Source organism: Olivibacter sp. XZL3, assembly GCF_004368405.1.
In the GTDB taxonomy this organism is placed as follows: domain Bacteria; phylum Bacteroidota; class Bacteroidia; order Sphingobacteriales; family Sphingobacteriaceae; genus Olivibacter.
In genome coordinates this window covers 1-57,671 of record NZ_SBJH01000095.1, presented here as the reverse complement: position 1 = coordinate 57,671, position 57,671 = coordinate 1, and the positions used below count along the sequence as shown (strand labels likewise).

General features: G+C 44.0%; 47 protein-coding genes and 1 tRNA gene (1 of these 48 running past the window's edge). 29 read left to right on the top strand and 19 right to left on the bottom strand.

Annotated features, from left to right (window positions below):
• Positions 1–384, bottom strand: partial view of a sodium-translocating pyrophosphatase gene (locus EPX21_RS18730; protein WP_134091198.1) — the beginning only. Its footprint begins 1,833 nt before the window's first position; 384 of the gene's 2,217 nt are visible here — the first part of the coding sequence; the start codon lies at positions 382–384; its stop codon lies beyond the left edge, outside the window.
• Positions 385–584: 200 nt separating this feature from the next.
• On the opposite strand from EPX21_RS18730, the gene EPX21_RS18725 reads away from it, so the two are divergent.
• From EPX21_RS18725 to EPX21_RS18715, 3 genes are read left to right on the top strand one after another with little or no spacing between them, the layout of a single operon-like run.
• Positions 585–1,970, top strand: coding sequence for an APC family permease (locus EPX21_RS18725; protein WP_240768731.1), 1,386 nt, complete (start codon positions 585–587; stop codon positions 1,968–1,970).
• Between the two features lie 3 nt (positions 1,971–1,973).
• Positions 1,974–2,882, top strand: a complete 909-nt coding sequence (locus EPX21_RS18720; RefSeq protein ID WP_134091196.1) for a helix-hairpin-helix domain-containing protein — start codon at positions 1,974–1,976, stop codon at positions 2,880–2,882.
• Positions 2,879–3,406 (top strand): adenine phosphoribosyltransferase, encoded by a 528-nt coding sequence (locus EPX21_RS18715; RefSeq protein ID WP_134091195.1) that lies wholly within the window; start codon positions 2,879–2,881, stop codon positions 3,404–3,406. The genes EPX21_RS18720 and EPX21_RS18715 overlap by 4 nt, the downstream gene beginning before the upstream one ends.
• Before the next feature lie 129 nt (positions 3,407–3,535).
• Here the strand turns inward: EPX21_RS18715 and EPX21_RS18710 are convergent, their stop codons facing one another.
• Entirely contained in the window at positions 3,536–4,444 is a 909-nt protein-coding gene (locus tag EPX21_RS18710; protein ID WP_134091194.1) for a DUF6263 family protein, read from the bottom strand.
• A 240-nt stretch (positions 4,445–4,684) separates the two neighbouring features.
• Here EPX21_RS18710 and EPX21_RS18705 point away from each other — a divergent pair, with 240 nt between their 5' ends.
• The 3 genes from EPX21_RS18705 to EPX21_RS18695 all read left to right on the top strand — a co-directional run bounded on the left by EPX21_RS18705 (position 4,685) and on the right by EPX21_RS18695 (position 8,304).
• Positions 4,685–6,199 carry a malate:quinone oxidoreductase gene (locus tag EPX21_RS18705; RefSeq protein WP_134091193.1) on the top strand — a complete coding sequence of 505 codons (1,515 nt, stop codon included), beginning with the start codon at positions 4,685–4,687 and terminating at the stop codon, positions 6,197–6,199.
• Positions 6,200–6,426: 227 nt separating this feature from the next.
• Positions 6,427–7,611 (top strand): ROK family transcriptional regulator, encoded by a 1,185-nt coding sequence (locus EPX21_RS18700; RefSeq protein WP_134091192.1) that lies wholly within the window; start codon positions 6,427–6,429, stop codon positions 7,609–7,611.
• A 219-nt stretch (positions 7,612–7,830) separates the two neighbouring features.
• A complete protein-coding gene (locus EPX21_RS18695; RefSeq protein ID WP_134091191.1) occupies positions 7,831–8,304 on the top strand; it encodes a hypothetical protein in 474 nt (157 codons plus the stop codon).
• Positions 8,305–8,454: 150 nt separating this feature from the next.
• Here the strand turns inward: EPX21_RS18695 and EPX21_RS18690 are convergent.
• From EPX21_RS18690 to EPX21_RS18680, 3 genes are all read right to left on the bottom strand, one after another.
• Positions 8,455–8,528 (bottom strand) — tRNA-Ala (locus tag EPX21_RS18690).
• Positions 8,529–8,702: 174 nt separating this feature from the next.
• On the bottom strand, positions 8,703–9,023 hold the full coding sequence (locus tag EPX21_RS18685; RefSeq protein ID WP_134091190.1) for a DoxX family protein: 321 nt from the start codon (positions 9,021–9,023) through the stop codon (positions 8,703–8,705).
• Between the two features lie 56 nt (positions 9,024–9,079).
• The gene (locus EPX21_RS18680) at positions 9,080–10,369 is read right to left on the bottom strand and encodes a hypothetical protein (RefSeq protein ID WP_134091189.1); all 1,290 of its coding nucleotides are present in this window, start codon (positions 10,367–10,369) and stop codon (positions 9,080–9,082) included.
• Between the two features lie 137 nt (positions 10,370–10,506).
• Between EPX21_RS18680 and EPX21_RS18675 the strand changes: the two genes are divergently transcribed.
• The 3 genes from EPX21_RS18675 (at position 10,507) to EPX21_RS18665 (ending at position 14,159) form a co-directional block, all read left to right on the top strand.
• On the top strand, positions 10,507–11,145 hold the full coding sequence (locus tag EPX21_RS18675; protein WP_134091188.1) for a family 16 glycoside hydrolase: 639 nt from the start codon (positions 10,507–10,509) through the stop codon (positions 11,143–11,145).
• 4 nt (positions 11,146–11,149) lie between these two features.
• Positions 11,150–13,576 carry an ABC transporter permease gene (locus EPX21_RS18670; protein WP_134091187.1) on the top strand — a complete coding sequence of 809 codons (2,427 nt, stop codon included), beginning with the start codon at positions 11,150–11,152 and terminating at the stop codon, positions 13,574–13,576.
• Positions 13,577–13,670: 94 nt separating this feature from the next.
• Complete coding sequence (locus EPX21_RS18665) at positions 13,671–14,159, top strand: hypothetical protein (protein ID WP_134091186.1); 489 nt, start codon at positions 13,671–13,673, stop codon at positions 14,157–14,159.
• A gap of 4 nt (positions 14,160–14,163) precedes the next feature.
• On the opposite strand, the gene EPX21_RS18660 is transcribed toward EPX21_RS18665, so the two are convergent.
• Positions 14,164–14,373, bottom strand: a complete 210-nt coding sequence (locus EPX21_RS18660) for a hypothetical protein (protein ID WP_134091185.1) — start codon at positions 14,371–14,373, stop codon at positions 14,164–14,166.
• 209 nt (positions 14,374–14,582) lie between these two features.
• Between EPX21_RS18660 and EPX21_RS18655 the strand changes: the two genes are divergently transcribed.
• From EPX21_RS18655 to EPX21_RS18645, 3 genes are read left to right on the top strand one after another with little or no spacing between them, the layout of a single operon-like run.
• Positions 14,583–15,956: a sensor histidine kinase gene (locus EPX21_RS18655; RefSeq protein WP_134091184.1), complete on the top strand. Its 1,374-nt coding sequence runs from the start codon at positions 14,583–14,585 to the stop codon at positions 15,954–15,956.
• Positions 15,953–16,336, top strand: a complete 384-nt coding sequence (locus EPX21_RS18650) for a response regulator (protein WP_134091183.1) — start codon at positions 15,953–15,955, stop codon at positions 16,334–16,336. The genes EPX21_RS18655 and EPX21_RS18650 overlap by 4 nt, the downstream gene beginning before the upstream one ends.
• Positions 16,329–17,372: an adenylate/guanylate cyclase domain-containing response regulator gene (locus EPX21_RS18645; RefSeq protein WP_134091182.1), complete on the top strand. Its 1,044-nt coding sequence runs from the start codon at positions 16,329–16,331 to the stop codon at positions 17,370–17,372. Before EPX21_RS18650 ends, EPX21_RS18645 begins: the two co-directional genes overlap by 8 nt.
• Before the next feature lie 10 nt (positions 17,373–17,382).
• On the opposite strand, the gene EPX21_RS18640 is transcribed toward EPX21_RS18645, so the two are convergent.
• Both EPX21_RS18640 and EPX21_RS18635 read right to left on the bottom strand, forming a co-directional pair.
• A complete protein-coding gene (locus EPX21_RS18640) occupies positions 17,383–18,252 on the bottom strand; it encodes a YitT family protein (RefSeq protein WP_134091181.1) in 870 nt (289 codons plus the stop codon).
• 2 nt (positions 18,253–18,254) lie between these two features.
• Positions 18,255–18,836 (bottom strand): HD domain-containing protein, encoded by a 582-nt coding sequence (locus tag EPX21_RS18635; RefSeq protein WP_134091180.1) that lies wholly within the window; start codon positions 18,834–18,836, stop codon positions 18,255–18,257.
• A gap of 373 nt (positions 18,837–19,209) precedes the next feature.
• Between EPX21_RS18635 and EPX21_RS18630 the strand changes: the two genes are divergently transcribed.
• From EPX21_RS18630 to EPX21_RS18595, 8 genes are all read left to right on the top strand, one after another.
• A complete protein-coding gene (locus EPX21_RS18630; RefSeq protein WP_134091179.1) occupies positions 19,210–19,857 on the top strand; it encodes a DUF6266 family protein in 648 nt (215 codons plus the stop codon).
• 10 nt (positions 19,858–19,867) lie between these two features.
• Positions 19,868–20,422 (top strand): DUF6266 family protein, encoded by a 555-nt coding sequence (locus EPX21_RS18625; RefSeq protein ID WP_134091178.1) that lies wholly within the window; start codon positions 19,868–19,870, stop codon positions 20,420–20,422.
• 131 nt (positions 20,423–20,553) lie between these two features.
• The gene (locus tag EPX21_RS18620) at positions 20,554–21,156 is read left to right on the top strand and encodes an RNA polymerase sigma factor (RefSeq protein ID WP_134091177.1); all 603 of its coding nucleotides are present in this window, start codon (positions 20,554–20,556) and stop codon (positions 21,154–21,156) included.
• A 204-nt stretch (positions 21,157–21,360) separates the two neighbouring features.
• Positions 21,361–22,428 (top strand): FecR family protein, encoded by a 1,068-nt coding sequence (locus tag EPX21_RS18615; protein ID WP_134091176.1) that lies wholly within the window; start codon positions 21,361–21,363, stop codon positions 22,426–22,428.
• Between the two features lie 24 nt (positions 22,429–22,452).
• Entirely contained in the window at positions 22,453–25,620 is a 3,168-nt protein-coding gene (locus EPX21_RS18610) for a TonB-dependent receptor (RefSeq protein ID WP_134091175.1), read from the top strand.
• Between the two features lie 50 nt (positions 25,621–25,670).
• Positions 25,671–28,184, top strand: coding sequence for a phosphocholine-specific phospholipase C (locus tag EPX21_RS18605; protein WP_134091174.1), 2,514 nt, complete (start codon positions 25,671–25,673; stop codon positions 28,182–28,184).
• Positions 28,185–28,985: 801 nt separating this feature from the next.
• On the top strand, positions 28,986–29,981 hold the full coding sequence (locus EPX21_RS18600) for a glycoside hydrolase family 43 protein (RefSeq protein ID WP_134091173.1): 996 nt from the start codon (positions 28,986–28,988) through the stop codon (positions 29,979–29,981).
• Positions 29,982–30,000: 19 nt separating this feature from the next.
• Positions 30,001–33,189, top strand: coding sequence for a glycoside hydrolase family 2 TIM barrel-domain containing protein (locus EPX21_RS18595; protein ID WP_240768730.1), 3,189 nt, complete (start codon positions 30,001–30,003; stop codon positions 33,187–33,189).
• A gap of 28 nt (positions 33,190–33,217) precedes the next feature.
• Here EPX21_RS18595 and EPX21_RS18590 read toward each other — a convergent pair whose 3' ends face one another.
• The 5 genes from EPX21_RS18590 to EPX21_RS18570 all read right to left on the bottom strand — a co-directional run bounded on the left by EPX21_RS18590 (position 33,218) and on the right by EPX21_RS18570 (position 40,165).
• Positions 33,218–34,528 carry a TolC family protein gene (locus tag EPX21_RS18590; protein ID WP_134091172.1) on the bottom strand — a complete coding sequence of 437 codons (1,311 nt, stop codon included), beginning with the start codon at positions 34,526–34,528 and terminating at the stop codon, positions 33,218–33,220.
• A gap of 27 nt (positions 34,529–34,555) precedes the next feature.
• On the bottom strand, positions 34,556–37,660 hold the full coding sequence (locus EPX21_RS18585) for an efflux RND transporter permease subunit (protein ID WP_134091171.1): 3,105 nt from the start codon (positions 37,658–37,660) through the stop codon (positions 34,556–34,558).
• 12 nt (positions 37,661–37,672) lie between these two features.
• On the bottom strand, positions 37,673–38,749 hold the full coding sequence (locus EPX21_RS18580) for an efflux RND transporter periplasmic adaptor subunit (RefSeq protein WP_166670813.1): 1,077 nt from the start codon (positions 38,747–38,749) through the stop codon (positions 37,673–37,675).
• Between the two features lie 225 nt (positions 38,750–38,974).
• Positions 38,975–39,391: a TetR/AcrR family transcriptional regulator gene (locus EPX21_RS18575; protein WP_134091169.1), complete on the bottom strand. Its 417-nt coding sequence runs from the start codon at positions 39,389–39,391 to the stop codon at positions 38,975–38,977.
• Positions 39,392–39,463: 72 nt separating this feature from the next.
• Positions 39,464–40,165, bottom strand: coding sequence for a hypothetical protein (locus tag EPX21_RS18570; protein ID WP_134091168.1), 702 nt, complete (start codon positions 40,163–40,165; stop codon positions 39,464–39,466).
• Between the two features lie 610 nt (positions 40,166–40,775).
• Here EPX21_RS18570 and EPX21_RS18565 point away from each other — a divergent pair.
• From EPX21_RS18565 to EPX21_RS18525, 9 genes are all read left to right on the top strand, one after another.
• Positions 40,776–41,315, top strand: a complete 540-nt coding sequence (locus EPX21_RS18565) for a sigma-70 family RNA polymerase sigma factor (RefSeq protein WP_134091167.1) — start codon at positions 40,776–40,778, stop codon at positions 41,313–41,315.
• Positions 41,316–41,514: 199 nt separating this feature from the next.
• Positions 41,515–42,702 (top strand): FecR family protein, encoded by a 1,188-nt coding sequence (locus EPX21_RS18560; RefSeq protein WP_134091166.1) that lies wholly within the window; start codon positions 41,515–41,517, stop codon positions 42,700–42,702.
• A gap of 136 nt (positions 42,703–42,838) precedes the next feature.
• Entirely contained in the window at positions 42,839–46,300 is a 3,462-nt protein-coding gene (locus tag EPX21_RS18555) for a SusC/RagA family TonB-linked outer membrane protein (RefSeq protein ID WP_134091165.1), read from the top strand.
• A gap of 11 nt (positions 46,301–46,311) precedes the next feature.
• Positions 46,312–47,766, top strand: a complete 1,455-nt coding sequence (locus EPX21_RS18550; RefSeq protein ID WP_134091164.1) for a RagB/SusD family nutrient uptake outer membrane protein — start codon at positions 46,312–46,314, stop codon at positions 47,764–47,766.
• 94 nt (positions 47,767–47,860) lie between these two features.
• On the top strand, positions 47,861–48,436 hold the full coding sequence (locus EPX21_RS18545) for a fasciclin domain-containing protein (protein WP_166670812.1): 576 nt from the start codon (positions 47,861–47,863) through the stop codon (positions 48,434–48,436).
• 123 nt (positions 48,437–48,559) lie between these two features.
• Positions 48,560–49,561: a DUF5007 domain-containing protein gene (locus tag EPX21_RS18540; RefSeq protein WP_134091162.1), complete on the top strand. Its 1,002-nt coding sequence runs from the start codon at positions 48,560–48,562 to the stop codon at positions 49,559–49,561.
• Positions 49,562–49,926: 365 nt separating this feature from the next.
• Entirely contained in the window at positions 49,927–50,727 is an 801-nt protein-coding gene (locus EPX21_RS18535; RefSeq protein WP_370451016.1) for a 2Fe-2S iron-sulfur cluster-binding protein, read from the top strand.
• 37 nt (positions 50,728–50,764) lie between these two features.
• On the top strand, positions 50,765–51,757 hold the full coding sequence (locus tag EPX21_RS18530) for a xanthine dehydrogenase family protein subunit M (protein WP_134091161.1): 993 nt from the start codon (positions 50,765–50,767) through the stop codon (positions 51,755–51,757).
• Between the two features lie 23 nt (positions 51,758–51,780).
• Positions 51,781–53,946: a xanthine dehydrogenase family protein molybdopterin-binding subunit gene (locus tag EPX21_RS18525; protein WP_134091160.1), complete on the top strand. Its 2,166-nt coding sequence runs from the start codon at positions 51,781–51,783 to the stop codon at positions 53,944–53,946.
• Here EPX21_RS18525 and EPX21_RS18520 read toward each other — a convergent pair.
• The 6 genes from EPX21_RS18520 to EPX21_RS18495 form a co-directional block, all read right to left on the bottom strand.
• Positions 53,939–54,853 (bottom strand): AraC family transcriptional regulator, encoded by a 915-nt coding sequence (locus EPX21_RS18520; protein ID WP_134091159.1) that lies wholly within the window; start codon positions 54,851–54,853, stop codon positions 53,939–53,941. The genes EPX21_RS18525 and EPX21_RS18520 overlap by 8 nt on opposite strands.
• A gap of 14 nt (positions 54,854–54,867) precedes the next feature.
• Positions 54,868–55,125, bottom strand: a complete 258-nt coding sequence (locus EPX21_RS18515; RefSeq protein ID WP_134091158.1) for an Atu4866 domain-containing protein — start codon at positions 55,123–55,125, stop codon at positions 54,868–54,870.
• A 38-nt stretch (positions 55,126–55,163) separates the two neighbouring features.
• A complete protein-coding gene (locus tag EPX21_RS18510; RefSeq protein ID WP_134091157.1) occupies positions 55,164–55,907 on the bottom strand; it encodes an SDR family oxidoreductase in 744 nt (247 codons plus the stop codon).
• Positions 55,908–56,038: 131 nt separating this feature from the next.
• Positions 56,039–56,503: a hypothetical protein gene (locus EPX21_RS18505; protein WP_134091156.1), complete on the bottom strand. Its 465-nt coding sequence runs from the start codon at positions 56,501–56,503 to the stop codon at positions 56,039–56,041.
• Positions 56,504–56,941 (bottom strand): DUF6010 family protein, encoded by a 438-nt coding sequence (locus EPX21_RS18500; RefSeq protein ID WP_134091155.1) that lies wholly within the window; start codon positions 56,939–56,941, stop codon positions 56,504–56,506.
• A 66-nt stretch (positions 56,942–57,007) separates the two neighbouring features.
• Positions 57,008–57,598, bottom strand: coding sequence for a TetR/AcrR family transcriptional regulator (locus EPX21_RS18495; RefSeq protein WP_134091154.1), 591 nt, complete (start codon positions 57,596–57,598; stop codon positions 57,008–57,010).
• Positions 57,599–57,671: the final 73 nt, after the last annotated feature.

The following is a 57,671-nucleotide window of genomic DNA, read 5'->3' as shown; positions in this document are numbered from 1 at the left end:
TAAGGCTTTCGCTAAACTGCTGCGCGCAGCTTGTGTCGTGCGCACATTGGCTTTCGTTGCGATGTGCATGCCGATGTAGCCGGCGAATGCAGAGGTAATGGCCCCAATAACAAAGGATATTGCAATCACCCAGCTGGAATAGGGACTCAGGGTGCCCGACCACGCCAGCAAAATGCCTGCAATGATGACGAAATAGGACAGTATTTTCCATTCGGCTTTCAAGAACGCCATAGCGCCATTGGCTATATGACCAGCCAGCTCCTGCATATTGGCATCACCCGCATCTTGTTTGATGACCCACCTTGATTTACCAATCATTACTAAAATCCCAATTAGCCCGAACACCGGTATGATGTACGCTAAATTACTGTGTAGAAAGTCCATAATTTAAATGAATTTATAACGTTTATAAAAGGTTCTATATAAAAGGTGCTCTTACCTAAAAGGGTAAATAATTCGTTGAAAATAAACAGGGTTATCGAAATAATCAAATTTATTTTTTTAAAAAATCACGAAAATATTTTTCTACATTCGTTTTTTGTTATCCCACAACCGTCATGAATCAAATACCCTCCGAAAACCATATGAAGAAAGAACTGGGTCTGCTGGACGCCACGATGTTAGTGGTAGGCTCCATGATCGGCTCGGGGATATTTATTGTCAGCGCCGATATCGTTCGTCAAGTAGGCAGTGCAGGGTGGTTAATACTAATATGGCTGCTGACCGGTGCCATCACGCTAACGGCGGCATTGAGTTATGGCGAACTCTCCGCGATGTTTCCGAAGGCGGGCGGGCAGTATGTCTATTTACGGGAAGCCTATAATCGCTTGGTGGCTTTCTTATATGGATGGGCGCTGTTTGCCGTTGTTCAAACCGGAACGATTGCGGCCGTTGGTGTCGCATTTGCCAAGTTTACAGCCTATTTGTTTCCGGTCGTAAGTGACGAGCATATACTCTATCAGCAGGGCGTGTTTCAGCTGAACGCTGCACAAATTACTGCCATCGGCGTTATCGTAGTGCTTACCTGGCTTAATACAAGAGGCGTTAAAAATGGAAAGATCTTGCAGACTGTGCTGACGATCGTTAAGATCTTGTCGCTGGGCGGATTGACAATCTTAGGCCTTATGACCGCTTTCAAGGCCGATATATGGAACTTGAACTGGACAGATGCCTGGGTGCCGAAAACCTGGGATGTTAATCGGGAAACCTTTGTCGATATCGGCGGAGCCGCCCTTTTCGCAGCCGTTGTATCGGCTATGGTAGGCTCCCTGTTTTCAAGCGACGCCTGGAATAATGTCACATTCATCGCCGGGGAAATAAGAAACCCGGAGCGCAATATCGGCCTAAGTCTTTTTTTAGGAACATTGATTGTTACGGTGATCTATGTTTCTACCAACATTATGTATCTGGCTACTGTCTCTTTACCGGATATTGCCTTTGCACCGGCCGATCGCGTGGCCGTCGTCGCCTCCCACACGATTTTTGGGAATGTAGGCACTATCGTGATCGCTGTTATGATTATGATTTCCACCTTCGGATGTAATAACGGACTCATATTATCGGGAGCGCGGGTTTATTACACGATGGCAAATGATGGAGTCTTTCTTAAGTCCGCAGGGAAGTTAAACAAATTTGAAGTGCCGGGCTGGGGGCTGTGGGCCCAATGTATTTGGGCTTCTGTCCTTTGTTTGACGGGCAAATATGGGGATCTCCTGAACTATGTTATTTTTGTCGTGCTGATATTTTATGCGCTGACCATTATTGGGGTGTTTATACTTCGGAAGAAGCGTCCTGATATACCGCGAAGTTATAAGGCTTTTGGCTATCCGGTGTTGCCCGCTATTTACGTCATTGCCGCTTTCTCCATCTGTATTGGCTTGCTGATCTATCAACCGACTTTCACCTGGCCAGGCTTGATTATCGTATTAATCGGGATTCCGATATATTATTTGATTGCTAAAAAGGACTAGAAAATGCTGAGGAAACTGCAAAAACATTTCGGCTTTCACAAAAAGGAGTTAAATGGTATTGCTGTTTTGTTGTTGCTGATTACGGTGGTATGGATTGCGCCGCTTTTTTACAGCTTGCATGACCAACCGGAACCTGAAATTCATGAGTTGTTGGAGGACGATTTGGAAGGGCTAACGAATTTCGAACCGACAGAAGTGACGGAGGAATCCTCGTTGTCGGCCACAGCTGTCCATTACTTCAAGTTCGATCCGAATAAGCTAGCAACCGCCCAATGGCAGCAATTGGGCCTGACGGATAAACAAATTAAAAACATAAAAAATTTCGAAGCAAAGGGAGGCAGCTTCAGAAAGAAAGAGGATTTGCGCAAAATATACACATTGTCGCAGAACGACTATAAACGTCTTGAACCTTATATTGAAATTAGCGCAGCTCCCATAGTGATACCTGCGCGGAACGATTCAGTCAGTCGGCCGAAAGAATACGCCCTCGGCAAGGTGACGGCGGATCTTCCAGTGCTCGATTTAAACAAGGTCGACAGCCTCGCTTTATTGGCCCTACCAGGCATCGGTCCGGTCTTCGCCTCTCGAATTGTCCGTTATAGAGATTTACTCGGTGGCTTTCATGCTATCTCACAACTGAAAGAGGTGTATGGCTTGGATACGGCAAAGTACCAGCAGATTGAGCGCTACCTACAAGTAGATAGCGCCGACGTGAAGCGTATTCGGATTAACGAGGTAGATTTTGACGAATTACGGAAACATCCTTACATCAGTACAAAGTATGCGCGGCTAATGCTAGCCTATAGAAAGCAACATGGAGCTTATGCGGCTTTGGAAGATTTGTCTAAGATTCCGGTATTCGATGAAAAATATTTACGTAAAATTGCACCTTATTTAAATTTTAACAGATGATAGAGAATCTGCTGAAAGCAACAATCCGGGATGTGGCTGATTTCCCGAAAACCGGTATCGTATTCAAGGATATCACCCCGATTCTTAAAGACGCAAACCTATGTAATCTGGTGACAGAGGAGTTTGTACAGCGCTTAAGTGGAATCTCCTTTGATGTGATTGCGGGCATTGAAAGTAGAGGCTTTTTATTCGGCTTAATGGTGGCAAATCGATTGGGAATACCTTTTATTCCGATAAGAAAGGAGGGGAAGCTGCCCGCCCACACCACAAAACAAGCTTATGACTTAGAATACGGTTCAGCAACGATTGAGATCCATACAGACGCTTTTGAACCGGGTACGCGCGTGCTGATCCACGATGACCTGCTGGCCACCGGCGGAACGGTAGTGGCTGCCAGCAAGCTTGTTCAGCAACTCGGCGGAATAGTAGCAGGATATGGTTTTGTTATAAGTCTTGATTTTTTAAACGGACGACAACGTCTTTTGCCCTATAGCAATCAACTGATCTCCTTAGCTAGTTATTAGTTGCCGGTTGCCAGTTGCGGGTTGTTCGTTTTGAACGATTAAATAGTAGCAGTTGTAGTCCAGTTGCAGTGGCAGGAGCACTGGAGCTTAAAGCCTACAGCTTAAAGCTTATCGCCAACAGCCCAACGTCTACAACTCCCTGCCGGTTAAGGTAATTTCAGAAGTAATCTGCATCGGTATTTTCATGCCTTGTGCGGAAATGTCGCCATTGATTTTTTGATGTATTTTACTGGTATTGATGAGGCCGGTTGAGGTGTCTACCTGAATAGCACCTGTTTGTGTGCCTGTAAGGTTAAATTCCATGGCTCCTAAAGGACTGCCTGATAGCGGACTTAGTTTAATGTCGGATTGGACGGCTATGTCAGCTTGCTTCCCACTTAAATTGGTTAAAGTATAACGATTTTGTAAGTCCATTTCCATCATGCCGGCCATCGGCATCTGAAAGTCTTTTTGCCAAGTTTCATTCGGTTGCATCTCTTTATTCGGATAAATGTTTAGGGAGATATTCATCATATTCATAAAGGCCGAATCACTGAATTGTTGTTTCAGCATTTGCTGCGTAGTGGCGTCCCCACCGATGGCGTTTAGGATCTCTTGCATCCCTTCCACTTTTGTTACTTCTCCTTCCGGATTGAGGTACATGAAAAAGCTCTTGCCAACCATATTGCCCACGGGCTTTAATGGCCCTTCCGCATTCTCCGCGCTTTTGGAATCAAAATGTAAGTCCCCTTGAGGCGTCTCCATATGGATGGACATATTTTGGTAGGTGCACTTGATTTTCATGTCTTGCGCGTTGTTTTCGAGCACCTGATACAGGTAGTCGACCTGCGTTTGCTGCTTGATGTCCATTTTATTTCCCATCACCTCTTGGTTGACGAGCTGATCGATGTTGGTGCTAAAAAGGTAAGAAGCCCCTTTCTTCAGGTTCATTTTTAACAATACCGATTGCTGCGTCCTTTCTGCGCCTATTTCGGTGTTGGCGCTCGCAAGGATAAAACAGCCTAATAAAACGAAGAGCACCGCAATTTTCTTGGTCATTCTAATTGTTTTTATGTAGTTAACGAATATAAGACATTGTTTGAAAAAGAATGGTAGAGGCTGAAAAAAAAGTGGTTGACGTATAGGTCTGCTCCTCCGAATAAAAAGATGGCAGGTATCGATAATAGTCCCTTTAAACCGGAACTTACTTTGTACTATATATGTAAATAATTGAATTCTTTTGACTTTTTTTAAGAAAATGTAAACAGATGGTGTTATTTTTGCAAACCATAGATTGAAATGACTAAAAGTAACAAAAACACCATTCAGGAAAAGGATGCTGTATTGATAGGTGCGGGAATCATGAGCGCTACCTTGGGCATCATGTTAAACCAGATTCGGCCAGACGCTAGTATAGAAGTTTTTGAACGTTTAGACGAAGTAGCAGCTGAAAGCTCAGATGCGTGGAACAACGCGGGAACGGGACATTCCGCTTTGTGCGAACTAAATTATACCCCCCAGTTGGCTGACGGTTCAATAGAAATCAAAAAGGCGATCAGCATTGCTGAACAGTTCGAGGTTTCAAAAGAGTTTTGGGCGCAATTGGTCGACAAGGGCGTGCTGAAAAATCCGGCTCAGTTCATTCGGAGCGTTCCTCATATGAGCTTCGTGTGGGGTGATACCAATGTCAGTTATCTGAGAAAGCGATATGAGACGATGAAAGACCACCACCTTTTTAAAGGGATGGGCTATTCAGAAGATCCGCAACTTATTAAAGAATGGATTCCGTTAATAATGGAAGGCAGAAAAGCCGACCAGCCGGTTGCGGCCACTAAAATGGATATCGGAACGGACGTTAATTTTGGTGCACTTACACGATGCTTGTTTGAATACCTGAAGAAGCAAGCTAATTTTAAGCTTCGTTTAGCACATGAAGTGCGCGATTTAGAACGTTTGCCTGATGGTAGATGGAAAATTGAGGTGAGGAATAGCACAACAAAACGTAAGCGCACGGTCATTGCAAAATTTGTCTTCATCGGTGCCGGTGGTGGGGCTTTGCCGCTGCTTGAAAAGTCTGGCATCAAAGAGGGAAAAGGCTTCGGAGGCTTCCCGGTAAGCGGCCAATGGTTGCGCTGTACCAACCCCGAAGTAATTGCTAAACACGAGGCAAAGGTTTACGGAAAAGCTGCAGTGGGTTCCCCACCGATGTCGGTTCCGCATTTGGATACCCGTATTATCGATGGTAAAAAGGCTTTGCTTTTTGGTCCTTATGCGGGTTTTTCGACGAAGTTCCTTAAAAATGGATCTTGGTTGGATCTGCCGGCTTCCATTAAGATTAATAATATTCGGCCGATGTTGGCCGCAGGCTTAGATAACCTGAAGCTCACCAAATACTTAATCGATCAGGTTCGGCAGTCGCCAGACGACAGAATTGATGCCCTACGCGAATATGTACCGACAGCCCGTAAGGAAGATTGGGAGTTGGAAGTTGCCGGACAAAGAGTGCAGGTGATTAAAAAAGATCCAGTACATGGTGGCGTTTTGGAATTCGGTACGGAAGTGGTAAGCAGTGCGGATGGTACCATTTCTGCACTACTGGGTGCTTCACCCGGGGCTTCTACGTCTGTGTCTATTATGGTAAAACTGTTGCACAAGTGTTTTCCACAGCAGGTAAAAGATTGGGAAGCCAAATTCCGGGAGATGATTCCATCCTACGGAAAATCCCTGGCAAGCGATGCAAAGCTTGCGAATGAAACACGCAAAAAGAGCAGCGAAGTATTGGATTTACATCAATTGGTTGAGGAAAATATTTAATATAATCCATCAGCAAAAAATAGTAAAGAAGGGCTTGAAGTTTCAGCCCTTCTTTTTTTTGTGCTTTTCTGCCCCAATTAACCGGTACTAAAATAAACCGCGACAAGCAGTGCTGTCAACTTTATAATCTGAGGGTATTAAAAGAGCGAAGCAGACAGAAGACAATTAACATTAGGAGGATATGCAATTATTGTTTAATTTAGGATAATTATTAAATACTAACCGGTTTGACAGGGAAAATACTGAAACAGCAACATCTTCGAAAGGCTATTCTTAGGCAATTATATTATAACGGCGCTTTATCTTTAGCAGATTTATGTACCATGACAAATAAAAGTTTGCCCGTCGTGTCGTCATCCATTGCTGCATTATTAGAAGAAGGATATATTGTAGAATACGGGCTGGCGCCATCGACGGGCGGGAGGCGGCCCAATACCTACCTTTTAAACAAGAATAAGAAGATATACCTGCTGTCGGTAGCGGTTGATCAATTGGAGACACGCATCTGTATTTATAATTTGGGCAATGAATTGGTTCAACCAATAAAGTCATTTCGTCTGGAAATTGCGGGCGCGTCAGATGCCATAGAACGCCTTGTAGGGTATATTAAACAAGTATTTACTGAAAGTAACCTGACTGCCGACCAGATTTTAGGTGTCGGCATTGCAATGCCCGGTGTTTACAACATGAAAGAAGGCGTTAATCACACTTTTTTTCCTGCTCAAGAGCATCTGCCAACCTATTTAAGTAAACAAATAGGACTCCCGGTTTATATTGACAACGATTCGCGCGCAATCGCTATGGCCGAACTGAATTTCGGGGCAGCAAAGGGCTATAAAGATGTCATGGTGGTTAATATTGGTTGGGGGATCGGCTTGGGAATGATTGTTGGCGGCTCTCTTTTTTCCGGACATAATGGTTATGCCGGTGAATTTAGCCATATACCTTTAGCCAACAGCAACAATCTCTGTTCTTGTGGAAAGCGAGGCTGCTTAGAAGTTGACGCGTCTTTGTTGGTCTTGGTAGAAAGGGCGAAGTCAGAAATGATAACGGGCGCTAAGTCTAAACTGGAGCTGCTGTTTTTAGACGAATCGGACCACCCGGGAGAACATTTGTTGAATGCTGCGAAACAAGGTGACCCCCTCGCGGTGTCGCTATTGGCTGAAGGCGGATTTATGATCGGTAAAGGCTTGGCGACGTTAATTCACATTATGAATCCCGAAAGAATAGTGCTCAGCGGTAGAGGCGGTGCAGCGGGTAGGATCTGGCTCGCACCGATACATCAGGCGATCAACGAATTTTGTATTCCGCGCTTAGCGGAGCAAACTACGATTGCCGTTTCCGACTTCCCGAAGGAAGTGCAGCTCATAGGTGCTGCTTCTTTGGTTATCGAACAGTGTACCTTTAATTGAGAAGCCGGCGGTATGCCTACAGGCTTGCTTCCATAGGAGTTACTTCCAACCCTTGTTCTATCCCCTTTACATGTCTTGGAAAAGACAGCGTAAAAGTAAAGAATGGTGAAAATCGCAAAAAAAAAGACGTCGCCTGTATGTTTGGCAAGAAATTTGCTTTAGAACGGCAATTGTTGCGTCTCTTTAAGGACGCTTTTATAAAAAGTTAATATATACATTATGGAAAGAAGATTTTTATCTTTATTAACAATTTTTTTATTCGTTTTTTTTGCTCAGGAATCAAAGGCACAGTACCGTACAGCACTAGGCCTTGGAATTGACCTAGGTGACGGTCGCACCTTGGTAGGGCCACAGTTGAAACACTTTTTTAGCGCGAATGACGCGGGAAATGTGCAGGTGTTGTTTGCCGATAATCACGTAGTGCTTGGAGCTGACTATTCTTATAACGCTCCGGTTCGTGGCGCCGCAGGTCTAAACTGGTATATCGGCGTCGGTCCTCAATTGAGCTTTATTGATTTCGGGCCTGTAAATGAAACTTATTTTGCCATTCGTCCTGCTTTAGGATTAGAATATAAGGTGCCTTCTGCACCTTTAGCCTTCCATTTCGATTGGAAACCCTGGTGGAACCTTTCAAATAGGTCAAATTTTGAGCCGTCTCGTTTCAGTCTCGGATTCAAGTATGTGTTGAATTAATAGAGAAAAAAGACATCAATAAGAAAAGTCGTTCGGCCTCGCCAGAACGACTTTTTTTGGTTCCTTTCCGTCCGTACGGTGATAGGTCCATATAGCTCCGAAAAAGTCTTATACGCAAAAAAGCGACTCATCGAGTCGCTTTACATTTTGTGGAGATTACCGGAGTCGAACCGGTGACCTCTTGCCTGCCAGGCAAGCGCTCTAGCCAGCTGAGCTAAACCCCCAATATTTGGTGTCGGCAAAGATAGTAAATCAGGGCATAACTGCAAATTATTTATGAGTAGGAATTAGTGAAAATTGCAGGGTTTCATTTCTTGCTGATCAATCCATCTAAACTGAACTTTCCCGGGCCTAAGAGCAGGACAGCTAAATAGCTGGTCAGAAATAAATAGATTAAGTCATGTTTGCCAAAAAGCTCCCAATGATGAACAGACATAATCACCCATGCAGTGATGATTAAAGGTATGGTTGCTAATCTGGTGAAAAGGCCGACTACCAATAAATAATATCGAACAGAAGAATTCGGCAAAAATGGCAAGCCCAAGCGATACGGACCCGCTCAAACCAAGAAAGGACATAAATTGGTCTTTTCGCTCTCCAAAGGAAAGGAGTTTGGCATAACCGTGTGGGATCATAAAGATTCCCGATCCTATTCGTAGGACAAGGGTAGCAAAATTGAAAGCAACACGGGAATAGGTCGTAGAAAATAGTTTTCTCATAGTTGTTTTTTGTGCTAATATGCGAATTATTTAGAACAATTATAAACAAAATGCGGTTAAAATTCCTGATAAACCACTTCATTGGCATGTCCAAGCTTAATGCCTTTTACAGCGCCTGTTCCCATAAAGGTAAAATTCAGGCCAACAATCTGTGTCTGTTGGGATGAGAGTGGTACGTCGAAGGCCAAACGGTCGTCCACAAAATACTGGATGTGTTCCTTATTTCCTTTACAACTGACTTTTACCCAATTGGCAAAATCAACTCCAAAACCGGATAAATCGGCGTTTTTGCCTGATACCATTTGATCGACACTCATTAAACTTAATTCCGAAACACACCCTTTTATACATAAAGGAATGGTGATAGGCGCTCCATCCGTAATCAGCATAGCCTGCGAAAATTGGCAGGCATTGTTTCCGGCGGGATAATTGTTTTTCATCCACGCTTCAAAAAAGAAATCGCCCACTGCTAAGGTTTTAAAATTCCCTACATTAAAATATCGCACGGTCGGGGCTTGCGGCATCAGGCTGACTTTATACTTTTCAATCAGGCTAACTGGTATAGAAAGCTGGTCTTTTTTAGTATAATTAGTTCGTTCTAAATAGATGGGAACGGGATTCCTGACAATAGTGGCCAGCCAGCCTTCTGAAGGAATCAACAGCGGATGTTCTTTAACAACCTGTTTACCTACTACTAACTTTGCGGTAAAAAAGCCCGGTTCGTAATAAACAGACGTAAATTGGTGTTGATCTTTTGCTACCTGTTTGCGCCTCCTAGCATCCCAACTCTGTTGAATATAGATGGGAGAATCAACAGGCGCTTCAGAAGCATCGTACGTAAATATAACCGAGTTTGGTATCCCTTTGGCTAAAGGCTTGCTGCTGAAAGAAAAATCTGTTGCCGACAGGCCCTGTTTTTCCAATATTTTTCGGTTGTCTTTCTGGTAAAGAAAAGCATAAGCAAAACATAAACATATTGCAACAATGACTAACCAAACGATTGGTTTCCAAAAACTTATACTTCTTGCTTTTGCATGTGGAACAGTGGGAGGGATATGGGCCGGTCTGGTTGAACATTCATGTGAGACAAACGTTCGCCAATTTTCATAACCCAGGAAAACAGCTAAGGTGTTTAAGGTAGACGGTGCTGGATTACCCTCATAATTTACCTTCCCCCATAATCGTTTTAATGTACTTGCACTCAGCAATACCTTGGTCTCTTCATAAATCAAATCGCTCAGGCGCTGAAAATCCATATTTGACCAGTCAGCAGATGACCCCCAACCGAGTCGATCCTCAATAAGCTGCAAACAGCGCTCTTTATGTTGCCTTTGGGTGTCAGTCATTTATCGTGCATTATCTACCGTGAACCAATTTGAACAATATTGAACATGCATTCCTGATGATAATTACAAGCCTGTTTATACCTTGGTGTCTGTAAATCACATAATTCAACGAAAACAAAGATACAAATTCCAACATCATGAAAACTAAATCTTTTACTACCTTATTATGTAGCATAATCGGGGTTTTAATCGCTTCGGCTCAGCAGAATTACTGGCAATTTAACCCCAGCGAAGATCGAGCACAAACCTTCGTCTATAATAGAAAGGCAACTTTCACTGCCAATGAAGTTCATCTTGATAAACGACCTGGAGATGGTCACCTACGTTTTGATAGCCTGTCATTTAGCAATGGTACGATTGAACTGGATATTAAAGGGAAGAATGCCTTTCAGGAAAGTTTTGTTGGCGTCGCTTTCCACGGTGTGAACGATAGCACCTATGATGCCGTTTATTTTCGGCCATTTAATTTCCAAAATCCAGAACGGAAGGATCATAGTGTACAATATGTTGCCCACGACCATTATACCTGGGATAAGTTAAGGAGGGATTCTCCAGGAAAATATGAGGCTAGTTTACCGGAGAATTTGGATCCGAACAAGTGGTTTCATGTACGTATTGTCATCGAACACCCTAATATCGCCGTATATGTAGAAGATTCCGCTCAGCCGGCACTGAAAGTAGAACAATTGAGTAGTGCTAAAACCGGCTGGTTAGGACTTTGGGTGGGCAACAATTCGGACGGTTTCTTTAAAAATATAAAGGTGAGTAAAAAATAGTCTTATGTTCCGGAGTTACTTTAAAATCGCCTGGCGGAATGCGCTCGCGTACAGAACTATCAGCCTAATAAACCTTGTTGGGCTTGCATTAGGTATCACGTGTTACCTATTGATCAACTTATGGATAGAAGATGAACGTGAAAAAGATCATTTCCATCAAAATGTCGATCAGCTATATACCGTCTACTCGGCCGTCACTGCCGACGGAAAGACGGAGGGAACGTATACTGGCCCTATAACTGTCTATCGAGACTCGATTGCAGCAACAAGACAGTTATCTTTTTTGATAGAAGATATACAGGAGTCTATCCCGGAAATTACCGGCTTATCTTTTTATGCGACGGGTTATGAACTTCCCTGGGGTCATCCGGAAACTTTTCAGGTAGGTGAAAAAAAGGTGAAACTGGAAGGTTCAAGAGCTAGCGCGGATTTTTTTAAACTATTTAGCTATCCGCTGCTTGCCGGTTCAGCAAAAACGGCATTAACAGATAATAATGGAATCGCTATATCCCGGAAGATGGCTGAAATATTCTTTGGCAGCCCGCAGCAAGCAATGGGTAAAACGTTACGTTACGAAAATAAAATGGACTTTATCATCACGGCTGTATTTGAGAATGTCGACCAGCGAAGCTCCTTACAGTTTGATTTTTTACTCAATTGGGAAAGACAAAAGAACGATTTGGAATGGGCTTCAAACGACTTCTTTACCTATATACAGCTTGCTGAAGGAGCGGATGTCCATCAAGTGCAAGATCAACTAAATACCTTTCTTACCAAACGCTTAGAAAAACAGATTGGTGTTACGTATCAATTCGGCTTGCAGCGTTTTAGCGATCAGTACCTTTACAATCATTTTCTTAACGGACATCCCAAAAACGGGCGAATTGAATATGTACGAATATTCAGCGGCGTTTCCATTTTTATTTTATTGATGGCCTGTCTCAACTTTATGAGCTTGGCTACGGCAAAATCGGTAAAAAGAGCTAAAGAAGTTGGATTAAGAAAGGTGGTGGGATCAAAACGTATTTCACTCATCATCCAGTTTCTGGGAGAATCTATTCTCTTCGCTTTATTGGCCAGTTGTTTAGCCGCTCTCCTCTTGCTTATCTTGTTGCCAGCTTTTAATGTATTGGTACAGAAGGTGTTAAATTATCCTTTTTCCCGTCTTTCCTTTTGGTTCCACCTGATGGAGATCGGTGTGATTACCGGAACTTTAGCCGGCCTCTATCCCGCTTTGTATTTAGCTAATTTAAAGCCGGTTCAGATCTTAAAAGGCATTATCCGTTCCAAACAAAGCGCCATCCGGTTTAAGCAGTTTAGCACTGTTTTTCAGTTCACCCTCTCCAGTTTACTTATTATGGCTACGATTGTTATTTCAAGACAAATGAATCATATACAGCAAACGGATCTGGGTTATAACAGGGAAAATCTCTTGTATATCCGTATTGAGGGTGAACTCGCTAATTATAATACCTATCGTCTTTTCAAAGAACGAGCGGAACGGATGCCGGAAATTGAACGGATCGACCGTAGTACCGAAGCACCTCACGAGATGGGATTTGAAGTAACCGATCCGGTAAAATGGCAAGGCAAACCAGCGCAGGCAGTGGTGCCTTTCAAACCGGCCTCTGTAGGGTTCGATTTCATCAAACTCATGAAATTAACGGTAGTGGAAGGTCGGGATTTTTCTAAAGAGGTGACAACGGACTCTGCAGACGCATTTTTGGTAAACCAGGAAGCTGTGAAACAAATGGGCATGAAAGATCCGATCGGAAAATGGATTTCTGCTTGGAATAAAAAGGGCCATATCATTGGAGTACTGAAAGATTTTCATACCCAATCCCTTCGGGACCCTATTAAACCAATAGTTTTGGACGTGAAAGAATATGAATATTTTGGTTTTGTAATTATTCGAATAAAAGCCGGACAAACGAAACAAGCGATACGGAAGTTAGAAAAGCTCTATACGGAAATCAATCCAAACTACCCCTTTACTTATCAATTTGTAGATCAGGAATACGATCAGCTATATAGAAGTGAACTAACGATAGCAAACGTGTCCATAGCTTTCTCTTTGCTGTCCATCATCATTTCCTGTCTTGGTTTACTTGGTTTGGTGATTTTTGCAGTAGAACAGAGGGTGAAAGAAATTGGTGTCCGAAAGGTATTAGGTGCTTCCGTCCGTGAGATCGTTCAATTACTTTCCTTCGATTTTATCAAATTGATCATTATTGCCTTGAGCATCGCCATACCAGTAGGGTATCTTGTGATGAGCGATTGGTTACATCATTTTGCTTATCGTATTACCTTACCATGGTGGGTTTTTGTGTTAACAGCATTTGCTACCATACTGATTGCACAAGTAACCATTTCTTTTCAGGCGATCAGGGTGGCGATGAACAACCCAATAGCGGCTATCAGGGAAGAATAATTAGGGGCAAATCAATTTTGCTCACTTGTAAAGATCTGTGCCAAAACAATCTTCCGCATACATTGTTTGAAATGCAGATCAATGCTTTAGCTCCATGAACGCAACCCGTGCTTTATACCTTTTCTTTGTGATCGTGTCAGTTTCCTTTGCCGCCTGTAATCAGGAAGGGCGAACGCAGTTAGGAGGAGCCGATAGGGCCGATACTACCGCTGTTGATGGCACTGCTTCGTCGCCTTCTGTTCCTGAGCAATCGGAAAATAGAGACTCTATAAACCTTCAATTGGTAAATGGCGAAGCGACGCAGGAGGCAACCATGGAAAAAGGAAAACATGTCGTGTTCGTATTCCATGTTGAAAAAGCAGGACAACTATCCGCTTCCGTTAAACCCGGGGAAGCCAATGGAAATGTCAGGATCGCACAGATATTTTTACCGAACAATGAGGCGGACGGCCCTTTTGGTCCAACAATGGAATATAAGTTAAATGAACCCGGGATCTACCGTATCGTTGTCAGCGAAAATCAGATGGCGGGCGATCCCTACAATGGTCCTTTCACTTTTTCTCTAAAGGTCGGGCCTCAATAACCGGCTAATGCGTATGTTGGGTTATACTCGTTAGTCGCTCTACGATAGGCGTGTTATTTCCGGAAACATCGTAGCGACCGTCATTGTAGTCCACACGTGCAACTTCATTCTTTAGATTATCAAAAACAATAAAGGATTCCTTGTCGTAGGTCGTAGAATACCCGGTCCATTCCCGATCGATTTCCTCCGCCCATTTTGCAAATCTTTCTAACATGTCTCTTTTTATTTTTAACGTTTTACTCGGTTTACCTGTTCACCGTCCCGACTTTCCGCCTGCTACTACCCACAATAACAAGAGTTATCAGGAAAAGTTTAGTTATTAGCAAGATTGCTGTTGTAGGTGATAGCGATTTTATCTATGTTTGAATAACTAGTTCGTGTTTATATTAACTAGCAATTATTTGCAGGCTAAACCTCCATTTTATGTCATTAGAGCCCATATTTGCACTGCTTTTGATCACTTTTCTCAAAAAAAGGGTCGACTATCGAGAAGTAAGCTACAGTTTGGCAAAGTATCTTCAGATCGGCTTTTACGCCAGTATCGCGGCTATTATACTTGATATCCTTTCCAGTGCTTATTCCATTGAGTTATTGATACAATTATCCTTCTTTGCTTTATTAGCGGCCGTTTATATAAGGCCCGAATTGCAAATTGGAAGAAGTACGGTCTATGCTATGCTACCCTATGCTGTTCTGTCTTTTATCACGTCTTTTATGCGCGAATTCTTCCCTTCGGTTTACGAAGAAAATGACGATTTTTTTGATAGTGCCCTGTTGTTCGGTATTCTATGGTATGTAGGCATGTGGCTGGTCAACAGAAATCAGCGGAAAGCCTTGGAAAAGGAGCGGGCTAGGCGCGAAGCGGAAGAGGCACAGAATCGTATTATGGCGGAGCTGAAAGTCAATCTGGAACAAGAGGTAGCACAGCGTACTGCGGAATTGGTTAAGCAAAAAGAAGAGCTGCAAACAGCCTTAGATGAACTAAAAAATACGCAGGCGCAACTTATTCAATCTGAAAAAATGGCTTCTTTAGGCGAGCTCACGGCAGGTATTGCACATGAAATCCAAAATCCGCTAAACTTTGTTAACAATTTTTCGGAGGTGAGTATCGAATTGTTGGAAGAGCTGAAAGAAGGGCCTCTGAAAGCGCTTGAGGGAGACAACCAAAAAGAAGCCGATGAGCTTATTGCAGACCTCACGCAGAACTTGGATAAAATCGGTTTTCATGGAAAACGAGCGGATGGCATCGTAAAAAGCATGCTTCAACATTCCAGGAGTAGCAGCGGGAAAAAAGAGCAAGTGGACATCAATGCCTTGGCCGACGAATATGTCAGATTAAGCTATCACGGGTTGAGAGCGAAGGATAAATCATTTAACGCCAACATTGAAACGCAATTCGCGGAAAACTTGCCGCCGGTGGAAGTCGTTCCTCAAGATTTCGGACGGGTATTACTCAATCTTTTTAATAACGCGTTTTATTCCGTCAACGAGAAAAAAAAGCAGCTCGGCGAGGCTTTTGTGCCGAAAGTGACGATCTCTACGGCGCAGCTTATGGAAGACAACGGTGAGGGACCTATTCGGATTATCGTCTTTGATAACGGCTTAGGGATACCCAATGCGGCTTTGGAAAAAATATACCAACCCTTTTTTACCACAAAGCCGACCGGACAAGGTACGGGCTTGGGATTATCTATGAGCTACGATATCATTACTAAAGCGCATAGAGGAGAATTAAAAGTAGAAACGGTAGAGGGCGAATATGCTAAATTTACCATTACCATACCTGTTAAACCATGAAAGTGCTTGTTGTTGATGACGAAATAGATATCCAACCTTTATTCAGACAGCGATTTCGCAAAGAAATCAAAACGGGTGAAGTGATGTTTGAATTCGCCTCTTCAGGCGAAGAGGCCGTTCAATATCTTCACCGCGACGGTTCGCAGGTAATTCTTATTTTATCTGACATTAATATGCCCGGGATGAGTGGCTTAGAGCTCCTTTCCCATATTCGGCAGGAACACGGCGGGACGCCTCCTTTTGTGATGATGATCACTGCTTATGGAGATGAGGAGAATTATCGCCAATCTATACAGTTAGGTGCAGACGATTTTTTGACAAAACCGCTCGATTTCAACTTGTTAAAAGAAAAATTAAAAAATCTTGAAAAGCATGGCTAAGATATTAGTTGTTGATGACGAAGCAGACCTTGAGCTTTTGATAAGACAGAAATTCAGAAGGAAAATCCGGGAACAGGTTTACACTTTTGTTTTTGCTAAAGACGGACTGGAAGCGCTCGAATTGTTAAAGGCCGAAGATGATATCGATATAATCTTAAGCGACATTAATATGTCGGGCATGGATGGCTTGACCTTGCTTACAAAGCTTCCGGAAGCTAATCCGGCGATTAAGGCGGTGATGGTATCGGCATATGGAGATATGGAAAACATCCGCACGGCGATGAATCGAGGCGCTTTTGACTTCGTCTGTAAGCCGGTGAATTTTGAGGATCTCGATGTCACTATCGAGAAAACGCTCGGTCATGTGGAGCAAATCAAGAACACCTTAAAAGCAATCAAAGAAAACAATATTCTCAAGATGTATGTCGACGAGAATGTACTGAATTTTATGACACGTCAGGAGTTTGAAAAAAGCCTGTTAATCAACGAAACGATTGATGCTACGATCGTTTTTATCGATATATGTGGATTTACTGCAATCACCGAAACGGTTGCGGCAGACGGTGTCGTAAAAATGATTAACGATCTGTTCGATATTATCGTAAAAGAGGTTATCAGTTACAGTGGACATGTGGACAAGTTTATGGGCGATGCCGTCATGGCTGTATTTAAAGGTGCTTATCACCTCGACCGAGCGATTGACGCAGCATTGGCCACCAAAGAGAAGATAGCGGCTATTGATTCCATTCGATCGGGCGATCACAGTTTTAAGCCTCAGGTGTCCATAGGAATAAATACCGGAGAGGTCATTTCCGGAAATATCGGATCGGCTTCCCTCAAACGATTGGACTATACGGTTATCGGCGATGCCGTCAATTTAGCGCAGCGGTTACAATCGGCAGCCAAGGCAGGGCAAATTATCGTTGCAGAGCATGTTTATGAACAGGCCAAACAATCCTTCGGTTTCTCCGCGCTCGGCACGGTAAGCTTGAAGAACAAAGCAAATCCGGTGAATATTTACGAGGTGATTGCTTAGCGGCAGACTGTTAATGTTCGCCAGCCCGTCTTTTTAGGATTCCACCGGCAGCTTCCTTAATGGTATGCGTATAGACGAATGCCTGCGGATCAACTTCATGCACCATATTCTTTAATCGCCGTACTTCAAAACGCGTTACTACGGTGAAGACAATGTCAACCGGATGACTGACGTCAAAGCTCTCTTTCAAGAAACCGCGCTCGCCTTTGTACACGGTGATTCCCTTGCCCATGTCTTTCACGAGCCTCTCCTTAATGTGCTCGCTATGGCTCGATATGATATTAACCGCTGTGTATTCTTCAAGGCCTTCGACGACAAAAGTGATCGTTCGTGAGGCGGTATAGTATGTTAAAATGGAATATAAAGCGGTTGGTAGACCGAGATGTACGGCAGCAATTAAGAAGATAATGATGTTGATGCCCAAAATAATTTCACTGATCGTAAAGCTACTTCGTTTAAGCGTATAAAGAGCCAGCACTTCAATGCCATCCAGCGCGCAACCTCCCCGCATGGACAACCCCACGCCTATTCCCATAAAAACGCCCCCAAAAATGGAAACGAGCAGTTTATCAGAGGTAATGATAGGGTAGGGCACATATAGCAAGCAAACACCCAATAGTATGACACAAGCGAGCGTTTTCAGCGCAAATTTATGGCTTACCTGAAAGGCGCCCATAATGATAAGTGGAAGATTGGCTAATACAATGACATAGGCAATGTTTACGTGATATAGCTCGTGTATCAACAGGGAAATACCGGTTATACCACCGTCAAAAAACTGATTGGGAACTAAAAAGCCTTTTAAGGCAAAACCACAGAATAAAATACCGGCTATTACATAAACAATGTCACGGATTACAGCTATCGACTTTGAGTTCATAGTTAGGGATACAAAAAGCTTTTTGTTTTTAGTAAATTCTTTTCTTTTATTTCGTTACGGAGTTCTCTCGCGGTACGGGTGAAATACTGATGTTCGCTCAAGAAATCCAGTTGTAAAACCAAGTATTCTTTGTGGGAAGTGATCGTTCCCAAGTGGGTCATTTCTTGATATAGCCTTTCGCTGATATCGAAAAAGTCTTCACGGCCCAAGTAATCTAAATCGGCATCGCAAATAATCTGCTCTAAATAATTTTTAGGTTGTTGCGGTGTTTTTGTTGCCATAATTAAGCTGCAAACCTGGTCAATCTGCTGTTCATTATAAAGATAATGAGGAAGCTGCGTGCGAGCTATCTCACAGGAATGCGCTTCATGATTGTCCGCCGAAACCAGGAAACCTGTGTCGTGAAAAAGAGCAGCCGTAGTTAAGATCGTCGATTCGTTTTCACCAATGTGTTCCTGTCGGCCGATATGCTCTGCTGCATGCATGACATCCTTCGTGTGTGCTGCATTATGGTAGGTGAAAACAGGCGATAGTTCGCGCTTTAACTTATCTAAAAGGAAGGTCGTAACCCGTTCAAGTTGCATGTCGATCTTAATACAAAAGCTAAGATATTAAAATTTCTCAAAATGATCGGTAGCGCATAGGGTAGTGTAGATGAAGACTAAAAATAACCTTATGCCTAAGTTCGGCATAAAATGTATAAAAACTTACTAGAAAAATAGGAAGGATTATAGATAGATCTTCACATTAGCCGTAAATGTGTCGTAAAATTACCGTAAATCAGCCGTATATTTTACGGTAGATTTACGGTAAAAAAACGATGAATTTACGGTAAAGTTGTTCTTTTACTAGATATCTTTGTTAGTTTTAACCTTTTTTTTTATATATTTAGAAGTATAAATGGTCTTGTGATGGAATAAATGTTGGCTTAGGTCTTTTTTTTTGAAAAACTAAATTATGGGAACTTATAAAAATGGAATAAACGGTCCCTTTCGGGGTAAAACAGGTAGCATTATCGGTAGTTCTTGGAAAGATGTCGACTATATCAAAGGTTTTCCGAGAAGATACAAGAATAAAGGTAAGCCCAGTGAAGAGCAAATGTTACATCATAAGAAATTCAAGTTGCTCAATGAGTTTTTCATGCCTCTTTCCCAATTGTTGAAGATAGGTTTCGGGAATTATTTAAGTAGCGCTACTGCTCGAAACGTCGCCTTTCAACAGAATTTTGATCACGCTTTCCAGATGGATGAAAATAATGAACCGAAGTTAAACTACCCAGCCATCCAGTTTAGCAAGGGAACCTTATTTACCGCCGGGGCCGAACAATTGGAACTGCTGGACGATAATCAACTGAAGGTGAGTTGGAATCCTAAAACCTATGGACTGAGCGGGGCCTTGGATGATCAGGTGCACATCCTGTATTATGCAGAAAGTTGGAAGAGCATGGACGGCCCCGATCATCCTCCATTACGTTATCAAGGGGAGGTGCAATTTACACACAGTGCAGCGGCAGGCGAATTGATTCACCTTTGGTTGTTTCTGAGCGACAGCGAAAGAAAACGCGTGTCGCGTACGGTTTATTTATCTATCACCAATAATCGCTAGTAGAATCTTTATGGAATTTTTCTTTGACGCCCATAAGCCTAAAAAAGAGAAGGAACCTTATGGAAAACTCGCCAGTCAGCAAAAAATGCGCTTAGCCATGGCTTTTTTGAATCCCTTAAGGCCTGTTATTAATGAAGGGTGGAGCCAATATAGTGATGGTAAGAAGAGTAAAGCGTTCGGACAGGCGCTGAAGAAGGCGATTCAGGAGGGCATTGAGGGTGCTTATCCTGATCAAATGCTCGTTCCGGGAAATATTATGATCAGTATGGGTACTTTACCCTTGCCTGCTATAGCCGATGTTGTTCGGTCGCCCGGTACATTGGAAGTCTTATTTACGAATGATCCACACCCGATGGCGAAAGACAGCGATGAGCTGGTATTAATTGTAATCAGTCCTGAACTCGGCATCGGTGCCAAGAATGATCAGGTTTGGTATCGTAAGGACGGCCGTATTGAAGTAGAGCTGCCGGTTCAATTTGAAGAAGGATCCTTTCATGCCTACCTTTACTGCCATAACAAAAAGAAAAGTAATTATTCCAAAAGTTATTACCTCGGTTTTTTTTAAGACCGTTGCTTTTTCGTCAAAGTGGAGGGCGGGGGCCGCGGTGTACCATTGAGTTAATGATTTAATAATATTGATATAAAGCTAGCTTTTAATTTTCTGGATAATTTTGGCGCTGTTAATTCGATCGTACAATGATGACAGCGGCCAGTTTTTTTTCAGACACCGACGGCAAAACCAAACCCGCCATTGATGACTTGCAGGCCTTTAACGAATGCTATTATAAGTACCATCACCTCGTTTATGCCAATATCTTAAAAATCGTTAAGCAGCCCGCCTACGCGGAAGATCTTTTACAAGATGTCTTCGTGTCGCTTTGGGAAAGCAGAAACAAGCTCAGTGATAAATCAATCGCCGGATGGTTATTCGTTGTCAGTCATAACAAGGCCATGGACTGCCTAAAACGGAGCCTGAAATTGTCCGTAGAATACGTAGACGACTACAGCCTCTTCGAAGACCTCGCTTTGGAAGAAGAGCAGGATGAGGCGGCTTATCTTTCACAGGTCATGATGATGAAAGAAGCCGTAAATGCACTGCCAAAGCGGAAGAAAGAAGTGTTTAGGCTTTGTCGCTTTGAAGGTAAATCGAAAGAAGAGGTAGCTTTCCTATTGGGTATATCGCCCGGTTCGGTTGCTGATTATCTTAAACAGTCTAACAAAGCAATACGGGATTATATCTTAACCCATTATCCTTATAGTATATCCGGTGGCTTGTTGTGTGCCATTGTGTTCACTTGAATATTAATCCGGTTGGTCTGACCTAATGAAAAAGCCACCAGTCGTTTACCTGAACCATATACTTGAATGCATTTCGCTGATCAATGCTTATGTACAAAACATGGATGAGGACGCATGATCGAAAACCTTTAGCTAACAAAACCTTCACGATTATTTAACAGCTAAAATCATCCCCTTTTTCAAGTATTCCAGTTTTTATATAAAATGGAATACCTGCAGCAGTTGATCGACAAATTTTGGAAGGGGGAAGCTTCTCACAAGGAAAGAAAGTTCCTTTTAAGGGAGCTTGAACAAAGGGAAAACGAGTTCAGCCATTTTCTTTGGGAAGATTATAATAGCGGTCGGCCACCAGAACCCGCAGAACGATTAAGTAGCGATCGCAATGCATTCCTATTGGAGAAAATACATGAACAAATCAACCCAAGTGCGCAAAAGCCAAGAGTTAGCAGGATGTATCGATGGCGCTTAGCTGGGATGGCAGCGGCTGTTGTCCTCCTCTTCACCGTTGGGGTAATAGCTATTCATAAGGAACTACAACCAACCGCCCCTTCAACGGCATCGCTCATGCTGCCCCAACCCATAATAAAGGAAAATGCAAGCGATAAACCACTCCTCGTTATGCTGCCCGACGGTTCTGAGGTTCGATTAGAACCCCAAGCCTCGCTTGCTTATACTGCTGATTTCGGAAGAACGCAACGACGGATTTCCTTGATTGGAGAGGCCTTTTTCGAGGTCAAAAAGAAAGCGGAATGCCCTTTCACGGTAGTGGCCAAAGGCTATAGCGTCACCGCATTGGGTACTGCTTTTACCGTAAACACCTCAAAGGAGGGGGAAATGCAGGTCAAATTATTGTCGGGTAAAGTGCTTGTACGGGCGGAAGACAAAAGTATAGGCGGCTTCCCGGAGCAACGCTTAAAGCCTGGGGACGAGTTACGCATCGATCTGCAGGAAGGAAGTGCCGACCTCCTTGTAGCCGATAAGCTGCGGTCGAACGCCGACCAAGCTGAGCCGCCGCGAGCAGCCAAGAACCTCGTCTTGCATTTTGACGAAACGCCTTTAACGACCGTTTTAGCGCAGCTTGGAAGTGCTTATCCCGTCAAATTTATCTACGAGGCAGAGGCCTTGATGCAAAAGACCTTTACCGGACGCCTAACACTTAACGGCAGTCGCGAAATAGCCTCGCTGGATTCCGTTCTCACACAACTATGCCAGCGGAATGGTCTGACATATACCATGAAAAAGGATCAGGTTGTAATCAGTAAAAAAGAATAAAACAACAAATAATCAAATAACCAAATGAGTAAGTATTTATCTATTTTTCTAGCATCGCTCTTGATATGTTTAACAACATTTAACCGATCGATGGCACAGGCGACCCACGCCAGTATGCTTGGTGTTGTTACAGATGGTAGTAACAGACCGGTGGAAGGGGCCTCGGTCTACATTCGCAACGAGTCGACGGGATTTGCCACCAGTACGTCAACAAATGATAACGGGGAGTATCTGTTCAAGCAGCTGCCCTTAGGAAAGCCTTATACCGTACGCGTTAAACACTTAAATTTTGGGGAAGTCGTACAACAAGGCTATGCCTTGAATCAGGGCGATCAACTGCGTTTAAATTTCACCTTGAAGGAATCCACGATCAATATCGATGCGGTAGAAATAACGGCTACAGCAAACAGTATGAAAAACACCATCCGCAATCTGGGAGCTTCCACTGCGGTTACCTCGCGCGATTTGGAGCGCTTGCCGGTAAACGGACGGAACTTCACATCGTTGATTGATCTTTCTCCTTTAAGTTCAGGTAGCAACCTTTCCGGACAGATAGGCAGCTCCACCAACTATTCAATAGATGGTATGACTTCCCGCGGCCCACTATCGGGCGGTACTACCAACCGCGGTCCCTATTCTGTTTCCATGGAAGCAATCCGCGAATTTGAAATTGCGACGAACCAATACGATGTCACTTATGGACGCGCGGGCGGGGGAACCATCAGTACGGTGACCAAGTCGGGCACAAACACCTTTACCGGAAGTGTATTTGGTTATGGACGTACCGACTGGTTGGCCAGTCCTTATGACATCCGCGGAAATCGGATCGACCAAGATTATTCTACCTACCAATATGGTTTTTCACTGGGCGGCCCTATTGTAAAGGATAAAGCGCATTTCTTCGTAACGCTCGATAGACAGGCGGATTCGCGTCCTTTCTATATTGCCGACATCCGTACGCCGGAAGATGAGGCACGATTCAATATTACCCAACCGACACTCGACCAGTTTCTGGACATCGCAAGAAGTAGGTATGGCGTGGCGGGGTCACAGCAAACAGGTGCATTTGACCGGAAAAGGCCCACTACTACTTTGTTTGCCCGTATTGATTGGCAGCTAAATGAAAAGAACCTCTTGACGGTGCGGAATAATTACGTGCGGGATATGAACAACCAGGGGGTGGGCGACAACAGCGCGATCAACCTATATGAGGTGTATGGTTCGCATCTGTCGACGGATAACAGTTTAATGGCTTCGCTTCGTACTTCGCTAAACGCCCGTACAACAAACGAATTGAAGTTACAATATTTATATACGTTGGACGATGGTAGGCCTAGCAGCCAACTGCCCGCTCAAAATATTCCCCGTGCCATTGTGCAACAGGTGGAATCCACTATAGATGGGAATCCAGTTAATACGACTATTCAGCTTGGGGGACAACGCTATCTGCCGGAGGTGTTTAAAAACCATGTATTCCAGTTGGTAGACAACGTTTATTTTACCAAAGGTAATATCAACTATACTTTCGGTACCGATTTGATGTTCACGAAGTTGAGTTCACTGGCCACCAGTGAAATGAACGGCCGTTTTTACTTCAGCGGCCTCGAGAATTTTGAGGCAATGAGACCTTACCGCTATGCAAGAGAAGTGGCTTTGGTAGACGACGCTACGGTAAACCAAAGTGTACTAAATGGGGCTTTATATGCACAGGCACAATCAAATATTGGAACCGGTTTGGATCTGAGCGTCGGTCTGCGTGCGGATTACACCTATTATTTTGATCACCCAGTGTTTAACCAAGCCGTCTATAATGCCTTAAGTCTACGCACCGACAATGGCGTTTCTACCTTTCAACTCCAACCACGCTTTCAATTAACCTGGGATATCGGCGAAAGGCAAACCGATATTTTCCGCATCGGTGGCGGTATATTCGGTTCTAACCTGAATAATTATTCCATGGTAAATAATATGCTGAATGATGGTACGAAAGTAGCGTCTGTAGATATTTCCGGCGCCTTGGTGCCAACGCCGGATTTCACGGGCTACCGGGTTAATCCACAAACGGCGCCTGGTCGGGAATTGTTTGATCTGCCCGGCGTGGAAAGGGTTAGTACCATCAACATGAACAGTGAAGATATTAAAGTGCCGACCTTATATAAAGCGAATTTATCTTACACCCGCTTTATTTCCGATCGCTTCCGCGTTGGCGCAACTTTTCTCATGTCCTTTGCACGTAATAACTATATGTATATAGACCGCAACATGGTGGACGAACCCTATTTCCGCTTGGCCAACGAAGGCAATAGAGGCGTCTTTGTACCGGCTACCGGAATCGATCCAACAAATGGAGCAGCCGATTGGACGACGGGGAGAAAGAGTACCGATGTCAGCCGTGTATTGGAACTGGTGAGCGACGGTAAAATCAATCAATATGCCTTCGTAATAGATGGTGCCGCGCGTTATTATAAAGATGGTGAAATCTCTGCCAGCTATACTTGGAATGACACAAAAGATAACACCTCTTATAATGGTAATGTAGCGAATACGGCTACCTTGGACCTGATGGTGGCAGATGATCCTCGTTATTTAGGCAGAATGGCCTATTCCAACAATCACTTCCGTCACAAGGTGGTGGTATATGGTACTCTACCAAGCTTTTATGGTATCAGCATCGGTGTCCGGTATTCGGGCATCGGTGGACAACGTTATTCTGTCGCCGTCAATGGAAATGTTAATGGCGACTTTGTAAGCAGTAACGACCTGGCTTTCATTTTCGATCCCAACGACCTAAGTAATCCCGAGAACATCCGAAATGGGATCCAATCTATCTTGAACAATCCGGATGCCGACCAGCGGTTTAAGGATTATTTGGGAAGCCATTTAGGTCAACTGGCTGAGCGCAATGGGGTAGCCAATGGTTTTTATGGTGTTTGGGATATAAGAGCAAGCAAGAAGTTTAATTTATTCGGTAGTCATAATCTGGAAGTTTCGGCGGACATCTTCAACGTTGCTAACTTATTGAATAAAGATTGGGGCGTTAATAAATCACTTGGTAAACAGAACTTGCTGACCATCCGTGGTTTTGACCCTGAATCGAATAGCTATATCTATCAAGTCAATCCCAACGCAGGTGTATCCACTTTGTCGGGCAACCCGTATCAAATGCAATTGGGCTTACGGTATAGTTTTTAAGGACTTTAAATACCCATCAATTGACAAAAAACAGAGTAAACTCATTTAATATGCATAATTCACGAAGAGATTTTCTGAAAAAAGCGGCGCTCCTATCGGGAACTGCCGCTTTAACTCATGTGATGCCTCCTGCCATCCAAAAAGCGTTGGCAATTAATCCAGCAAAGGGTAGCACCTTCTACGATGCGGAACATATTGTTTTCTTAATGCAGGAGAATAGATCGTTTGACCATTTATATGGTACATTAAGAGGCGTGCGGGGCTTTAATGACCCACGGGCCATTCAACTAGCGAATAAAAACAGGGTTTGGTTGCAGTCAAACCCTGACGGGAAAACCTATGTGCCCTTTCGCCTGAATACCAAGGAAACAAAAGTGCCGTGGATGGGCTCCACCCCGCATGGATGGGCCGACCAGACAGACGCGCGTAACAAGGGTAAATACGATCGCTGGCTGGAAGTAAAAAAGCCTTACAATAAAGAATATGCTGACCTACCGCTCACGCTAGGATATTGCGATCGATCGGATTTTCCTTTCTATTATTCGCTGGCCGATGCTTTCACGGTATGTGACCAGCATTTTTGTTCGAGCATCACCGGAACACACCCCAATCGTTGGTATTGGATGACAGGGACGGTGCGTGAACGGAATGAGGTGGATGCAAAAGCGCATGTATGGAATATAAGCAATTACAATAAGCCGGAGCTGAACTGGAAAACCTATCCGGAGCGTTTAGAAGAGCATGGCGTGTCCTGGCGTATTTACCAGAACGAGCTGACCATGGGTTTTGGACTAAAGGGCGAGGAAAGTGCCTGGTTGAGCAACTTTGGGACCAATGTGATGGAGTATTTTCAGGCTTATAACGTGCGCTTACATCCAAGTAGCATAGCGAATTTGCAGGAACGGAAAAAGCTGATGATGGAAGAGATTGCCCGTTTGGAAAGAGCAGAGGCCTCGGCGGAAAACCAACAACGGCTGGCCGCAGCCAAAAAGGTGTTGCGTGCGGTCGAGGCGGATCAATTGCAGTATCGGGAGGAAGCGTACCGAAATCTGTCGGATACCGAAAAGGCCTTGAATAGTAAGGCTTTTACCGTCAATAGCGGAGATCCTGATTTTCACGAGTTGACCTCCTTAAATTATACTGATAACGGAACGGAACGGGAATTGCGCATTCCCAAAGGAGATGTACTGCATCAATTCCGGGAGGATGTGAAGAACGGTACCTTACCAACCGTTTCCTGGTTGATGACACCCGCCAATTTTTCCGATCACCCAGGTCGTCCCTGGTTCGGCTCCTGGTACGTCAACGAGGTCATGGAAATTCTTTTGGAAAATCCGGAAGTATGGAAAAAAACCATCTTTATCATGACCTATGATGAAAATGATGGCTTTTTCGATCACGTGCCACCCTATGCCGTGCCGAACCCTTATGAAGCGAACCGGGGCAAGGTTTCAGCGAACATCGACGGGCGGATGGACTTTGCAACGAGGGATCAGCAAACGAACCCTTCGGCTATGGAGGATCGGATTCGGGAGAGTTCGGTTGGTTTAGGCTATCGTGTGCCTCTGGTTATTGCCTCTCCGTGGACGCGGGGCGGCTTTGTCAATTCGGAGCTGTTTGATCATACCTCGTCGCTGCAATTTCTGGAACACTTTATTGCTAAGAAATATAACAAGCAGGTTCGGGAAGAAAATATTACAAACTGGCGTCGTGCCATCTGTGGCGATTTGACCTCCGTTTTCCGTCCGTATAATGGGGAGCAAATCGAGCGTCCGCAGTTTCTGGACAAAGGAGCCTTTTTGGAAGATATTCATAAGGCGCAGTTTAAAGAGATTCCGAATAATTTCAAAGCGTTTAACAAACAGGAGATCGAACAGATTAATAAGGCGCCCAATCAATCGCCTTATTTTCCGAAGCAGGAGAAGGGCACTAAACCGGCCTGTCCTTTGCCCTATGAGCTGTCTGTAAATGGAAGCTACGATGCGACGAAACGGCAATATGCAATTCGTTTTGCGGCTGACCAAACGGCCTTTGGTGAACAAGCAGCAGGCGCGCCTTTTCTCGTTTATGCAATGGAACCATATGAAAACGAAGTGTTGCGCATTTGGGAATACGCCGTCACAGCGGGCGATGCACTCGAAGATCAATGGGAACTGCCGTCCTTTGAGCGTGGTCAATACCATTTAAGGGTATATGCACCGAACGGTTTCTATCGCGAGTTCGTCGGAAATGATGAGCATCCCGGTATAGCCGTAAGCTGCGGTTATGAGCAGCAGGGTAGGCAAGCGGGACTAACCGGAAATGTCGTGGTTAAACTGATGAATAACAGCGAAACGCCAAGGACGGTTTCTATAGCGGATAATAGCTATAAAAGGAAGGCTGTGACTCGTGTTGTGCCAGCAGGCGATAGCGTTGACGTCGTGATGGATCTAAAAGACAGTCATCAATGGTATGATTTTACTGTTCAGCTAGCAGATGATGCCTCCTGGTCCGAGCGTTTTGCCGGGCATGTTGAAACCGGTGAAATTTCGAAGACAGATCCTTTAATGGGCGGAGAAGTATAGTTATTAGTTGCCGGTTGTCAGTTGCCAGTTCTCAGTTGCCGGTTGCCAGTTGTCAGTTGCCGGTTGCACTGGCCTGGGGCTAATGCTTATTGCTTACCGCTTATAGCTTAAAACTTAAAGTTTACAACTGATTGTTGGTTGCGAGCGATAAAATAGTAGCAGTAGCAATGGCGGTTGCAGTAGTACTGGCTTGCTCAGTAGCTATAGCCTAATGCTTATTGCTTACCGCATATAGCTTACCTAGTTAATTGCTGCTATATATTGGTTAAATTCCGGGTATTCTTAAGGAACGAGATGTTTATTTTTGTTATTAGTTGTTGGTTGCCAGTTGTCAGTTGCGAGTTGTTGGTAGCCGGTTGCACTGGCCTGGGGCTAATGCTTATTGCTTACCGCATATAGCTTATAACTTAAAGTTTACAACTGATTATTGGTTGCGAGCGATAAAATAGTAGCAGTAGTAGTGGCAGTTGCAGTAGTACTGGCTTGCTCAGTGGCTATAGCCTAATGCTTATTGCTTACCGCATATAGCTTATAACTTAAAGCTTACAACTGATTATCGGTTGCGAGCGATAAAATAGTAGCAGTAGCAGTTGCCGTAGTACTGGCTTGCTCAGTAGCTATAGCCTAATGCTTATTGCTTACCGCATATAGCTTAAAACTCATTCTGGGTCAAGGGAAGTCGAATTTCTCCCCTGTTTTCTACGAATTTGCAACCCGCGAGCCTGCAGGAGTTTCGCTTTCTTGCAAGCAAGTAATTCGGATACATAAAAGAAATAGTTCAGGCAAAAAAACAGTTTAACAATGAAAAAACAATACTACCGATATCAGCTCACCGCGCTGTTCGTGCTGTTAATAAGCGGCGTTTTGAGGTCTTTCGGACAGGAGGGTAAGGTCATTACGTCGGGAGCCATTTGGCCGGATACAGATGGGCAACACATCAATGCGCATGGCGGGGGGATATTATTCCACGAAGGCACTTATTACTGGTATGGAGAAAAGCGGGGGGATAAGACTTCCTCCGGCGGGGTGGCCGTCTATTCATCCACTAATTTGTACGACTGGAAAAATGAGGGGATTGCGCTATCTCCATCTAATGATCCTGAAAGCGACATCACCCTTGGATGCATTATGGAGCGGCCTAAGGTAATTTACAATTCAAAGACCGATAAGTATGTGATGTGGTTTCACCTCGAGCTTAAAGGGCAGGGCTATGCTGCCGCCCGTGCCGGTGTTGCAGTAAGCGAGAAGCCTACCGGGCCGTTCCGGTTCGTCAGCAGTTTCAGGCCCAATGGGAATATGTCCAGAGACATGAACCTCTATGTAGACGACGACGGTAGTGCATATCATATTTATTCGTCGGACGAAAACATGGACCTCCGTATTGTGAAATTATCCGACGACTTCCTGTCGGCCACCACCGATGACACTTTTTTGTTCAGGAGGCAGCGGGAAGCACCGGCTTTATTCAAGTACAAGAATAAATATTACCTGATTACGAGCGGTTGTACCGGTTGGGCGCCAAACCAAGCTTCGATACACGTAGCCGATCAGATCAGGGGACCGTACACCCTGCTGGGCGATCCGATGCGCGGTCCCGATGCAGAGAAAACCTTCGGTGGACAGTCGACCTATGTGTTGCCCGTTCAGGGAAAGAAAGACGCCTTTATTTTCATGGCCGACATATGGAGACCCAAAAACTTGCAGGATAGCCGATATATCTGGCTGCCTGTGCGCCTGGATGCAGAAGTGCCTTACATCGAATGGATGGATGAGTGGGAGTTAAACTGGTTCAAATAATAAATGTACACGTGAATAGATGAATAATACCTTCTTCAAACGAGTTTTAGTCGCTTTTGCCATTGGAGGTCTGCCTTCCGCACAGGCAGTTGCACAGTCGAGCCCGGTTTTCAATACCGGCAGCCAAGGCACTGCAGTAGATACCACGCTTATGTCTGATCGTTTTCCCTGGAACAATGAGAAGATTACCGAGGAGAACAGACTGCCCATGCATGCCGATTATTTCGTGTATGCAAATGAACGGGAGGCGGAAGCAAACAAGTGGGCGGAGTCGGCCAATTACTTGAGTCTGAACGGAGCGTGGAAATTCAAATGGTCGGAAAAGCCGGCAGCACTTCCTGCGGATTTTATGAAGGAAGATTTTGTGGATGCCAACTGGCAAAACTTTTCTGTTCCTGCCAATTGGGAAATGAATGGTTATGGCTACCGCATGTATTCCAGCGCCGGCTTTGAATTTACGCACCTGTTGAGGCCAAACCCTCCCTATACGCCGATGGATGTAAATCCGACCGCTATATATCGACGAGAAGTTGAATTACCGGCCAACTGGGACGGGAAACAGATTATCCTGCACATCGGTGCAGCAAAATCTAATCTTTCAGTATGGATCAATGGCAGCTATGTGGGCTATGGAGAGGATAGTAAACTGTCCTCGGAATTTGATGCAACACCTTTTCTGCGGCCAGGAAAGAACCTCATCGTGCTGAAAATTATGCGTTGGTGCGATGCCGTTTATCTGGAAGACCAGGACATGTGGCGTTTGAGCGGAATCACCCGCGACTGCTATCTCTTGGCGCGTCATCCTGAGCATATAGCGGACATCGAACTGAAGCCCAGTTTCAATGCTGCATTTGACCACGGCGATCTGGCTGTCAAGCTATTATTAAACAAGAAGCCAGTAAGGGCATTGAAGGCAAGGGTACAGCTGCAAAGGGGCGGCGAAACGCTTAGTCGGGCAGACTTAGATCTTTCCGACAGTGTAGGTGACGGCACAATCCAGTTGAAAAAACCACTGCTTTGGAGCGCTGAGACGCCAAACCTGTATGATGTACTCGTGACGCTTTATGACGCTCAAGGAAACCTTGTAGAAATGATTCCCCAGCGCATAGGCTTTCGGGATATACAGATTAAAAACGGTCAGCTGCTGGTAAACGGCCAGCCTATTTTAATCAAAGGTGTAAACCGGCACGAGTTTAATATGAACACCGGTACGGTGGTGACTAAGGCCGATATGCTTCGGGATATTCAATTGATGAAGCAATACAATTTCAATGCGGTTCGGACCAGCCATTATCCCAACGATCCTTATTGGCTGGAGCTATGCGATCAGTATGGGCTTTATGTCGTTGATGAAGCTAATATCGAGTCGCACGGTATGGGTTATGATATCAATCGGACAATGGCCAACCGACCGACGTGGCTGCAGGCCCATTTGGAGCGTGTGAAGCGCATGATCGAACGCGATAAGAACCATGCCTCGGTGATTATGTGGAGTATGGGCAATGAGGCGGGTAATGGCTACAACTTTTATTCTTGTTACCTGTGGATGAAAGAGCGCGACTCCAGTAGGCCGGTACACTATGAGCGAGCGGTTAGCGATTATGGTAAACTGGAGTGGGAGTTTGATTCGGATATTATTTGTCCGATGTATCCCAGTCCGGACAGACTGGCGCAATACGTCAAAAGTAATCCCAAGCCAAGCAGACCGCTCATTATGTGTGAATACGCTCATGGCATGGGAAATTCGCTGGGCAATTTCAGTGATTATTGGCAACTGATACGCGAAAATCAGCATGCCCTGCAAGGCGGATTTATCTGGGATTTTGTAGATCAGACATTTGTGCGGGTTGATGAAAAAGGGGATACGACCTTCACTTATGGAGGCGACTATGAGCCTGAAGGGGTGAAGAACGATGGTAATTTTTCGGCTAACGGCATGTTTACAGTGAGCCGGAATCCGAATCCGCATGTATGGGAAGTGAAGAAGGTGCAACAGGATATCCACGCGTCGTGGCGGGGTAACAATACTATTGAGCTTTTTAATGAGCGGTTTTTTGCCGATCTGTCGAACATCGAAATGCAGTGGCAGCTGTTGGTGAACGGCGAAATCGTTCAGCAGGGGAATTTAAGCGATGTGAACGTAGCGCCGCAGCAGAAAAGGACGTTTTCCATTCCGCTGAAGCAGCCCGAAAAAGGGGAGAAGTTTTTGAACCTTCAATTTTTATTAAAAGCGCCCGAGCCGCTTGTAGCGAAAGGGCATCTAATCGCTTCGGAGCAGCTGGCTTTAGGCGGCGCCTTTGCGAAGCAAACCGAAGTATTGGCGAAAGGCAACCTTTCTAAAGAGGAAGACGCAGCAAGCCACTATCTCAAGTCCTCAACCCTGCGTGTACGGTGGGATAAACAGGACGGCCTTATCAAGGTATTCCGCTATAAGGGGGCCGACCTCTTGGATACGGCGTATGGGTTAAAACCCGACTTCTGGCGAGCCATGAACGATAACGACTATGGTGCGCATTTGCAAAGGCAGCTGAAAGCTTGGAAATATGCAAGTGCGGAGCCGAGGTTAACCGACTTTTCCATCGAAGTGAAAGAGAACCTTGCTTATATTGAAGCCCATTATGCGCTGGACTCGGTGTTTGCCGAACTGGCATTGACTTATGTCCTGAATGGCGCGGGCGAGATGAAAGTAAAGCAGCGACTGGAGGTGGATACGGCTCAAAAGGTGAGCGTTTTGCCTCGATTCGGTATGACTTGGATCATGCCTAAAGGTTTTGACGACGTGTTATACTATGGGCGAGGCCCCTTCGAGAATTACGCGGACAGGAAGGCCGCCGCATATGTAGGACTTTATAAGCAAAGTGTGGAAGCACAATATTATCCCTATGTACGGCCGCAGGAAAACGGTAACAAGACAGATATCCGCTATTTCCAGATCTTGGACAGGAAAAAGAAAGGCTTGGAAATCCGTTCAGACTCTTTGTTGAGTATGAGTGCGCTGCATTATTTAGATGGTGATCTGGATGATGGCGACAGGAAACATCAAAGGCATGCTACGGACATCGCTCCGCGTCCGTTGACTCAACTGCATATAGATTGGAAGCAGATGGGGGTAGGCGGAATCAATACCTGGGGCGCCTGGCCATTACCAAAATACCAGTTGCCCTACGCACATTACGAGTATGAATTTGTAGTACGGCCGTTGGATTAAGACGCAATATTTCTTTTTTGCGAAAAGGTTAAAGATCCGACTGTGTAATTTTTCCGGTTAAATAGTGGTAGGTGGCCTGTTGCATGTAAAAAGCGCCGAGGGCTTTAATCTGTTCGCTTTCAGCTTCTTGTTTTTGCGCTTGGGCATCCAAAAGATCGGTTATGTTTGCGAGTCCGCTTTCATAGTTGTCGCGGGTAACCTTTAAGTTTTCCGTAGCCTGGTTAAAATTCTCTTTGGCGTAGGCGATTTCCTTTTGTGCATCTTCCAGTGTGTACCAAGCTTGTAATAAGCCCACTTTTATTTGCTGCTCGCCATGTTCGAACCGATTAGCTGCAATTTTCTCTGCAACGGCACGTTGATTCATCTTTTGTTTACCGCTTCCCCACCACGAGGAGATCGGTATATTAATGGTTCCAAAGGCCATGGGGACGAACATGCTTCCCAAGTTGTTGCTGATAACGCCCGCTTGGCCTGCGCTCATCCCTACGGAAACAGTAGGAAGCATATCCGCTTTTGCCATACGTGTTTGCAGCTGCTCTGCCGTTAACGATTTTTCCAGTAGCTGGTAGTCCTTATTCCCCGTCAAATCCAGCGTCGGTGCGGTATCTTGAATCGGTGGCATATGGGCCGTATCCAGTCCATCAGCGGCCACCAAAGTAGTATCATAAGGTATCCCTAGAAAAAAGCAAAAGTCGAGGAGTGCTACTTTCCTTCCATTGTTCAGTTTACTTTTGTTCAGCAACAATTTACTATGCTGTACCTTAACTTTCAATAAGTCATTACGTGCAATAAAACCAGCAGCCAATAGGTCTTCCTGCATTTTTAGAATACCATTCAGGTATTGCTCATTCGCCGTTAAGGTTTTAACCTGTTCTTGAAGATTAACCAGGTTCCAGTATTTTTGTTCCGTTTGTAAAAGTACGGAGTCGACCGACTGTTTTGCACGGATTTTGTTGATTTCCACTTCCAGTGAGGCCAGTTCATTAGCTGTTCGGATTTTAGAACCCGCATAAAGTACTTCCGTCGCGGTAGCACCTGCAAAATAAAAGTTGTCGATTCCCTCCTCTAATATGGGCGGAATTGCGCCGACGAAGTCTTTGAAATTATACAATCCGATAGCCGTGGCACTTACCGATGGATAATAGTTCGCGGCGGCACTTTTCTTTCCTGCTTCAGCTGATTGGATACCCAGTTGGCTGTTTTTGATTTGCTTACTGTATTCCAAAGCCGCTTTTTTACTTTCGGCGAGCGTGATGGTCCGTTGTTCTTGTGCCAGCAATGTCTTCGAAAAAACACAAAACAGAAAAAAGTTAATCCAGTTAATCCAAGATACTTTCATGAAATTATCAATTTCGTTAAACCTTTTTTAAGCGTCTTCTTTATTTAGTGATACCTCTTGATCTTGTTTTCGGAACATCAGCCAATACAACACCGGTAGCACGAAGAGCGTTAACAACATCGACACCATTAGTCCGAAGCAGATAACCGTTCCCAGCGGGCCCCACAGCGTAGAGCGGCTCATAATCATTGGGATGACACCTACTGCAGCTGCAGAGGAAGTCAGGAATATCGGCCTCATTCTTCTCTCAGCGGCAGCTATTGCAGCTTCTTTTACGGATAAATGCTCGTGGTTTCTGATTTCATCTGCAAAATCAATTAGAATAATACCATTTCTCACGACAATTCCACATAGGGCCAACAGGCCGATGAAAGAGGTAAAGCCGAAGGGATAGCTCATCAAGTGTAAACCTAAGGCGGCTCCGAACAAACTCAAAGGCATGGTAGTAATGCTGATCAGCGCATGTTTAAGGCTCTTGAAATGCCAGATCAGGATGAGGGTAAGTACCACTATACTCAACAGTAGCGACAGCCCCATCGGTCCCATATTCTCGTCCTGTAACTGTTTATCTCCTCCATATTCGATGTAAAGCCCTTCCGGTAAATTTAATTCTTCAATCGTAGGCCTAATGTTTTGTAAGACGTTTGCCGCTACGGCCTCTTTTTCTATATCCACCCTAACGGTTAAGGTTCTTATCCCATTGCGCCGTACAATTTGACCTTCATGCCAGCTAGGGGTGATGTCAGCCACTTGTCGTAGCGGGACATTTGCTCCGGTAACAGGCGAAACGACGGTTAGCCCCTGGAGGTCGGATACCGATAGGCTCTGATGCTTGTTTTCCATGACCTTTACATCCAGCGGATATTTGCCATCCCATACCTGGGTTGCGGTCAGACCTTCTGTATTCATGGCGATGGCATTGGCGACGTCCGTTTTGCTTAAACCCAATCTGGAAGCTTCATCTTTTTTTAACTTGATGGTCATGCCTTCCAGCAACTCCTGGTAGTCGGTACGCACCCAAATGACCTGCTCCGTTTGTTTGGCGATTTTAGCGATCTGCTGTCCGACAGTCTTCAACTTAGCAATATCATTACCTGCTATACGTACCTCGATAGGCGCCTGGGCGTCCGACATGACTAGCTGTTTCATACGGACATAAGCCTGTGGAAAACGATCGCTGTATTTTTTCTGATACTCCGACAATACTTCCTCCGTTGTTTCTTCCGTAGTGGTATTGACTAAGATTTGGGCGTAATTTTTAGTGGGTAAGTTGGGTGCATAGAGCGTATGGAAGCGCGGCGAACTGGCACCAATAAAACTGGTATAGTTAGTTATCCGCTCATCTTTGGTCATGATGGCCTCCATTTCTTTCACGACCTCGGCTGTCTGTTCCAGGCGATAGCCATTCGGCAAATAGATTTCTATGGCAAACTGATTCCGCTCGACTTTCGGAAAGAGCTGTTGAGGCAATGATGCCATGAAGAAAACGCCGATGACAACCGATAGGACACCGAAAAGAATAGTCAGTTTCCAATGGCTTATTGCGTTGCCGATATGGTTGTTGAAGAACAATTGAAGCCTATCGAGCATAGAGGCTTTATCTGAATTCTTTTTGGCTTTCTCCTCATGTAAACCACGTCTAATAAACAAGGTGTTAAAATAAGGCACCAGCAACATGGATATAATGAGCGACAAAGTGAGCGCAATAATGATTGTGATCGGGAAATCCCCTACAAAGTCGGAAGCGATCCCTTCCATAAAGAATATTAAAGGCGTAAAAGTCGCAGAAATGGCCAGTGTTGCCGTAAAGACGGAAGGGAACAATTCCTTCGCACTGCTGGATGCCGCCTCCCATAGACTGAATTTATGGTCTAGCTTTTCTATATGATTATCAATCACCACAATTGGGTCGTCTACGACGATCCCCAATACAATTACCAAAGCGGCCAGCGTGACCGTATTCAACTCAATGCCGGATAAATACATAATGGCTAAGGTTGCGGAAATGGTTATTGGAATGGTTGCGGCGGCAACCGAAGCCACGCGGAAAGGCAGGAGCAGAATGGTAACCAAGATAACACCGATCAACGCATAGCCAAATTCTTTCATGAAATGGTTAATTGATTCTCCCACCACCTCCGGTTGATCAGCTAGCTTGGTCACTACAATGTCTGAAGGCAACTGGCTTATGATGCGCTCCAAGCGCTCGTCTACCTCCTTCCCAAAGTGAACAATGTTTTTCCCACTGGTCATCTCCATGGATATGATGATACTTTTTGTTCCGTTGGTCGTTACATAGGAATCTGGATCGCCGTATTCTTTTCGGATGGTTGCTACATCGCCTAAACGAACAGTATTTCCTTGGTTATCGCTTTTTATAATCTGTTTAGCCAGGTCGTTTTCCGTACGAAAGAAAGTAGACAGGTAAATAGGCCGATCAATAACCTTCCCCTCCAAATTTCCGGCGGGATTGATGGCTCCTTCCTGTTGCAGCACCTGCATAATGCTACCTACCGAAAGCCCGTAATGAGCGAGTTTATTGTGGTCGACATAGACGCCAATCTGTTCAGAAAGATCACCGGTGTGACTTATTTTAGAAACCTCTTTGATTCTTCGCAGTTCATCTTCAATTTCTTCTACATGTTTCAGTAGGTCGTGATAGGGGCGCGACTTGGATTCCACAGATAACAGCATGGCCGAAGTGCTTCCGAAATCACTATTAACCATAATGCCTTTCACTTCTTTTGGCAAACCGGCCTGCAAAATGAGTACACCGTTTTTCAGCTTATTCCAAAATGCCTTGGTATCACTGTCTTTCACCTTTCCGCTAACTTCCACAAAGATGTACATCATTCCGTCCCTTGAATAGGAATAAGTTTTACTTTTATCCACTTCACTGAAGTTGAAGAGGTATTCCTCTACTTTAGTGGTAAGTTGTTCTTCCACCTGTTGGGCATTAGCTCCGGGATAAAATCCTATTAATACACCTTGACGAACGGTAAACTCTGGAAATTCATTCCGAGGCATATTGAAAAGCGCATAAAAGCCGAATACTACCAGCACAAAAGCCACCGACAAAGGCACGATTTTGTGATGCATAGCCCAATCTATTAAATTCTTGTTATGCTTCATGTGACGATTGGATTATTTAGCAAGTTGGATGAGGGTGCTGTCTGTCAATTTATGATAGCCGCTTACAATAAGTCGGTCTTTAGCATCGAGCCCGCTTAGCACGGCAATTCCGTTATCGTACAATTTTCCGGTCGTGATCAGCCTTCGTTCAGCCCTTTTTCCGTCGGCTGAGCTAACGAAAACGAACTGTTGTCCTTGTTCATCGATCTGCACCGTCTGGATAGGAACAACCAATGGTGCAAACTTTGTGCTGTCCGTTTCTCTTTCAAGGGTGTCTGCGAGTGCTGATTTGAGCGATACCTCGGCAACCATTCCCGGCTTCAACCCGGTTCCAGCCGATTTCAATAAGACACTAGCCTTATAAGTGGGCACTCCTTGGCCGGCAATTACAGAAACCTCGTCTACCACCCCTTCCAAATCATTTAATTGAAGTGATGGCACACGGATTAATGCCAGGGAGCCTTTTTTGATGCGGTTAATTTCTGTTTCGGGTATTGAAACTTCTACTTTCAAGAAAGAGATGTCGAGCAGTTGGATGACGGGATGGCCGGGAGCGACGGTATTACCGATTTCTGCCAATTTATTGCCAACATAACCACTGACGGGTGCATATAGCTTGGTGTACGAAAGATTTTCCTGTGCCGCGCTGACCGCTGCCTGTGCTTGCTCGTATTGGGATTTCGCTTCCAATAGCTTTATTTCTGCAATGCTGCCTTTCTGGAATACCTGATTGGTGCGGTCGTAGTTTTCTTTTGCGAGTGTAGCCTGAGCCTTTTGACCTTGATATTGACTCCTATAGACGGCGTCGTCTACTTCGGCTATCAGTTGGCCTTTTTTTATATACTGTCCGATTTCTACGGGAAATCGTTGTAGCCTTCCGGATACTAAGAAACTCAGGTCTATCGTTTTTCCTGCTGTTACGGTACCGCTATAAATAACAGGACGGATAGCCTCATTATCCGTTGATAAAGCAAGCGTTTTGACTTCTACCGGCTGTTGATCAAGCGGTGGAGACTGCTGTTTTTCATTGCAAGAACTGCAGAGTAGGCCGAGTGCTAGGATGCTGATGATACTGCGTTTAGTTTCCATTATTGCCATTATTAAGATAATGGACATTTTCTATAAAAATGTCCACTTTGCTTTATTTATTGTAAGCCTTTTACCAATATGCTAATTATCCAAAATAACTTAGATGTGAGATCTTCTACCGAACCGAATAAAATCATTTCCATATTCAAACTAGCCAACGCGGTTACAGTGGCTAAAGACAAGTAATCCATATCTCGGTCGTTCTTCGGCTGGATTTCCCTGTTTTCAACAGCCCACTCCAATAACTGTTTGATTTTTTTTTCGCTCAAATCCCGTTGCCTTCGATTGTATCCTCAACAAGGGGACATCCAGCGTTTTAAGATCGGCATGAAGCTTAGGATATTCTTTGATTAACATGGAGATTTCTATAAGCATTGCCTCATAATATCTTTGTAGATTATGTTCCAGATTAAGCGTCGAAGAGGTGCGGGCTGCAGCTTTATCATAAAGCTTAAAAAACTCACCCATTGCCCACTCTTCAAATACCTCTTCTTTGTTTTTAAAATAATGATAGAGCGTGCTCCTTCCTTTTCCACATGCTTTAGCAATATCGTCCATGGTGATGTCGTTGTAACCACGACGCTTGAACACCTCCATGGATGCTTGAATAACAACTGATTTTGTATTTTGATGACGATTCACTCGACAAAAATAGAATAAATGTCTAAAATATAAAAATACTGCTGTTATGTCAATACGCGAACGACCCCAGGCCTATGCCGAGTTCTTCTCTTTTGAATAGGGGGACGAGGTAAAAGCCTCCTTGTTTTCTGGAAAAAGGTAGATTAGAAAAAATAGATGCGTAATACCCACTTCTAATATTTCTGCATCTTTTCCCGAGGGAATCAGGGTAATTGAAGCAAAGAGGACGATGCATCCGATAATTTGATAAAAGCGCGGAATGGGTATGCCGATGTGATTTAAGTAAGTTTGCACACGAGGTTTCCGTTTGTACAATTGAGGAAGCACTAGTAAGTAAAGAGCAATTGCCAAAACGAGCAGCTGTGAAAAGATAATTTTGTTCACTTTCTTCCCGCCGACAACGAGGTTATGAAGGTTAGTTTCGCCTTGCGCATTATGCCTTTGAAAGAATTCAGAGCTTCGGACATTAAAAATCCGTTGCCCCCAACTTATCTCTTCTCCTGCTACGAAAATGCTGGCCAATATAGTTAAAACTACCAGCGTACAGAATTGAAAGCCCTTTTTTTTTCCAAATTGCTTCAGGTAACGAAATCCTGTAATTATAATTCCTATGAGCGGTAAGACAGTCAGGTTCTCCACAAAACCGTCTTCAACCACATATACCTCCTCGAACCAATATAAATTAGTTCTCGAAGCGACGACGCCAACTAAAACGACGATCGAGATAAAGCCTAATACGAGATATTCAAAAAGGGTAATTTTACGGTTATTCATATTACTAATTATTAACGAAACACAAAGAAAACATTGGCGAAACCGCCTAAAACTATAAGCTTAGGTCCATTTAAAAAACCATGCGTATGTAATAATGCGGGGGATTTTATGTTTAACTGTCAGATACAGAGTTTGTAGGGCGGATTTGCGAAGCAAGAGGAATAAAAAAAATGGCGGGAAAAATGAGGCTTGGGTGACAAAGGTTTGATTCCTTTAGAGGCGTCGCGGTACGCCATCTAAATTCCATTCAACAGTGAATGTTATATCAGTTGGGGGACTGATGAAAAAAGTTTCTTACCGTAAATGAGATTAATGGAAACTATTCCTGGTAGTGAAGGAATCCTGTCCAGGCGCCCAATTGTGTCGAAAGCATTCTAATTACAACCCATTGTGTGCTGATAAGGCGAAGTTTTAAGACACAGGTAGGTTATTACTTATGTTGGCTAGCTGCCGAAAATTACGCAAACGGTTGCGTTTGTAACTAATTTGTTAATTTCGTTTTTATCCGTTAACATTGATTTGAAATCCGCTACAGACGGGTTCTTTAACCAATAAAAAACTGAACTACTAAGGGGTATAGGGATAATTATTACTTTAAAAACGGGATATCATGGACAAAATGACGCCTGAAGAAGTGAAGCATTGGTTTAATTTGTATTATACCCGACTGTGTACCTTTGCTTTTCGATTGGTAAATTGTAAGGAAACGGCTCGTGATTTGGCCCAGGACGCCTTTGTGGTGCTGATGAACGGTCATTTACTCGCTAAAGACGATGTTGGCAGTGTTAAAAGCTTTCTTTATAGTACGGTTAAGTTTGCGGCACTGAATCGAATACGGCATCAACAGACCGTCAGGCGCGTCCATGAAGAACATCCATTAGAGGAAGCCGAAGAAGCACATGTATTGCAGGCGATGTTGCATGCAGAAATTCTCGGAGAACTGCATGCTGCCTTGGAAAGTCTGCCTGCGGGTTGTGCCACCGTTTGCCGGATGAGTTATTTGGAGGGGATGAGAAATGCGGAGATCGCTGAGTCGTTGGATGTCAGCATCAATACGGTGAAGACCCAAAAGCAGCGTGCCTTGACGTTATTGAGGGGCAGGCTGTCGCCGCAAGCTTTGTCGGTGCTGTTCTGTTTGTTGTGGAGGTAATCAATCAGATTTATTAGGCCTCCTTTTCGTGCCTCTTCTGTCCGGATATTTCTAGGCCGGATTTATCGTTAACGACCGACATCTGCCTAGCAAATTCTTCTTAGGTAAACTTTCCGATAGTCATAAAAAATATTTACTTCCCTTTCACCCCTTTTTACTTTTCAGGTTACTTAGTTATAAAAAGCGTTACTATTCTTTTATGAGCAAGGAACATTTTGAGCTGGCAGAACGTATTTCGCGCTATCTCCAAGGCAAACTAAATCCGGAGGAGGAGGCCGAATTGCTGGCTCGGGCTGCAGAAGACCCGGTGATTTATCGCTTATTGAAACAGTATGAAGATGGAGAACAGCTGGCCGAAGACCTTGCTTTTATGGATAGTGTGGACAAAGAAGCAGATTGGCAACTGATGCTAAAAAAGCAAGAGGAGACAACGGTACCTTTTCACAATACAACGTTCACTTGGAGAGCTAAGATAGGCTGGTGGGTTGCGGCCTGTTTTCTCATAATCAGTGGGGCATTTTGGTTATGGAAAATCTATACGCCAGTTCCTGTCGGAATTATACCTGACACTCAATATGGACACAAAAATGATGTATTGCCGGGAGGAAATAGTGCTATACTGACGCTGTCCGATGGAAGAGAGGTTGAGTTAGGCATAGATAACGGCCAAATAAAAGACGGAAACGCTGAATTGGCAGTTGGCGAACAGCTGGTTAATTATATTAAGGGCGACGAGCAGGACACCGCGCGGCATCATACCATCCGTACCCCGAAAGGCGGCACCTACATTGTCGAGCTATCGGATGGAACCAAAGCGTGGCTCAATGCAGAATCTGCTTTGGAATTTCCCGTTGCTTTTGGAAATGACAGCAGATGGGTAAAGCTCTTGGAAGGAGAAGTTTACTTTGAAGTGGCTCAGCAAGCTACAGCACCTTTTCTAGTCTACAGCAGCGACTTTCAAGTGGAGGTACTAGGGACGGCATTTAACGTCAATACTTATACCAACGGAAGGTCAAAGGCTATTTTAACAGCGGGGAAGATAAAAGTAAAAAGAGGAGAGGAGCAACAAGTTATAGAAGCAGGTTATGCTGTAACGGCCTTTCCAGACAAGCTTTCGGTGCAAGAGGTGGATATGGAAGAGGCCTTGGCGTGGAAAGATGGCTATTTCTACTTTGATGGCAAAAATCTACAACAGATACTGACGGAGGTGGCTCGATGGTATGATGTAAAAGTAGAATACGAGACCGAAATGCCTAAAAAGAAGTATCGGGGAGGCATGAAGCGCAGCGTCACTTTGGCAAACGTGTGCGATGTGTTGACCGATCTAAGCGGAAAGGCCTTTTCGATCGAAGGCAAAAAGCTAATTGTAAAAAGTCTTAGAAATTAGAAAGGAGTATTTATGATCTAAACCAACCGAGCCGATTGTATGCTAAACGAAACCGGAAGTACGGCCATACTTCCGGAATGACAAGGCATGAATGAAATCATCTTAACAAGATTAATAACCTTACCAAATCAAATATATGGATAAATTTCCTAACGGTCAGTATCGTGGCTGGTATGACCTCGTATTGACCTGTCGAAAAAAACTTTTAATTACGAAGCTGACATTGGTATTTGTGTTGATATTTAGCCTGAGTTTGCAGGCAAGTGTGTTGGCCCAAAAGCTTACCATTTCAAAAAAAGATATTTCTCTAGAACAATTATTTAACGAAATTAAAGAGCAAACCGACTACCGTTTTATATTCGAAGAAAACCTATTGACCGGTTTCGAAAAAATTTCGCTGAACTTAAGGGATGTTACGTTAGAAGAGCTACTAACGGAAGCTTTTCGCAACCAAAACCTTTCTTTCCAGATTCATGACGGTACTGTTGTGGTGAAAAGACTGCGGACGAAGTTTTTACAGCAAAAAGTATCGGGTACAGTAAAGGATGAAAAGAATCAGCCTTTTGCAGGGGTCTCAATACGAGTAGTTGGCAAAAATTTATATGCGGTTTCCAACGAGCAGGGCGCTTTTGAAATTAATGCGGCAAAAGGAGATAGTTTACGTTTCTCTTTCGTCGGGTATAAAACAGAAACGCTGGTAGTGCAAGAAAATCTACTGAACCTATCCATGCAACTGGATGAGAATAAGGACTTAGACGAAGTGGTGGTGGTTGGATATCAGCAGCAGTCATTACGGAAAACGACTAGTGCCGTACAAATAGTTTCGGGTAAGCAAATTGAGAATCTTCCTGCTCCCAGTTTTGAAGCACTACTACAAGGACGAGTAGCTGGGGTAAATATCCAAAATTTTTCGGGAGCTCCTGGCGTGAGGAATACGTTTACGGTTCGTGGAAACTCGACAATCTCATCTGGTTTCAATACTGAAGATTTTGATCTAGCCAGGACAATGAGCACCCCGCTGTATATCATCGACGGAATACCACTTACAATAACGGACCTCGAAGGATCGTCTACCACTGGAACGAATTTTTTGGCCGGAATTAATGTGAACGATATTGAAAGCATTGTGGTGCAAAAGGATGCTGCAGCAACTGCTGTTTGGGGGTCAAGAGGTGCAAATGGAGTTGTTGTTATCAATACGAAGAAGGGCGCAACAGGAAAACCGCAAGTTCGGCTGTCTGCGTATGCGGGTGTCTCACAACGGCCAGAGCTTCAGCGAACCTACGCAGGAGCGGAAGAGCGTCGGTTAAAAATGCGATTGCTGGAAGAATATGGAAGTCATAATCAGCTTCAGAACATACCTCAAATGTTGACAGACAGCCTTAATCCTTCCTATAATAATGCAACCGACTGGCAGGAGCTGTTTTATCAGACAGGCCTTGTCCAAAACTACGATGTAAATATATCCTCGGGAAACGAAGTTTTGAATTATCGTCTTTCTTTCAATCATTACAATGAAGACGGGATTATCAGGAATACGGGCTTCAAAAGATATGCGATGCGGGGTAACTTTGACTTTAAAATTTCACCGAAATTAAATTCTAATCTGGTTATATCCGCGTCACGGACAGACAGAAAACGAGGATTGGGAAGAAGTAGGGGACTCGTAGATGAAAATCTTCCGATTAATCCAACACAGTTACCCTCATCATTTGTACGTTTGGGCCAGAATGATTACGACTTTTACTATGGTTTGTATGATCGACTGCGGGATAAAAATATAACCGATGCATTCAGTTTATATTCTCAAACGAATATTAAATTGCTTAAGGGCTTGGAATATTCGTTTCAGGGATCTATTTCTGCGAACATTGATAATCGCGACCGCTTTTTTCCCGCTGAACTCGATGCAAATGGCGTGTCAAACGCATTTAGCAATGCCTCCCGCTACAGTTCGTACTACTTAGCAAATGTATTGACTTATACCAATAGCTGGAGCAATACGCATAATTTGGTGTTTACTGGTATGCAATCGTTTCAATATGATGCCAGGAACTCCACGTATGTCGGTGGTAACAACGTGCCAACGGACGATATTCAGGTTGTGACAGGAATCGCACAGCGGGATTTATTCGGCAACTCCAATTTTGGCGAGGCAGGTTTGCTTTCTTATATGGGACAGCTTGCATATGACTATAAGGGAAAATATCTATTAAGTGCCTCTTGGCGTGCCGATGCGTCCTCCCGTTTTGGGGCCAACACTAAGTGGGGATATTTTCCTGCGGCTTCTTTAGGGTGGTTAGTTTCCGAGGAAACGTTTATGAAGGACGTTAACTGGATAAACTTATTTAAGTTTCGAGCAAGCTATGGTCTTTCAGGGACATTACCTGATAATTTTTATGCGCCTTTTAATGTATGGGATGTAACAACAGAAACCTATGACGGCATTACCATGGCAACGCCTTCCTTTGCGAATCCTATAACCCAGCCTGATCTTACTTGGAATAAATCAAGACAGCTAAACGTGGGGGCAGATATGTATTTGCTTAGTAACAGATTAAATATAACAGTTGATGCCTATAGGAAGGAAACCATTAATCCTATTATGGGATTTCCTTACCCTTTTTACACCGGTTTTACAACCTTAACGTATAACGTTCCGCTCAATATTCTTAACGAAGGGGTGGATCTGTTGATTCAAACAAGGAATTTGCCAAGTTCAAGCGCGCTGCAATGGAACACTAACTTTAATTTGAGTTACAATAGGAATAGACTGGCCTCCCTACCTCAGGGCAACAGGGGCTTTTTTACAAGTTCTCAGGGATACAATCAGCAATTACTATTTAATGTTGGAAGTCCGGTTTACACTTGGGGGCAAATGGTTTATGAGGGAGTGTATTCACATTTAGGTGAAATCCCCATTAATCCATTGACGGGGGAGAAGTTGACGTATTGGACGGGAAACCGTCAGGTGATACCAGGCGATCCCATATGGCAAGACGTTAACGGAGATTATGATGTATGGGACCGGCAAGACCTACAACCCACCGGCGACCCGAATCCAACATTCACTGGAGGATTGTATAACGAGTTCTCCTATAAGAATTTTTCGATATCGGCGTTGTTCACGTTCACTTTGGGCCGTGACATTATTAACAATTTTATGGCTAACCAATATGCTGGTGTATGGAATTACGGCAACATAAATAGTTATGCCAATCGTCGTTTGCCTGATTTTGACGGTATAAATTATTGGACACCTTCGAGGGCAGAGAACCCCGATTATCAAGCAGATTTTCCTTCTTTGAACCCCTATGGTAACAGCTATTACCAGTTTTTACCTTTTTCTACGATGTGGAATGAAAATGGGAATTTCGTGCGGTTAAAAATGGTCAGCTTAGGATATAATTTTAAGCCACAACTGTTGAGCCGACTGGGGCTAAAGAATGCACGCGTATATAGCATGATAGATAACTTGTTTATTCTCCAGTCTTCTTCAGTTCCAGATGCTGAGTTAGTGACGCCTCAAGGCGAATATAGCGGAGGGGCTTATCCGTTGCCCAAAAAATACACAATTGGATTAGAGGTTACCTTTTAATTTTTGGTAGTATGAGAAAGAAATACAGAAAAATAGTAGTGCTCGTTTTCTTTGCAATTACAAGCGCAACGTCATGCAACAAATATTTGAATCTGGAACCCATTAACGCCACCTACGATGAGGTGTTTTGGGTAAATGGTTCCAATGTTGAAAAAGCACTTTCCGGGGCATATGGGATGTTACGAAATGCATTTAGGTTAGACCGCAGTTATTTTATCACAGGCGATCTTGCAGGGGATAACTTTTTAATTGGAGGTGATTTATGGAATTACACAAGTTTCAGGGATGAGGGAGGCTTGCGTTTTTCCAACGCATCTTATTTGGAAGGTTCCGTGCATAACTGGACGCGGTTCTATGCCATTGTCAATCAATGCAACCTGATTATTGAAAATATTGGGGATATCGATTCGTCGTTATTTAGCGGCGGTGAAACCCAAAAACAGCGCTTCGAAGGAGAAGCTAGGTTTCTAAGGGCCTATACCTACTTTTACATGGTCCGTACATGGGGAGACCCTATTTTGGTAAAAGAGTCTTTTGCAGACCCTGGTAATGTGCCTTCGCTAGGGCGTTCTCCTGAGGCAGAAGCACTGGATTTCTGTCTAACGGATTTGAATCGGTCTCTAGAGCTATTGGACAATAACTCGTCCAGCACACATGCTAATTTAGGCGCCGTTCAGGCTCTATTAGCACAAATCTACGCATGGCGACATGATTACCAAAATGCCGAGCGGTATTGTGATGAGGTAATCAATTCCGGAACATATGCATTGGAGGATATTCAGACCTACAAAAACATTTGGAGGGGCAACTCGAGGGAAAATATTTTTGAATTGTTTATGCAGTTTGATCCCGTAAGTAATGAAGCTACGGATGGGTTTTTTAATGTGTTTCTTACTGAACCGTATGTGCGTAACAGACAAATAGCAGCGGTGTTCCATATTGGAGACCATATAAGGAATCTATTCGTGGAAAGCGATCTTCGTTATCCACAGATCATAGAACCAGTCTTCGGTGAAAGCGCATACATCCTAGTCAAATATGATAATGTTGATTATTACGATCCAAATAATGTTAACACCTATGTAGTTAGTAATAATTTAGTGCTCCTCCGGCTTGCAGATATCATCTTATTGCGTTCCGAAGCTAGGTTTAAGAATGGGAACGAAGGAGGAGCCTTGTCAGACCTAAATACCATCAAAAGTAGAGCAGGATTGGGCGACTTCACGGGAGGAACGCAATCCTTATTTGAGGAGATTCTGGATGAGAGAAGACGTGAGTTAATAGGTGAAGGTACTTTCGCATACGATGCGATTCGAATGGAACAGCTACAACGTCTTTTCCCCAATTCTTATACGGCAAGTAGGATCGCACAAAAAGGATACTATTGGCCGTTAGATTTAAATGCACTATTGCCGCAAGCTCCTTTGCTGACGCAGAACGAGGTGGCGATCCAATTATTAAAATAATTATTACCGGGTTAAAAGACAGTTGTCTGTCATTCGAAATAGGAACCTAGACAGCGTTTACGCAACTGTTTTGTCGATTTAAATAGCTATGGATATGAAATATAGAAACTTTTTCATTGTATTCGTCATAACATTATTAATGCATACGGCGTGTAAACAGGACAATTATTTCGTAGGAGGAAGTTTGCATGATCCTAATGTAAATATGACTACCTATGATTTTCTGAAGAACAACAGTCGGGGGCTTTTCGATACCTTGCTCATAATCGTCGATTCAGCAGGACTGAAAGAAAAGATCAACCAACAAAATATTACTTTTTTTGCACCCACCGACTATTCAATAAACAATTACCTCACGAAAAGGGCAATAGAAGAGCAGGAGATCGACCCTTTTAGACGGTGGACAATCGATTCTCTATTGAAATACGAGATCGACAAGGTCGTTGATTCTATTGATATTTATATCGTGCCAAGACTTGTCTCGTATCAAGATCTTACGCAAAACGGATCGGTATTTGAAACGAATAAGGCCGGCGCCAGTACTATAATTTCGTACGAGTCGACAAATGCTGAAGATTTGGGCCATAACAGCACCAGCTCCTTACTGCCTCAGGTAATGTATTATACCTACCTTTATAATCCTTTAACGCCTCCTATTATAGCCAGTTAGATCAGCAGCGCCGACGGTGCACGAACTATTGTGCAGACATCGGGAATACGATCTACTACAGGATTTGTAAATGTATTAGGTAATGGGCATATCTTGTTTTTTTCCAGATAAATATACTTGACAATGAAAGCTTATAGAATTATACGTGTATGCGTCAGTGCATTATTGATAAATATAGTGATATTCATTTTTCACGGGTGTAAAAAAGTACCGAACGGCTATTTGAGTGATATCATTCGGTATACTGAATACCCTATTACTGTAGAGAAGGGGAGGACAAAGGTTAGTACACCCCTCTTATTGGAGGGGTCAAGCCAACCCCTAAGGGTCAAGTTACTACATGTTTATGACCAAAAAACGGGTGCTTTGGTAGACGACCTTTTTATGGAAGAATATCCGATAAAAAAGTGGGTCGGCCTCTATGATCCATCGGTAGACACCACACTGGAGTTGATCGCTGCTAAGCAGAAGGATACCGTCATGACAGCTATAACCGTAAACGAAAGAAGTGGCCAATTAGAAGCGAATGTTAATACCTTAGAACTGCCGGTAGGTGAGTATCTTTTTGATTTAGAGATATCCAACAGTACGGGGTCGAGAGTTTTCGAAAAAATTGGTCGTTTCGACCTTGTTGATGCGCCTTTTTATGAAATTCCTGCTGTTCGAAGCACCGTAGCCATGAAGGTGGGAGAGGAATCTACCACCAAAACGCTACCAGCGGGAACGATAGCCGTTGAAAGGATAAATGATCATGAAAATAGAATCATTGTAGAAATTGTCGATAAGAACGGCGTACCTTTTAATCCGGCGGCAGGCGAGATTGCTCGTAGACCTGCAGGGGGGAATACTGACGGTTGGTTACAGACAATGCAAGATTATTCCTTGGGGTATGAATCTTTCGATGGTAGAATGGAATTTGCTTACGGTGTCGTTCCATTTCCTTTAAACTCTCTCGGCAACGGGTTTAATTATTATTATCGCATTCCTACGCAGTATGTTCGTTTTGACGAAGACTTAGGAATAGAGGATGACACATACTCTTGTAATGCTCGTTTCTCTTTCAGGGTTTTTATTCCCGGGACATATAAAATAACTGTTACCGTTTTAGGAGTTACCCGGCGTTGATGCTCGCCGGACCAAGTTTGATAGGACGAATGGGAACGAGTTGCGAATCCAAAATGATGGAGCAGCTGTTCAGGCCGAATAGAAGACATATATCCATTGTATTAACTTGGGCGTCAATTGTTTCAAATACTTGGGCGAGGGGCTGTAAAATCGGTTGTTTAAGAAAAAGTTAAGGTGAAAAACGCCGGGCGATCCCCAATAAGTGAGCGTAAAGGTACGGAGTGGCATAGGCGATTTTTAAGGTGAACAATATTTCTGCAGCTTACAGCCAAGAAATTTTTGCCCGCATTCTCCAAAACTATTCTTTTTAAGTGATTGTTAGTAACATACATTATCTGTTAACTATTGAATCCAATAACACGATTATGGAAATGTTTGATCAGGAGGAGTACCCAAAAGATAGGAAGTTGTCAGCGGATGAAAATAAAATTCTCGATCAGCTAGGGCTTTTCGGCGAGTCGCGGCGCCGGTTTATCGCTAAAATTTCCGCAGCTAGTTTAAGTGTTTTGGCGGCTCCTTATTTTTCCTTAGAAGCTTATGGCTGTGAGAAGGCGCATCCAATAACGGAAACTTCCGAAGCCTTGGTAAACGAAGTGCAGGTTCAGCTACACGTAAATCATACGGTTAAGCCTTTACATCTCGACTCGCGGACGACCTTATTGGATGCCCTTCGGGAACATTTACAGCTAACGGGTACAAAGAAAGGTTGTGACCACGGACAGTGCGGTGCTTGTACGGTGATGGTTGACGGTAAGCGGAAACTCTCCTGCCTGATACTGGCCGCTAGCTGTAAAGACAAGGAGATTACCACCATAGAAGGCTTAGCAGATGAAAGCGGTTTGCATCCTATGCAAACGGCCTTTTTAAAACATGACGGGTTTCAATGTGGTTACTGCACCCCGGGTCAAATATGCTCGTCGGTGGCGCTGTTGGCCGAAGTGGAGCATGGCGAAGCGAGTTATGTGACGGAAAATATCAGGGATATTCAACACCATATCGAACTTTCTGAAGAAGAAATCCGGGAGCGTATGTCGGGTAATATCTGCCGTTGCGGTGCCTATAACAATATCGTCGAGGCGATTAAAGAAGTGCAAACGGGCAAAGACGAAACGGAGAAATGGCAGTTTGCGACGGCCGAGCAGATGCAAAAAGCCTCGTCTTCCTGAACTGAATCGTTAAGCTTTCCACTCTTATAATGTAACAATGAGACCCTTTGTATATATAGAACCGAAAAATCCGCAAGAAGCGTTGGCGGCCTCTGTAGCCAATAGCGCTGCTAAATACCTTGGGGGCGGTACGAATTTAATTGACTTGATGAAGGAGGATGTCGAACGTCCTGCGGAACTGATCGAAGTTGCCGATTTAAACTTTAAAGAAATCAAGGCGACCGGAAAGGGCGGCTTTCTATTGGGGGCAATGTGCAATAACGCCGAAACGGCCAATCATCCCGAAATTAGAAAAAGCTATCCTTTGCTTTCTATGGCCATGCTTTCTGCAGCGACGGCGCAGATCCGGAATATGGCGACTAACGGTGGTAATCTATTGCAGCGTACCCGCTGTCCGTATTTTTATGAGGTTTCCATGCCCTGTAATAAACGGGCACCCGGCACGGGCTGCGGCGCAATAAAAGGAATGAACGCCCAGCACGCCCTATTCGGATGGAGCGAGCAATGTGTTGCGGTAAACCCTTCGGATATGTGTGTTGCTTTAGCTGCACTTGGCGCCGTTGTGCACGTACAGCAAGCAGATAGCGGTATGAGAACGATTGATTTTGCTGATTTTCACCGCTTACCCGGAAGTCAGCCTGAAAAAGACAATACCTTGCAGCCTAATGACCTGATTACGGCTATCGAGTTGCCTGCGCCTGTTTTCTCAGATCATTATTATTATTTAAAGATCCGTGAGCGATCTAGTTATGCCTTTGCACTGGTTTCAGTAGCGGCCGGATTACAAATACGGGACGGAGCGATTGCCCAGGTCGGCCTTGCGATGGGTGGTGTTGCCCATAAGCCTTGGAAATTGACAGCAGCAGAATCTTTTTTGAAGGGTAAAAAGCCGAGTGCTCAAAATTTTGAAGCGGCTGCGGACCTAGCTATGCGCGAGGCGCGTCCACTTTCGGACAACGGATTTAAGGTTGAAATGGGGAAAAAGGCTATTGTGAGAGCGCTTTCTCAGGCCTATGAGCGGACAGCGTAAACTAATCTAAAGGAAAGATCAACATGGAAACAGCCACATCATCAGGAATAGGTAATGCGATTGATCGGGTGGAAGGCCGGTTAAAAGTAACCGGGATGGCTAAGTATGCTTCGGAATTTTTTGTGGAAAACCTGGCTTATGCACAGGCGATCAACAGTACCGTAGCAAAGGGAAAAATTGTCTCAATCGACACGTCGGAGGCCGAAAAGCAGAAAGGGGTAATTTTAGTTCTTACCCATTTAAATGCAGAGAAACTGAAAGCTTACGATGAAGAACGTCCAGTCCTTTCGGTATCGAGCATACAGCCCGTATTGCAGAGTCCGGAAATTCACTACTATGGAGAATACGTCGGGCTGGTGGTTGCCGACACTTTTGAGCAGGCACAATACGCCGCCCGTTTGGTTAAAATTGAGTATGAAAAAGATGCCCCAACAATAAATTTTGAGGAGGCGCGGGGTGAAGCTTATAAACCTAACGAACAATCTGATCATTTGCGCGGCGATATCGATGCGGGTATGGCTGAAGCAGAGGTCAAGCTGGAAGCGACTTACAACACGCCCATTGAACATCAACATCCGATGGAACTTCATGCCATTATAGCCACTTGGGATAACGGAAAAGTAAAGGCTTATGCCAGTCAACAGATGATCGATAATGCGGCTATTACGATTGCAGAAACTTTTCAGATACCGAAGCGAGACGTCCGCGTAATAGCGCCTTACGTAGGTGGAGGCTTCGGATCTAAGTTGCACGCAAAGCAGCATGTGATTTTAGCCGTTATGGCGGCGAAAATGACAGGGCGACCCGTGCAGCTGACGGTAACCCGTCAACAGATGTTTACGAACACCAATTTAAGACAGCATAATGAGCAGAAAATAAGCATCGGCGCTACCAGAGACGGAAAGCTTACCGCCTTGGCCCATGATACACTTTCGCATACATCCACTTATGAAGAATATCAGGAGCCCTGTGGAAGTGTTTCTAAAATGCTTTATAATGTGCCTAATAATAGGGTTACGCATCGATTGATCCCCATGAATATACAAACGCCCTTCGCTATGCGCGCACCGGGGGAGGCCACAGGCAGCTTCGCCCTCGAGTCGGCTATGGACGAATTGGCTTGGAAACTTAAAATGGATCCCATTGCTTTCCGGATTTTAAACGATACGCAAACAGATTTGAGTAATGATAAGGCCTTTTCTTCCCGTCTCTTGAAAGAGTGTTTGCGTATTGGTGCCGACAAGTTTGGTTGGAACCAACGGAAAATGACGCCCGGCACCAATCGTCAGGGAAACTGGCTGATCGGTTATGGTGTGAGTGCTGCATCGAGGGCTGCTCCTTATCAAAAGACATCCTCGAAGGTGCTTCTAGAACTTAAAAACAAAACGCTTTATGCCACCGTTCAGATGGATGCTACTGATATCGGCACGGGAAGTTATACGATTATTGCGCAAACAGCGTCGGAGTATTTGGGAATACCTGTAGAGCGAATTACGGTAGAGATTGGCGATTCCCTCTTTCCGGTAACTCCCGGTTCGGGCGGTTCCTGGGGAGCTGCGTCTTACGCGAATGGTGCCCGAATGGCCTGTTTAAATGCGATCGATGGATTGAAGCGGAAACTGAATAGCCATGATAAGGCTGGTAGCATTGAAGCCTTGATGATCGATAATCAGGTTACGCGCTATGAGGCGGAGGGCACTGCAGAACCTTCCGAGGCGTTTAAAAAGCATTCGGTATATTCCTTCGGAGCTAATTTTTCGGAAGTTTGGGTAGATAAAGACACTGGCATGTACCGTATCAAGCGGATGGTGAATGTGGGTGCCTGTGGCAAGATTTTGAACCCTAAAACTGCCTTTGGGCAGATTATCGGCGGATTGACCATGGGTGCCGGGATGGTTATCGCTGAACAGAGCCGTGTTGAACCTAATTATGGAAACTTTATTACCCGATCTTTTGCGGATTATCATGTGCCTGTCAATCTCGACATGGCCAATATTGAGGTCGTGTTTCTTCCTGAAGAAGATAAGATAGCCAATGAAATGGGCGTAAAAGGCATCGGCGAGCTAGGTATTACCAGTGTGGCGGCATCGATTACCAATGCCATTTTCAACGCTACCGGAAAGCGGATGCGCGACTTGCCCGTTACGCCCGAAAAATTGCTAACGGCAGCAGTAGAGGAGATCAGTTAAAGCTGGCACGGAACTCCATAGGAGATTGATTGGTCTTTTGCTTGAACAATTTGCTGAATGATTGCGGATGTTCAAAACCAAGTTCGTAAGCAATTTCCGCAACAGACATATTCGTGGTGCTTAAGCGTTCTTTAGCATAATCAATCAGCTTGTACTGTATGTGTTGCTGGGTGTTTTGTTGAGTGTACATGCGTAAAAGGCTACCTAAGTAGTTAGGCGAAATATGCAGTTGATCTGCGAGGTAGCTTACCGTCGGGATGCCGTCTTTCAGTAATTTTCCGCTTACAAAATATTCAGAAAGCACCTGCTCAAAACGTGCTAACAGTTCGTAGTTTGATTTTTTGCGGGTAATAAACTGACGCTCATAGAAGCGTTCGGCATAAATGAGCAACATTTCCAGTTGGGCAATAATGAGCTCTTGGCTAAATTTGTCGATGTTGGACTGATACTCTTTTTCGATGTTTTGCAAAAGGCTGACGATCACGTTTTCTTCTTTGTCAGACAAAAAAAGTGCTTCATTGACGGCATACTGAAAAAAATCGTATGACTTTATTTTCTTCGCTAATGGGGTGTTCCATAAAAAATCGGGATGAATGAGCAACAGCCAACCTGCCGGCTCCACTACCATTTCTGGATTGATTTCAATCTTCAAAAATTGAAGCGGTGCGATAAAGGATAACACACCCGAATCGAAATCATATTGCTGTTGCCCGTAATTGAATTTGGCGTTGACATTCCGCTTTAAGCCAATCGTATAAAAATTCTGGATCCATTTCACATTCGTTTCATCGAAGGGATACGAAACCTTGCTGTAATCGATCAGGCTAATCAACGGATGTTCGGGATTAGGAAGATTACAGAATGCATGAAATTCTGCGATCGAATTAAGGCGGAATGTCTTTTCCATAAAAGCTAATTTACTTAATTATTTTCTTTGTAAAAAACCATGCCGCCATGATACAATATCCCATCTTTAAATTCACCATCGGCTGTAAAACCTGTATCGTCTCTATAGTCGATGTGATTTCCGGTAACCTGATAAGTACCCTGATAAGCACTTTTGCGATTGCCTCGGGCTTCATCGTATCGATTATTTGGCAGCAATTCGTGGCGGATGTGGCCGTCTTTGGTTACCCACATGCCGATATATGCTTTGGTTTCCTCTGTTGTTTGATGCATGGTCTTTTCTTTTGATTTTGAATGCTATTGTCCTTTCGTTAAAAGGATTTTTGTGCCGTCGGCCGTACAACAATTTCGTTGACATCCACATCGGCAGGTTGCGATACGGCATAAGCTACGGCTCTGGCAATGGCCGCCGCAGGAAGTAAATTTGTCCTGAATTTTTCAATGGCCAATTGCTTCAGCTCTGGGTCTGAAATACTTTCCGCCAGTTCAGATTCTGTTGCTCCCGGGGCCACTAAGGTGACACGGATATTGTCGCTTAGCTCCTGACGTAAGCCTTCGGAAAGAGCTCGTACAGCAAATTTTGTGGCGCTGTAAACGGTAGAGGTTGGTCCCACCCAGCGGTCCGCAACAGAAGTAATGTTCACGAACTGGCCGCTGTCTTTCGCTTCAAAAATGGGAAGTGCAGCTGCTATGCCATGCAAGACGCCTTTGATGTTTACATCGATCATCCTGTGCCACTCGTCTATTTTGTAGCTATTGATCATAGAGAGCGGCATTAATCCGGCATTGTTTACAAATACGTCCAATGTGCCGAATTGCGCTGTCGCATAGTTGGCAAACGCAGCGACATCTTCTGTATCCGTTACGTCCAGCTTTTTGTAAACTGCTTCTCCACCATTCGATGAAATAGATGCGGCAATCGCTTCTAGCTTGTCTACACGCCTGGCCCCTAATACAAGCTTTGCACCTAGCGTTGCTAAATGCCGGGCAATTGCTTCCCCGATACCACTGCTTGCTCCGGTAATGGCGATCACTTTTCCTTTGATGTTTTCCATTTTCTTAACGTTTTTGTTGTTGAATGATAATACAAAGGTGGTTAAGAATGACGGGTGTTACGTAGCTCAATCAACGAATGATGTAGCCAAATCGTGAATTCTTTTCAGGTATAAAAGCGGAAGATAAAAGTTTAAAAAGGTCGGAAATAAGGTCGACTTGTAAGCGGCGAAAAGGCCCAAGGAATCGAAGATAGTATAATCAATAGCCCTATAGTGAACCATATTGCCATTGTTTTAAATTTTTCGATAGCTGTCTCTTTGCGTTTCGCTTTTGCCGAACCGATACTGATCACCACGATGGCTATTAGCATCATTAAGCTGTGCTCCATTCCGAAAAAGCGGATTTCACGTTGATGCACAGCGTCTTTGAAATAATGTAGGAAATAATCGATAATCGGACTAACAAAATAAAGCCAAAGACCTAGTATAAGTTGAATATGGGCAATGGTAGCAGTCCAATGCCTCACAGCATTGTCGGATTTCGAAAAATGCCTTTTAGATAGCCAACCGCTGTAAGCGCGGAAGAGAGCAAAAAGTAAACTTGCCAATACAAACCAACGGGTTAACGAGTGTAGGGATAAAAGCGTCGAATACATTTATGTAGTAATTAAGGGATGTTTCTTGAATACGTTCCAGATGGTTGGCGCCCCAAAGAAAAACCAAAGGGCAAGAATTGGGTCGCAAACGGCGCAGCCCGCAGAAGAAGCAGGTTCCAGGTAAACGATTGGATTTCCATATAAGTGATGTAGCAGGTCCCAAGCTGTATGAAGTAACCAACCAATACCAATAAAATAGTAATGTTTTAATCCTTGGTAAGCCACAAATAACATGACCGACCCGAACACAAATTCCCATACGCCTAAACCGCCGTCCCAATAAACTCCGCCTGCGCCAGCAATGATTATCGCGTTTAATTTCTGTCTGTTCGGCTCTTTTACAAACGACATGATGGAGATGAATGCAAATGCAATCCATATTGCAACAACGGCATTGATCCAGGTGAATTCGGGAATCATATGATGAGAAGTGTCCATACTTTTTGTTTTTCGGAATAAAGATAAATGATAACATACTAAATAGTATGTTTTTAAAGAAAAAAATTATTTCAGCGTGTTTAGATAGCTTTTAAGTTCTTTTAAATAAGGGAAATAAACTTTTTTGCTGTTTTCTAATTTTCCGAAATTTCGTATGCCCCAATAGCCGGAGACCACAAAGGTTGTTACCTGTTTTGGATTTACGTCTTCACGGATAAGTCCTTTTTTCTTTCCCTTTTCAATGGTTGCGATCATTACATTTGTCCATTGTTGTGTCAGTTCATTTAATACGTTATTAAAGTCGGCATGCCAAGGGGTCATTTCTTGCGTAAAATTCGAAGCCGGACAACCGTATTCAACTTTCAAAAATTCATTTTCAATTAATAGGTGATGCATTAAGTTGTAAATGGCATCTATCGGGTTTTCTTCGCGCTGCAATGGTTCAATGAAACTATTGGTGAGTGTAGGCTTTAAGATTTCGTTGATGATGGCAATTCCCATTTCGTCTTTTGTTTTGAAATGGTAATAAAATGCGCCCTTTGTTACTTGCGTGGTAGCAATGATATCGTCAATACTGGTTGTTTGATAACCTTTAATGTAAATGAGTTCGAATGCTTTTTGTAAGATTGTTAGCCGTGTTGCCTCTGCTTTTTTCATATACTCTAATTAATTACAAGTTTTTGGGCTACTTTTTTTCGGAGCCGGTTAAATTTCTTTCTCTTGGATCAAG

Bases quoted from the DNA above. Each gene is read 5' to 3' on its own strand.
- EPX21_RS18665 (WP_134091186.1), top strand. From the start codon at position 13,671: ATGAACGCAACCCGTGCTTTATACCTTTTCTTTGTGATCGTGTCAGTT.
- EPX21_RS18550 (WP_134091164.1), top strand. From the start codon at position 46,312: ATGAGAAAGAAATACAGAAAAATAGTAGTGCTCGTTTTCTTTGCAATT.
- EPX21_RS18585 (WP_134091171.1), bottom strand. From the start codon at position 37,660: ATGAAGCATAACAAGAATTTAATAGATTGGGCTATGCATCACAAAATC.
- EPX21_RS18500 (WP_134091155.1), bottom strand. From the start codon at position 56,941: ATGGACACTTCTCATCATATGATTCCCGAATTCACCTGGATCAATGCC.
- EPX21_RS18645 (WP_134091182.1), top strand. From the start codon at position 16,329: ATGGCTAAGATATTAGTTGTTGATGACGAAGCAGACCTTGAGCTTTTG.
- EPX21_RS18510 (WP_134091157.1), bottom strand. From the start codon at position 55,907: ATGGAAAACATCAAAGGAAAAGTGATCGCCATTACCGGAGCAAGCAGT.
- EPX21_RS18595 (WP_240768730.1), top strand. From the start codon at position 30,001: ATGAATAATACCTTCTTCAAACGAGTTTTAGTCGCTTTTGCCATTGGA.
- EPX21_RS18570 (WP_134091168.1), bottom strand. From the start codon at position 40,165: ATGAATAACCGTAAAATTACCCTTTTTGAATATCTCGTATTAGGCTTT.
- EPX21_RS18580 (WP_166670813.1), bottom strand. From the start codon at position 38,749: ATGGAAACTAAACGCAGTATCATCAGCATCCTAGCACTCGGCCTACTC.
- EPX21_RS18540 (WP_134091162.1), top strand. From the start codon at position 48,560: ATGAAAGCTTATAGAATTATACGTGTATGCGTCAGTGCATTATTGATA.
- EPX21_RS18520 (WP_134091159.1), bottom strand. From the start codon at position 54,853: ATGGAAAAGACATTCCGCCTTAATTCGATCGCAGAATTTCATGCATTC.
- EPX21_RS18660 (WP_134091185.1), bottom strand. From the start codon at position 14,373: ATGTTAGAAAGATTTGCAAAATGGGCGGAGGAAATCGATCGGGAATGG.
- EPX21_RS18635 (WP_134091180.1), bottom strand. From the start codon at position 18,836: ATGCAACTTGAACGGGTTACGACCTTCCTTTTAGATAAGTTAAAGCGC.
- EPX21_RS18715 (WP_134091195.1), top strand. From the start codon at position 2,879: ATGATAGAGAATCTGCTGAAAGCAACAATCCGGGATGTGGCTGATTTC.
- EPX21_RS18495 (WP_134091154.1), bottom strand. From the start codon at position 57,598: ATGAAAAAAGCAGAGGCAACACGGCTAACAATCTTACAAAAAGCATTC.
- EPX21_RS18555 (WP_134091165.1), top strand. From the start codon at position 42,839: ATGGATAAATTTCCTAACGGTCAGTATCGTGGCTGGTATGACCTCGTA.
- EPX21_RS18685 (WP_134091190.1), bottom strand. From the start codon at position 9,023: ATGAGAAAACTATTTTCTACGACCTATTCCCGTGTTGCTTTCAATTTT.
- EPX21_RS18695 (WP_134091191.1), top strand. From the start codon at position 7,831: ATGGAAAGAAGATTTTTATCTTTATTAACAATTTTTTTATTCGTTTTT.
- EPX21_RS18565 (WP_134091167.1), top strand. From the start codon at position 40,776: ATGGACAAAATGACGCCTGAAGAAGTGAAGCATTGGTTTAATTTGTAT.
- EPX21_RS18525 (WP_134091160.1), top strand. From the start codon at position 51,781: ATGGAAACAGCCACATCATCAGGAATAGGTAATGCGATTGATCGGGTG.
- EPX21_RS18545 (WP_166670812.1), top strand. From the start codon at position 47,861: ATGAAATATAGAAACTTTTTCATTGTATTCGTCATAACATTATTAATG.
- EPX21_RS18625 (WP_134091178.1), top strand. From the start codon at position 19,868: ATGGAATTTTTCTTTGACGCCCATAAGCCTAAAAAAGAGAAGGAACCT.
- EPX21_RS18610 (WP_134091175.1), top strand. From the start codon at position 22,453: ATGAGTAAGTATTTATCTATTTTTCTAGCATCGCTCTTGATATGTTTA.
- EPX21_RS18515 (WP_134091158.1), bottom strand. From the start codon at position 55,125: ATGCATCAAACAACAGAGGAAACCAAAGCATATATCGGCATGTGGGTA.
- EPX21_RS18680 (WP_134091189.1), bottom strand. From the start codon at position 10,369: ATGACTGACACCCAAAGGCAACATAAAGAGCGCTGTTTGCAGCTTATT.
- EPX21_RS18670 (WP_134091187.1), top strand. From the start codon at position 11,150: ATGTTCCGGAGTTACTTTAAAATCGCCTGGCGGAATGCGCTCGCGTAC.
- EPX21_RS18560 (WP_134091166.1), top strand. From the start codon at position 41,515: ATGAGCAAGGAACATTTTGAGCTGGCAGAACGTATTTCGCGCTATCTC.
- EPX21_RS18725 (WP_240768731.1), top strand. From the start codon at position 585: ATGAAGAAAGAACTGGGTCTGCTGGACGCCACGATGTTAGTGGTAGGC.
- EPX21_RS18650 (WP_134091183.1), top strand. From the start codon at position 15,953: ATGAAAGTGCTTGTTGTTGATGACGAAATAGATATCCAACCTTTATTC.
- EPX21_RS18675 (WP_134091188.1), top strand. From the start codon at position 10,507: ATGAAAACTAAATCTTTTACTACCTTATTATGTAGCATAATCGGGGTT.
- EPX21_RS18720 (WP_134091196.1), top strand. From the start codon at position 1,974: ATGCTGAGGAAACTGCAAAAACATTTCGGCTTTCACAAAAAGGAGTTA.
- EPX21_RS18710 (WP_134091194.1), bottom strand. From the start codon at position 4,444: ATGACCAAGAAAATTGCGGTGCTCTTCGTTTTATTAGGCTGTTTTATC.
- EPX21_RS18600 (WP_134091173.1), top strand. From the start codon at position 28,986: ATGAAAAAACAATACTACCGATATCAGCTCACCGCGCTGTTCGTGCTG.
- EPX21_RS18535 (WP_370451016.1), top strand. From the start codon at position 49,927: ATGGAAATGTTTGATCAGGAGGAGTACCCAAAAGATAGGAAGTTGTCA.
- EPX21_RS18605 (WP_134091174.1), top strand. From the start codon at position 25,671: ATGCATAATTCACGAAGAGATTTTCTGAAAAAAGCGGCGCTCCTATCG.
- EPX21_RS18630 (WP_134091179.1), top strand. From the start codon at position 19,210: ATGGGAACTTATAAAAATGGAATAAACGGTCCCTTTCGGGGTAAAACA.
- EPX21_RS18530 (WP_134091161.1), top strand. From the start codon at position 50,765: ATGAGACCCTTTGTATATATAGAACCGAAAAATCCGCAAGAAGCGTTG.
- EPX21_RS18505 (WP_134091156.1), bottom strand. From the start codon at position 56,503: ATGTATTCGACGCTTTTATCCCTACACTCGTTAACCCGTTGGTTTGTA.
- EPX21_RS18640 (WP_134091181.1), bottom strand. From the start codon at position 18,252: ATGAACTCAAAGTCGATAGCTGTAATCCGTGACATTGTTTATGTAATA.
- EPX21_RS18620 (WP_134091177.1), top strand. From the start codon at position 20,554: ATGATGACAGCGGCCAGTTTTTTTTCAGACACCGACGGCAAAACCAAA.
- EPX21_RS18705 (WP_134091193.1), top strand. From the start codon at position 4,685: ATGACTAAAAGTAACAAAAACACCATTCAGGAAAAGGATGCTGTATTG.
- EPX21_RS18590 (WP_134091172.1), bottom strand. From the start codon at position 34,528: ATGAAAGTATCTTGGATTAACTGGATTAACTTTTTTCTGTTTTGTGTT.
- EPX21_RS18615 (WP_134091176.1), top strand. From the start codon at position 21,361: ATGGAATACCTGCAGCAGTTGATCGACAAATTTTGGAAGGGGGAAGCT.
- EPX21_RS18655 (WP_134091184.1), top strand. From the start codon at position 14,583: ATGTCATTAGAGCCCATATTTGCACTGCTTTTGATCACTTTTCTCAAA.